Annotated in this window: 57 protein-coding genes (2 of these 57 cut by a window edge); 28 read left to right on the top strand and 29 right to left on the bottom strand. The window is 50.4% G+C overall.

Annotated features, from left to right (window positions below; translation table 11 throughout):
• The 12 genes from D6C13_RS02940 to rhtA all read right to left on the bottom strand — a co-directional run.
• On the bottom strand, nt 1-459 hold the 5' portion of the coding sequence (locus D6C13_RS02940; RefSeq protein ID WP_120131349.1) for a phage baseplate protein. The gene continues 525 nt to the left of window position 1, outside the view; the window shows 459 of its 984 coding nt (coding positions 1-459); the start codon lies at nt 457-459; the stop codon falls past the left edge of the window.
• A 21-nt stretch (nt 460-480) separates the two neighbouring features.
• Nucleotides 481-1,632 (bottom strand): hypothetical protein, encoded by a 1,152-nt coding sequence (locus tag D6C13_RS02945; RefSeq protein ID WP_120131350.1) that lies wholly within the window; start codon nt 1,630-1,632, stop codon nt 481-483.
• Nucleotides 1,633-1,644: 12 nt separating this feature from the next.
• On the bottom strand, nt 1,645-3,018 hold the full coding sequence (locus D6C13_RS02950) for a bifunctional cytidylyltransferase/SDR family oxidoreductase (protein WP_120131351.1): 1,374 nt from the start codon (nt 3,016-3,018) through the stop codon (nt 1,645-1,647).
• Between the two features lie 9 nt (nt 3,019-3,027).
• Nucleotides 3,028-4,365 (bottom strand): hypothetical protein, encoded by a 1,338-nt coding sequence (locus D6C13_RS02955; protein ID WP_120131461.1) that lies wholly within the window; start codon nt 4,363-4,365, stop codon nt 3,028-3,030.
• 11 nt (nt 4,366-4,376) lie between these two features.
• Nucleotides 4,377-5,690 (bottom strand): glycosyltransferase, encoded by a 1,314-nt coding sequence (locus D6C13_RS02960; protein WP_167457977.1) that lies wholly within the window; start codon nt 5,688-5,690, stop codon nt 4,377-4,379.
• 335 nt (nt 5,691-6,025) lie between these two features.
• Nucleotides 6,026-6,691, bottom strand: coding sequence for an ABC transporter ATP-binding protein (locus D6C13_RS02965; protein ID WP_120131353.1), 666 nt, complete (start codon nt 6,689-6,691; stop codon nt 6,026-6,028).
• Nucleotides 6,688-7,464: an ABC transporter permease gene (locus D6C13_RS02970; RefSeq protein ID WP_120131354.1), complete on the bottom strand. Its 777-nt coding sequence runs from the start codon at nt 7,462-7,464 to the stop codon at nt 6,688-6,690. Before D6C13_RS02970 ends, D6C13_RS02965 begins: the two co-directional genes overlap by 4 nt.
• A 649-nt stretch (nt 7,465-8,113) precedes the next feature.
• Nucleotides 8,114-8,617, bottom strand: coding sequence for a DNA starvation/stationary phase protection protein Dps (dps, locus tag D6C13_RS02975; protein WP_120131355.1), 504 nt, complete (start codon nt 8,615-8,617; stop codon nt 8,114-8,116).
• Nucleotides 8,618-9,052: 435 nt separating this feature from the next.
• Nucleotides 9,053-9,730: an anti-sigma factor gene (locus D6C13_RS02980; RefSeq protein WP_120131356.1), complete on the bottom strand. Its 678-nt coding sequence runs from the start codon at nt 9,728-9,730 to the stop codon at nt 9,053-9,055.
• Nucleotides 9,727-10,308: a sigma-70 family RNA polymerase sigma factor gene (locus D6C13_RS02985; RefSeq protein WP_120131357.1), complete on the bottom strand. Its 582-nt coding sequence runs from the start codon at nt 10,306-10,308 to the stop codon at nt 9,727-9,729. Before D6C13_RS02985 ends, D6C13_RS02980 begins: the two co-directional genes overlap by 4 nt.
• 64 nt (nt 10,309-10,372) lie before the next feature.
• Nucleotides 10,373-10,936 carry a fasciclin domain-containing protein gene (locus D6C13_RS02990; RefSeq protein WP_120131358.1) on the bottom strand — a complete coding sequence of 188 codons (564 nt, stop codon included), beginning with the start codon at nt 10,934-10,936 and terminating at the stop codon, nt 10,373-10,375.
• Between the two features lie 230 nt (nt 10,937-11,166).
• Nucleotides 11,167-12,153 (bottom strand): threonine/homoserine exporter RhtA, encoded by a 987-nt coding sequence (rhtA, locus tag D6C13_RS02995; RefSeq protein WP_120131359.1) that lies wholly within the window; start codon nt 12,151-12,153, stop codon nt 11,167-11,169.
• 411 nt (nt 12,154-12,564) lie between these two features.
• Here rhtA and ompX point away from each other — a divergent pair, with 411 nt between their 5' ends.
• Complete coding sequence (ompX, locus tag D6C13_RS03000) at nt 12,565-13,095, top strand: outer membrane protein OmpX (RefSeq protein WP_120131462.1); 531 nt, start codon at nt 12,565-12,567, stop codon at nt 13,093-13,095.
• Between the two features lie 97 nt (nt 13,096-13,192).
• On the opposite strand, the gene D6C13_RS03005 is transcribed toward ompX, so the two are convergent.
• From D6C13_RS03005 to D6C13_RS03015, 3 genes are read right to left on the bottom strand one after another with little or no spacing between them, the layout of a single operon-like run.
• Nucleotides 13,193-13,957, bottom strand: coding sequence for a molybdopterin-dependent oxidoreductase (locus D6C13_RS03005; RefSeq protein ID WP_120131360.1), 765 nt, complete (start codon nt 13,955-13,957; stop codon nt 13,193-13,195).
• The gene (locus D6C13_RS03010) at nt 13,950-14,591 is read right to left on the bottom strand and encodes a cytochrome b/b6 domain-containing protein (protein WP_120131361.1); all 642 of its coding nucleotides are present in this window, start codon (nt 14,589-14,591) and stop codon (nt 13,950-13,952) included. Before D6C13_RS03010 ends, D6C13_RS03005 begins: the two co-directional genes overlap by 8 nt.
• A 39-nt stretch (nt 14,592-14,630) precedes the next feature.
• Nucleotides 14,631-15,254 carry a hypothetical protein gene (locus D6C13_RS03015; protein ID WP_120131362.1) on the bottom strand — a complete coding sequence of 208 codons (624 nt, stop codon included), beginning with the start codon at nt 15,252-15,254 and terminating at the stop codon, nt 14,631-14,633.
• A gap of 213 nt (nt 15,255-15,467) precedes the next feature.
• Here D6C13_RS03015 and D6C13_RS03020 point away from each other — a divergent pair, with 213 nt between their 5' ends.
• From D6C13_RS03020 to D6C13_RS03040, 5 genes are all read left to right on the top strand, one after another.
• On the top strand, nt 15,468-16,142 hold the full coding sequence (locus D6C13_RS03020; RefSeq protein ID WP_120131363.1) for a heavy metal response regulator transcription factor: 675 nt from the start codon (nt 15,468-15,470) through the stop codon (nt 16,140-16,142).
• On the top strand, nt 16,135-17,571 hold the full coding sequence (locus D6C13_RS03025; protein ID WP_244212624.1) for a heavy metal sensor histidine kinase: 1,437 nt from the start codon (nt 16,135-16,137) through the stop codon (nt 17,569-17,571). Before D6C13_RS03020 ends, D6C13_RS03025 begins: the two co-directional genes overlap by 8 nt.
• Nucleotides 17,572-17,802: 231 nt before the next feature.
• Nucleotides 17,803-19,479: a kdo(2)-lipid A phosphoethanolamine 7''-transferase gene (eptB, locus tag D6C13_RS03030; protein ID WP_120131364.1), complete on the top strand. Its 1,677-nt coding sequence runs from the start codon at nt 17,803-17,805 to the stop codon at nt 19,477-19,479.
• A gap of 141 nt (nt 19,480-19,620) precedes the next feature.
• The gene (locus D6C13_RS03035; protein ID WP_120131365.1) at nt 19,621-20,730 is read left to right on the top strand and encodes an endonuclease/exonuclease/phosphatase family protein; all 1,110 of its coding nucleotides are present in this window, start codon (nt 19,621-19,623) and stop codon (nt 20,728-20,730) included.
• Nucleotides 20,731-20,735: 5 nt separating this feature from the next.
• Complete coding sequence (locus tag D6C13_RS03040) at nt 20,736-21,650, top strand: LysR substrate-binding domain-containing protein (protein WP_120131366.1); 915 nt, start codon at nt 20,736-20,738, stop codon at nt 21,648-21,650.
• Between the two features lie 34 nt (nt 21,651-21,684).
• Here D6C13_RS03040 and leuD read toward each other — a convergent pair whose 3' ends face one another.
• Both leuD and leuC read right to left on the bottom strand, forming a co-directional pair.
• Nucleotides 21,685-22,293: a 3-isopropylmalate dehydratase small subunit gene (gene leuD, locus D6C13_RS03045; protein ID WP_120131367.1), complete on the bottom strand. Its 609-nt coding sequence runs from the start codon at nt 22,291-22,293 to the stop codon at nt 21,685-21,687.
• Nucleotides 22,294-22,303: 10 nt separating this feature from the next.
• Nucleotides 22,304-23,710, bottom strand: a complete 1,407-nt coding sequence (leuC, locus tag D6C13_RS03050) for a 3-isopropylmalate dehydratase large subunit (protein ID WP_120131368.1) — start codon at nt 23,708-23,710, stop codon at nt 22,304-22,306.
• A 169-nt stretch (nt 23,711-23,879) separates the two neighbouring features.
• Here leuC and D6C13_RS03055 point away from each other — a divergent pair, with 169 nt between their 5' ends.
• Nucleotides 23,880-24,755: an alpha/beta fold hydrolase gene (locus tag D6C13_RS03055; protein WP_120131369.1), complete on the top strand. Its 876-nt coding sequence runs from the start codon at nt 23,880-23,882 to the stop codon at nt 24,753-24,755.
• A gap of 55 nt (nt 24,756-24,810) precedes the next feature.
• On the opposite strand, the gene D6C13_RS03060 is transcribed toward D6C13_RS03055, so the two are convergent.
• Nucleotides 24,811-26,865 (bottom strand): choline transporter, encoded by a 2,055-nt coding sequence (locus D6C13_RS03060; RefSeq protein ID WP_120131370.1) that lies wholly within the window; start codon nt 26,863-26,865, stop codon nt 24,811-24,813.
• A 236-nt stretch (nt 26,866-27,101) separates the two neighbouring features.
• On the opposite strand from D6C13_RS03060, the gene betI reads away from it, so the two are divergent.
• The 4 genes from betI to D6C13_RS03080 all read left to right on the top strand — a co-directional run bounded on the left by betI (nt 27,102) and on the right by D6C13_RS03080 (nt 31,454).
• Nucleotides 27,102-27,683, top strand: coding sequence for a transcriptional regulator BetI (gene betI, locus D6C13_RS03065; protein ID WP_120131371.1), 582 nt, complete (start codon nt 27,102-27,104; stop codon nt 27,681-27,683).
• Between the two features lie 44 nt (nt 27,684-27,727).
• Nucleotides 27,728-29,197 carry a betaine-aldehyde dehydrogenase gene (gene betB / locus D6C13_RS03070; RefSeq protein ID WP_120131372.1) on the top strand — a complete coding sequence of 490 codons (1,470 nt, stop codon included), beginning with the start codon at nt 27,728-27,730 and terminating at the stop codon, nt 29,195-29,197.
• 24 nt (nt 29,198-29,221) lie between these two features.
• Complete coding sequence (betA, locus tag D6C13_RS03075) at nt 29,222-30,907, top strand: choline dehydrogenase (protein WP_120131373.1); 1,686 nt, start codon at nt 29,222-29,224, stop codon at nt 30,905-30,907.
• A gap of 88 nt (nt 30,908-30,995) precedes the next feature.
• Nucleotides 30,996-31,454 carry a GNAT family N-acetyltransferase gene (locus D6C13_RS03080; RefSeq protein WP_120131374.1) on the top strand — a complete coding sequence of 153 codons (459 nt, stop codon included), beginning with the start codon at nt 30,996-30,998 and terminating at the stop codon, nt 31,452-31,454.
• A 90-nt stretch (nt 31,455-31,544) separates the two neighbouring features.
• Here D6C13_RS03080 and D6C13_RS03085 read toward each other — a convergent pair whose 3' ends face one another.
• Nucleotides 31,545-32,477, bottom strand: a complete 933-nt coding sequence (locus D6C13_RS03085; RefSeq protein ID WP_120131375.1) for a LysR family transcriptional regulator — start codon at nt 32,475-32,477, stop codon at nt 31,545-31,547.
• Between the two features lie 101 nt (nt 32,478-32,578).
• Between D6C13_RS03085 and D6C13_RS03090 the strand changes: the two genes are divergently transcribed.
• Nucleotides 32,579-33,013 (top strand): DMT family transporter, encoded by a 435-nt coding sequence (locus D6C13_RS03090; protein ID WP_120131376.1) that lies wholly within the window; start codon nt 32,579-32,581, stop codon nt 33,011-33,013.
• 3 nt (nt 33,014-33,016) lie between these two features.
• A complete protein-coding gene (locus D6C13_RS03095) occupies nt 33,017-33,469 on the top strand; it encodes a DMT family transporter (protein ID WP_120131377.1) in 453 nt (150 codons plus the stop codon).
• A gap of 35 nt (nt 33,470-33,504) precedes the next feature.
• Here D6C13_RS03095 and D6C13_RS03100 read toward each other — a convergent pair whose 3' ends face one another.
• Both D6C13_RS03100 and parS read right to left on the bottom strand, forming a co-directional pair.
• Nucleotides 33,505-33,963, bottom strand: coding sequence for an RES family NAD+ phosphorylase (locus tag D6C13_RS03100; RefSeq protein WP_120131378.1), 459 nt, complete (start codon nt 33,961-33,963; stop codon nt 33,505-33,507).
• Nucleotides 33,960-34,421: a type II RES/Xre toxin-antitoxin system antitoxin gene (parS, locus tag D6C13_RS03105; protein ID WP_120131379.1), complete on the bottom strand. Its 462-nt coding sequence runs from the start codon at nt 34,419-34,421 to the stop codon at nt 33,960-33,962. Before parS ends, D6C13_RS03100 begins: the two co-directional genes overlap by 4 nt.
• 349 nt (nt 34,422-34,770) lie before the next feature.
• Here parS and D6C13_RS03110 point away from each other — a divergent pair, with 349 nt between their 5' ends.
• The 8 genes from D6C13_RS03110 (at nt 34,771) to D6C13_RS03145 (ending at nt 40,945) form a co-directional block, all read left to right on the top strand.
• On the top strand, nt 34,771-35,658 hold the full coding sequence (locus D6C13_RS03110; protein ID WP_120131380.1) for a nucleoside-specific channel-forming protein Tsx: 888 nt from the start codon (nt 34,771-34,773) through the stop codon (nt 35,656-35,658).
• A 187-nt stretch (nt 35,659-35,845) separates the two neighbouring features.
• Entirely contained in the window at nt 35,846-37,441 is a 1,596-nt protein-coding gene (locus D6C13_RS03115; RefSeq protein WP_095922705.1) for an ABC-F family ATPase, read from the top strand.
• A gap of 250 nt (nt 37,442-37,691) precedes the next feature.
• Nucleotides 37,692-38,171, top strand: coding sequence for an Hcp family type VI secretion system effector (locus tag D6C13_RS03120; protein ID WP_120131381.1), 480 nt, complete (start codon nt 37,692-37,694; stop codon nt 38,169-38,171).
• 14 nt (nt 38,172-38,185) lie between these two features.
• Entirely contained in the window at nt 38,186-39,061 is an 876-nt protein-coding gene (locus D6C13_RS03125) for a hypothetical protein (RefSeq protein WP_120131382.1), read from the top strand.
• A 13-nt stretch (nt 39,062-39,074) separates the two neighbouring features.
• A complete protein-coding gene (locus tag D6C13_RS03130) occupies nt 39,075-39,530 on the top strand; it encodes a DUF1240 domain-containing protein (protein WP_167457978.1) in 456 nt (151 codons plus the stop codon).
• Nucleotides 39,527-40,030: a hypothetical protein gene (locus tag D6C13_RS03135; protein WP_120131384.1), complete on the top strand. Its 504-nt coding sequence runs from the start codon at nt 39,527-39,529 to the stop codon at nt 40,028-40,030. The genes D6C13_RS03130 and D6C13_RS03135 overlap by 4 nt, the downstream gene beginning before the upstream one ends.
• Before the next feature lies 1 nt (nt 40,031).
• Nucleotides 40,032-40,484: a DUF1240 domain-containing protein gene (locus D6C13_RS03140; protein ID WP_120131385.1), complete on the top strand. Its 453-nt coding sequence runs from the start codon at nt 40,032-40,034 to the stop codon at nt 40,482-40,484.
• Entirely contained in the window at nt 40,481-40,945 is a 465-nt protein-coding gene (locus tag D6C13_RS03145) for a hypothetical protein (RefSeq protein ID WP_167457979.1), read from the top strand. Before D6C13_RS03140 ends, D6C13_RS03145 begins: the two co-directional genes overlap by 4 nt.
• Before the next feature lie 68 nt (nt 40,946-41,013).
• Here the strand turns inward: D6C13_RS03145 and moeB are convergent, their stop codons facing one another.
• The gene (gene moeB, locus D6C13_RS03150; protein WP_120131387.1) at nt 41,014-41,775 is read right to left on the bottom strand and encodes a molybdopterin-synthase adenylyltransferase MoeB; all 762 of its coding nucleotides are present in this window, start codon (nt 41,773-41,775) and stop codon (nt 41,014-41,016) included.
• A gap of 2 nt (nt 41,776-41,777) precedes the next feature.
• Nucleotides 41,778-43,019 carry a molybdopterin molybdotransferase MoeA gene (gene moeA, locus D6C13_RS03155; protein ID WP_120131388.1) on the bottom strand — a complete coding sequence of 414 codons (1,242 nt, stop codon included), beginning with the start codon at nt 43,017-43,019 and terminating at the stop codon, nt 41,778-41,780.
• A 245-nt stretch (nt 43,020-43,264) separates the two neighbouring features.
• Here moeA and D6C13_RS03160 point away from each other — a divergent pair, with 245 nt between their 5' ends.
• Nucleotides 43,265-43,498 (top strand): DeoR family transcriptional regulator, encoded by a 234-nt coding sequence (locus tag D6C13_RS03160; RefSeq protein ID WP_013574728.1) that lies wholly within the window; start codon nt 43,265-43,267, stop codon nt 43,496-43,498.
• A 69-nt stretch (nt 43,499-43,567) separates the two neighbouring features.
• On the opposite strand, the gene tsgA (D6C13_RS03165) is transcribed toward D6C13_RS03160, so the two are convergent.
• Nucleotides 43,568-44,764, bottom strand: a complete 1,197-nt coding sequence (gene tsgA / locus D6C13_RS03165; protein ID WP_120131389.1) for an MFS transporter TsgA — start codon at nt 44,762-44,764, stop codon at nt 43,568-43,570.
• 9 nt (nt 44,765-44,773) lie between these two features.
• The gene (xapA, locus tag D6C13_RS03170) at nt 44,774-45,607 is read right to left on the bottom strand and encodes a xanthosine phosphorylase (RefSeq protein ID WP_120131390.1); all 834 of its coding nucleotides are present in this window, start codon (nt 45,605-45,607) and stop codon (nt 44,774-44,776) included.
• 157 nt (nt 45,608-45,764) lie between these two features.
• On the opposite strand from xapA, the gene D6C13_RS03175 reads away from it, so the two are divergent.
• Complete coding sequence (locus tag D6C13_RS03175) at nt 45,765-46,685, top strand: LysR family transcriptional regulator (protein ID WP_120131391.1); 921 nt, start codon at nt 45,765-45,767, stop codon at nt 46,683-46,685.
• A gap of 43 nt (nt 46,686-46,728) precedes the next feature.
• On the opposite strand, the gene tsgA (D6C13_RS03180) is transcribed toward D6C13_RS03175, so the two are convergent.
• Complete coding sequence (gene tsgA, locus D6C13_RS03180; protein ID WP_120131392.1) at nt 46,729-47,925, bottom strand: MFS transporter TsgA; 1,197 nt, start codon at nt 47,923-47,925, stop codon at nt 46,729-46,731.
• Nucleotides 47,926-48,203: 278 nt separating this feature from the next.
• On the opposite strand from tsgA (D6C13_RS03180), the gene D6C13_RS03185 reads away from it, so the two are divergent.
• The 5 genes from D6C13_RS03185 (at nt 48,204) to gsiD (ending at nt 54,639) form a co-directional block, all read left to right on the top strand.
• A complete protein-coding gene (locus tag D6C13_RS03185; RefSeq protein WP_120131393.1) occupies nt 48,204-49,211 on the top strand; it encodes an isoaspartyl peptidase/L-asparaginase family protein in 1,008 nt (335 codons plus the stop codon).
• Nucleotides 49,208-51,064 (top strand): dipeptide ABC transporter ATP-binding protein, encoded by a 1,857-nt coding sequence (locus D6C13_RS03190; protein WP_120131394.1) that lies wholly within the window; start codon nt 49,208-49,210, stop codon nt 51,062-51,064. Before D6C13_RS03185 ends, D6C13_RS03190 begins: the two co-directional genes overlap by 4 nt.
• Nucleotides 51,065-51,123: 59 nt before the next feature.
• Nucleotides 51,124-52,680: a glutathione ABC transporter substrate-binding protein GsiB gene (gene gsiB, locus D6C13_RS03195; protein ID WP_120131395.1), complete on the top strand. Its 1,557-nt coding sequence runs from the start codon at nt 51,124-51,126 to the stop codon at nt 52,678-52,680.
• A 109-nt stretch (nt 52,681-52,789) separates the two neighbouring features.
• Entirely contained in the window at nt 52,790-53,710 is a 921-nt protein-coding gene (gsiC, locus tag D6C13_RS03200) for a glutathione ABC transporter permease GsiC (protein WP_120131396.1), read from the top strand.
• Nucleotides 53,711-53,718: 8 nt separating this feature from the next.
• Nucleotides 53,719-54,639: a glutathione ABC transporter permease GsiD gene (gene gsiD / locus D6C13_RS03205; RefSeq protein WP_120131397.1), complete on the top strand. Its 921-nt coding sequence runs from the start codon at nt 53,719-53,721 to the stop codon at nt 54,637-54,639.
• A gap of 266 nt (nt 54,640-54,905) precedes the next feature.
• Here gsiD and D6C13_RS25855 read toward each other — a convergent pair whose 3' ends face one another.
• The 3 genes from D6C13_RS25855 to D6C13_RS03220 form a co-directional block, all read right to left on the bottom strand.
• Nucleotides 54,906-55,133, bottom strand: coding sequence for a type II toxin-antitoxin system PemK/MazF family toxin (locus D6C13_RS25855; protein ID WP_341868021.1), 228 nt, complete (start codon nt 55,131-55,133; stop codon nt 54,906-54,908).
• Nucleotides 55,134-55,488: 355 nt separating this feature from the next.
• Entirely contained in the window at nt 55,489-56,346 is an 858-nt protein-coding gene (fghA, locus tag D6C13_RS03215; RefSeq protein ID WP_120131398.1) for an S-formylglutathione hydrolase, read from the bottom strand.
• An 11-nt stretch (nt 56,347-56,357) separates the two neighbouring features.
• Nucleotides 56,358-57,389, bottom strand: partial view of an S-(hydroxymethyl)glutathione dehydrogenase/class III alcohol dehydrogenase gene (locus D6C13_RS03220; RefSeq protein ID WP_120131399.1) — the 3' portion only. 93 nt of this gene lie beyond the right edge of the window; the window shows 1,032 of its 1,125 coding nt (coding positions 94-1,125); its start codon lies off the right edge, out of view; the stop codon is at nt 56,358-56,360.

The following is a 57,389-nucleotide window of genomic DNA, read 5'->3' on the forward strand; positions in this document are numbered from 1 at the left end:
GGCATCGTAGGGAGTGTATTTAAAAAGGCTAATATACCAACCTTTATTTTTAATACCATTCCCAGTGGAACTTAATAGAAAATCCGAACCTGGTATAATAGTAATGCCTTGGTGGCCTATTAATGAACTTGGTTTTTGATAATCAATAGCAACAAGTTTACCTTTGCCATCAATATCAATAAAGCGATTTAAAACCCCCTGTTCCGGGTTACCAGTAACATGCAGAGAATACAAAATTCTTTTATCGGATTCGAGTGCAATACCTTGGGCAACATTATTCCTACCTGGGCCAAGTCTATATAATACCGTTGGGGTCATGTGATCGTTGAAGTGATTACACTGCAGTTTTGAACTAGGTTCAGTATACTCAATACATTCTGATTTAATTGGCGGTGTTATTTTTGCATGTGCAATGCCGATAAAAAAAACCAACAAATAAAATAGTTTTTTGTATGTCATTAATTTATACCGTAGGTTTGTTTAATACTTTATTTTAAGGTTGGCTCTATTTTCTTGAAGGTGGTTATTTGTATAACCACATAACCACTCAATTCTTTTTCTGAAACAAGTATGTGCAACTTCATTTGATGGGTAGCTGAAGAAATAGTTTATTAGTTTATTTCTTATTGGCTCATAAGTAGGGTGGAAATCAATGATATCATCATTCGATATGAATGCATGGGAATAAAATGCATCAAGTTTTTTTGGAATGAGTAAGTTAGATGTATAGTCAGTGTCTATTAAAACAACACAAGGTATTCTTTTGTTGATGAATTGCATTTCCATAGCTGAAATATCAGTTATTGCATATTTCACACCGATTTTTTTTAGATAACTATCTTTTTCATCCAGCGAAGTAAAGTATTTATGCCATGATGGGTTTGATTTGTTTTTATTTATTACTATCTTTAATCTACTCTGTTGTAGCATATCAATGCACTTTTTTAATTCTTCCTTGAAAAAACTATCCCTATGACCCAAATTAGGATGAGGTTTTATGTATATGGTATCTATTTTGTAGCGATTACAAAAATCAATTATCCGATTTGTGTTTTTAATGCTTAATGAACAATAATTTTCTTCTGGAACACCACCTTCCCAAGTCGGAGCGTAAACAATTGATCTGGAGTTTTCATTATAAACGAAATCATTACTACCAAGAAAAGTATCTCCTAAGGTGATAATTTTTCCCGTTTCAACATCGTAAGGCGTAAATATCCCCGCCTTTAAGTATCGTTCAATCCCCATAACACCCGATGTAACAATGTAGTCATATATTCTAATTATAGGCTTTATCGAGGCCAGTTTGTGACTTTCACCATGCGTAACAAATATATGAGTTAATTCACGGTTGGCTACCAATCGGCAATTTGACTGCGCATTGAATAAGTAAAAAACAACTTTTTTCTTCTCTAGTCTAAGATCGGATTGCTTTTTGATGAATATGAATGGGATTTTATTTTTTTTGAATATTTTTGAGAAAGAAGCATCGATCTCTTTGTAGTATTTACATACAACATTAATACAATCATTTTGATTAAAAATATGTGCCTGAAAATAGCCTACAAGTTGCTCAATAGCACCAATTATTTTTGTATCTAGATAAATATAGTACAGTTTACTTTCAGACACTTTTATTACCTCTTAACGACCATCTTTGCGAACATCTACAATCAAGCCTGTTTTGTTTGAACCGAGAATTTTCAGGCTCGTCATTGCAACATCTTTAGGATCGAGAAGTAACTCGTTAGGTTCTAATCCAAAGTTAGCCGTACGCATTGGTGTTGCAGTACGCTCAGGATTGATGCAATTGACATTAACATTGTCTACACTCCATTCATCCGCAATGGCTTGAGTGAAATTAACAATTGCAGCTTTTGAGGATGAATATAAAGCATATAAAGGGCGGCCACGCGTATATGAACTAGACGTAAAGTTCAACAACATCCCAGAGCTTTTTGTTAGGTAAGGCTTTGCTGCAATTGCAACGTTTACAGCTCCGGTATAATTAATGCCTATCAGGTTATGGATTTCTTCAAAAGAAATAGTGTCTATAGGTTTTTTTATTAAAAGCCCAGCAGTATTTATTACATAGTCTATACTGCCTCTTTTTATATTAGTCTCTTCAAGAAAACGGATAATTGTTTCAAAGTTTGTAATATCAACACCATTAAAATTACGACTGGCTATATCAACGTTAGCACCAAGTAATGATGCTGAATTTTTAATTTCCAAACCAATGCCGCTTGTTCCGCCAAATATCACAATGTTTTTATTTTTTAAGAAATTTAAATTATCATCGATATTGAAAGAAATCTGATTTGCTTCTTGAAGAAGCTTTTCAGCAATAAAAAGGTCTATTGGGTGAGTGACTTTCATATTAGCTTCACTGCCTTTTACTGTTGCGACTCTGATTCCTGGAATCATTGATCGGACAACACCGCAGTCACAAGTAAAAGTAAAACGTTTCTCTGTTATTGCTTTTTGATATGCTAATTTAATTGTACCAAGTTTAAATGCTTGTGGCGTTTGTCCACGACGCATTACCGAACGATTAGGGATGTTTGCTATGCATTCATCATCATAAACTTCGACAAGTGTATCAGCAGAAGGAATTACCACATCCACAGCATCAAATTTATTCAATGCATCTAAGCAGTCATTGATGATGATCTCATTTACCAACGGTCTGACGGCATCATGGAGCAAAATATTGCAGTCATTTTCGTAGCCCTCCAGCCCTTTTAACGCCGAGTTTGTAGAATCGAAACGCTCCGAACCACCTGTGAAAACTTTAGTTACTTTTTTCCAATTGTTCTTCTTAATTATTTCCCAAGTAAGGTTTATATGGTTTGGTTGTGACACAATCACAATTTCATCAATTCTACTGGCTTTTTCAAAAGCATCGATTGCATACTCAATCACCGCCTTGCCAGCAAGTTTTGTAAATTGTTTTGGCAGGCTTCCACCAAATCTAGAACCGGAACCACCAGAGAGAATAACAGCAACGTTTTTCATTATTAATCCTTATTGTATAATTAGTTCACGTACATTTTCTTGAAGGGAAGTATCAGTACTGACTCTTTTTAATTGATTAACAAATTCATTATTTATCGTTTCATTAATACTTAATAAATAATCCAATGCTTTATACCTTGCCTCAGCCAGGAAATCATTCCCTTCTACTATTACTGTTTCAATTAGAGACATTAATTGAGGTATGCTCGAAAATGCATATGCATAGTCAGAGTACTGCATATCACTTGATGAAGTAACAATATTTCTATCGGTTGGAATGTAAATAAAAATAGGGCACAAAGAAGATATGCATTCACTTACAACTGCAGAAATATCACAAATAAAAATATCACTATTAACAATTAATTTTTCTACAGGGACGGTTTTATCCGATATTTCTAAAGAGAAAGGTTGTCCAGCGAAACTTTTGGTTAATGCAGTCCCGATGTTCTCTAAAGTCTTATCCCGTGATGAGGTCAATGGGTGATACTTAGCGAACACATTGCACTCTAAGCGTGCTTGCAATTCAGGAAGCATAACAACCGATAGATGGGCCGAAGAATAATTATTTTCCTCATACACACCTTCCCATGTAGGGAAATATGTTAGATTTCTAATCGACTTAGGTTCATTTAAGTTGGCTACTGATTTTTTTATTATCTGTTTAAGAGTTGGACGTCCTACTTTTACAAAGCTTAAGTGACTAGCATCAAATCGTGCATTTTTAAACCGGTCGATGTGAGCTTGTCCTGCGACCCAAATTTCATCGTAAACTCTGAAGTATTTATGAGCACTTGCAGCCTTGTCACTGTCGCCATGACCAAGAAAAATGTGCTGATATATATTATATCTTAAAGTGTGAATGAGATTCCCTGTATTTGAAAAATAATAAATCCCTTTCAAATATGGGAGCTTGTTTAATATATTCTCGACATCAATAGCTGCTTTTGCATAGACAATATCTAAATAGGGGTATTGTTTTACTGCCCATTTATACATTTCAATGTTACGGGTGAGAATTGCAAATTTTTCATTTGAAGTAATAAATTCGTCAACCCACTGTTCAAGTTGATACGCACACCTAACCCCCTCACCTGTATGCAAAAGATGTGTGATATTTGTGAATAAGCGTATATTATCAATAAGTAATGATATGGGTTGCTTTGAAGATGTAACCAGTGTTTTATTATTAGATTGAGGAGTTTGTTCTTTTTTCACTGTCACGGAAGTTGTCTTTTTTTGAGCAAGAGTTTTTTCTACTAAAGTTGAACTTTGCTGATGTTTTTTTTTGTTCATATCCTTAAAAAATAAAATAGGATGTGTGAGTAACTTTGTTGTTTTTGACATGTCTAATCTCATTAATTAGTTTTATTGAAGGCTTCAATCCATGAATCATAAATTTTATTTGAGTCTGAAAATTCAATGGCGCTAGTTTTAGCATTGTTGCTTAGTCTTTTTCTTAAATTTCCATCGGTTATAATATCTAGAATTTTCTTTGCTAGTTCCTCCCTATCCCCTGTGTCAACTAGGTATCCATTTTCGCCGTTCTCTATCATTGCTGCAGGGCCATAATTGCAGTTATATGCTACTACTGGAATTCCATTCGCTAATGATTCAATAACTGTTAACCCCTGGGCTTCAGAATATGAAGGGAATATAACGCAAGCACATTTCCTCATATCATGAAAAACATCTGAGCTATAACCATTGAAGTTAACAAGATGCGCGATATTTTTCTCTTTAGCATAGTTACTGTATAATGCCATAACTTTTTCTTGGTCAGATGGTGCTATTCCATAAATTTCTAAATATGTGTCTGTGTTATATTTGTTTTTTATAATGGAGATTGCATCTATAGCGTCCTTGACACCTTTTCGGTCGATTAGTTGTCCAAAAAAACCTATGCGATTTGCAATAAAATCATCATCTAACTTAATATCTTTTATTTTTGTAAAATTTGGTATTGAATGAAATTTACCATTTGGATAATCAGCAATAAGATCTTTTAGGTGCTGCGGTGTCAAGGCTATGACTCCATCAATGGTATGCATTGATTTTAAATTTGTTTCGTCTCTTTTTGTAAGCTTTCCATTACTGTGTTTATGGTTATTATGTAATACATAGTATCTCTGTGCTAGCGTTGTAGATATATGCTTAAGTTTCGGTGCACTTCCTGGTCCATCGCAAATTACTATGCTTTTGTCGAGAGTCTTCTCTGGTTGATTTTCGGAAATTGTTGAGTTGATCCATGAAATACACCAGCTAAATGTATTTTCATATTCAACTACGAACCCAATTGAATAATCGAATAATAAAAAACATTTTTGTTTTTTTTCTTGTTCATCCCATTCTCTAATGGCTATGCATAATCCCGACGGTGAATAAAATTTTTCCTTAACAACAGCACCTTTATTTGAGAAGGACTCATAGATTAATACATTCTCATCGTAAGTTTTGTTAACTTCATAATTACCGGATTCTGCACAAGTAATGCACTCCCCTGTAGCATTATAATACAATGTTCTTGAGTTTTTCTCAGTCTCTGAAATTCTGCATAGTAAATAACTATCTTGCATATGTTTAGATATTTTTGATGACCAGTTTATTGCTTTGTGAGATGCATCGATGAATGGATTAAGAAAAATAAGTTCATCACTGATCTCTTTATCCATTCGAATGTTTTTTTCTATAGAATATAGATCATCCGTGAAGTCTAATGTTAAAGAAAAACATTTATGACCGTGCTTTATAAATTCGTTACAGCGCCTAAACATTGCAGATGTCAAACCAAATCTGCCATAACTCCCTTGCAGCATATATATATTCATCGTTTTCCTAGTCAGCTTGGGGTGTTACTGTTATGAGTTTACAATAAATAAATTTATGTCATATCAGCATGTTTTTAAAACTTCAATATTACTTAAGTTTTGGAGGGTTTTTATATATTTTCATGAGAATTTAATATTGAGATATAATTGTCTATTTTTAATTAGTTACATACGCTGCATTAAATTCCTTCATCTTCTTTATACACTTCGATTGCATCTGCTATGGAGTTAAAAAATTTAATGTTATTATCCCTTCCGATAAACAAAGCCACATCGCAAAATTCTTTTAATGATCCCAGACTATGCGACACCATCAAAAAGCTGGCTTCTTTATGCCGCGCTTTGAACAAGTCCGCGCATTTCTGCTTGAATCGGGCATCCCCGACCGCTGTGACTTCATCAACCAGATAGTAATCAAACTTAAACGCCATGCTCAGGCCAAAGCCCAGGCGGGATTTCATACCAGAAGAGTAGGTCTTAATCGGCATATCAAAGTATTTACCCAGTTCGGCAAACTCTTCGACAAAGGCCACTTTTTCGCGCAGCTGGTCTGGCTTGGAATAAAGGCGGGCGACGAATTTCACATTTTCCCGTCCGGTAAGGCTGCCCTGAAATCCTCCGGCCAGTCCGACCGGCCAGGAGATCGTTTTGTCGGTCTGAATGTTGCCAGAATCAGGGCGGTCAATGCCGCCGATAACGCGTAATAAGGTTGACTTACCCGCGCCATTTCGCCCAATCAGCGCCACACTTTTACCTGAAGGCAGTTCAACGTTCAGATCTTTAAAAACGTAATGGCGGCCTTTAGGTGTGCGGTAGGATTTTGTCAGGTTTTCAATTTTTATCATGATGTCAGCATCGCCTCTTCACGGTTTCGGTAAAGGGCTAATCCGATGAATAATACAACCAGAGTACAACCTGCCAGATAGTTCAGACTGACACCTTCACTGATATAACCTGGCACAACGGATTCGCGGCACAGTTCTACAACGTGAACGATAGGGTTCCATAACAAATACGGCCAGTATTCTTTCGGGATGTTATGTAACGAAAACATAATGCAGGAAATAAAATAGAGCGGTTTAATCAAAATTGGTAAGAACTTCTCTGTTTCCGGAAATGACTTTCCGACAACCATAAATATTAAACCGACACCACATGAAAATAGTACTAAAAGTACCCAGACCAGAATCAGGGTAATAAGCTTAGTGACTTCAAAATCTTCACCCAGCAGGCCGACGATTGCCATCAGTAACACATAGACGACGGCATAAATCACCGTTTCTAACATCGCACGGGCAATGATGGTATCCACTGGACGAACCGGGCGGTAATTAAATAAACCCTGATTGGCTTCAATAGCGCCTATAGAACGGTTGGTAATATTGCTAAATACGAAATAAGGAATAATGCCGTTAATCAAAAACACCGGAAACGAAATATCAGGCATCGTCCGGTGCATAACATAGCCAAAGATCCCTAACAAAATCAGCATATGCGCCATCGGTTCTAAGGCTGCCCACAGATACCCCAATCTGAACTTACCAAAACGGGTTTTAATTTCCCTCAAAAACAGCGCTTTTACCGCTGCTTTTTGTACTTCTAAGCCACTACGTGCCATTGGATTTTCCAGTATTTATACGTTTTTCCACGCTACCGCCCCTGGCTTATAGCAGCCAATGCGCTCGGGATCGGGTCGGAATGTGGGGAGGCGGTCATTGCATGACACATCTGTGATGCAGTCGCAGCAGGGGGAGTCACTTATCCGTAAGTTGTGTATAGAGGATTAATGCCGGGGAACATCCCTGGTAAATATCTATATTTTTTATCGGGTTGGAGTGAAAAGCCCTTTCACAAAAATGCAAAGGTTGCGAAAAAATATTTCAGCAAGTTTCAAGGGTCATCACACCTATGTAAAATTGCTTTGATCTATTAATTTGTATTAAATCATTCATGTAGCCTATTGGTTTAAGAGTTTTCCGAAAATGAAAATAAACTGTCGGTTTATCAGTAAGATAATGAAACCGGTTCCACTGGCTGATGTTGCGTTTTTAGTTGAAACTGTAACTGTTCATCAGGGGTATTATTAAATGCTGATATAACGTTACAGATTGACAGAGGTTTTAAGTCAAATTTTCGCAAGAAGGGAGCAGGGGCTTGTAACCGGACATAAAAAAAGCCAGCGACTTTCGTCACTGGCTTTTCGCATTAATCACTCAGATCTCCGCAGCCTGATCCTGCGGTATCGGGCAACATTTACCCGCTAATGATTACTCAATATTAGATTCGATGAACCACAGGAATTTATCCAGGTCGCGTGATGCGGCGGTGAAAATATCTGCGGTGTCTTCATCTTCCACTTCGCCGATAGCCTTGCGGGTATCGTTGGCGACAACGGCAAAACGATCTGCCAGCGCTTTCAGGTGTTCCTGAACGGTATGGATGTTGGTCGGGTAGCTTTTCAGCGGGGTTTTATCGTTAACAACCTGCACGGTACCCAGCGCCACCCCCCCTAACTGCACCACGCGTTCTGCGATGGTGTCCTGATGATCGATAACTGCTGTGCGGAATCCATCAAGCATTTCGTGCACGGCGATGAAGTTTGCGCCACGCATATTCCAGTGTGCTTGTTTGATAATCAATGACAGATCAATATATTCGGTCACCAGGCGGTTCAGCACCTTGATCGTATTGAGTTTGACGCTTTCATCTAAATCATTGCGTGTATAAATAAGCTCAGAAGATTTCGTTTTGACCAGTTTAGCGGTACTCATATTCATATCTCCTTGTTTCATTAAAATTAATTGCTACAAACGTGTTTCTCAACTGCATTCAGTATAGCAATAAATCGAAATTTTGCAGGACAGCTGTTCCTATCGCTTTGATAGTATCTGTCTAATAGACAATTTCGCAATTGAGAGGCCACCTTATCACGCTGATTTTTAAGGTGGATAGGAATTTTCCTGAACATGGGGGATATTAAGGCGGAGATAATAAAATAATGCTGATAATAATTTTCATTCCGCTGTTAGAATATTATTAAATGTAAGCTAAAATGTTGGTGTGTATATTTTCGCCGTGGTTTGTATAAGAGAGTGGTTTATTCATCGTAAGTAATTACTGTCATGAATTAGTATTTCAAAAAGATAACGGCAGGGGACACCTGCCGTTTTATATTGTTATGTCGCCGATCATATTCCCGCAGGGGATCAAAGCGCCAGAGCACCGCTGTACAGTACCGCACCGGTCGGTTGTCCGGTCGGCGAGCCTCCGCGTGGTTCCAGACTTATCGCCAGCGTATAACCCGGATCAGGCATTTTTTCTGCCAGCGCCAGCTGCGTCGGTTGTTGCGTATTCAGCAGGCCGAGCGAACGTGGTTTCCCGCCCGGCGGAATCGCCCACAGTTCAAGGCTGCGGTTGTCGGCAATACCCTGCGCTTTCAGCGGTGTCAGCATCAGGCTGCGCGTGCTCATATCAACACTGACCACCCATTGCCCGTTCTGCGCACCGTCGCTGCTGGCGAGAATAGCCACCGGCGTCGGAGCTTCGGGCTGAACCAGCAGGCGTGGGATAAGTAACAGCGCCGCAAGTCCGGCGGCCAGCGCCCAGCCGATATACGCGCGCACCGGCCTTTTGGCGGGCACCGGTAACCTGGCGGGTTGCAGTGCAAGATTATGCTGAATGCGTTTCCACACCGAAGCGGGCGGGAAAACCGGGACAATCTGATTATCCAGCTGTGTGAACGCTTCCTGCCAGCGGGCAACTTCTGCCGCCAGTTCCGGGTCATTTTGAATTTTTTGCTCGAACTGAATTCGGGCTGCGCCGCGCAAGGTGCCGAGCGCATATTCAGCCGCGAGGGCAGCATGATAATGGCTTCTGCTTTTCATAGTCCTACGCAGCTCTTTAAGTGATCCAGGGCGCGACGGATCCAGCTTTTAATCGTCCCCAGAGGTTGTTGTAGATGTGATGAGACCTCACCGTGCGACAGGCCCTGATAATAGGCAAGGGTCAGGCTTTGTCTTTGTTCGGCAGGAAGGTGCGAGAGGCAGTCGGCCAGTATTTTGGCGTCGCTGTCCTGTTGCAGCCGTTGCAAGGGTTCATCGCTGTCGCTGGCATCGTATTCGCCCTGATTGTCATCCAGTTCATCTAACTGGTTGTCGCTCCCGCGCATCCAGTCGATGGCGCGGTTGCGGACAATGTGGGTGAGCCAGGTCATCGGGGAACTCAGCGCCGGATTATACGAACCGGCGCGGTTCCACGCGGTGATATAGCTGTCATGCAATACTTCTTCTGCCCAGGCGTGCCGGCGCAGCATTCTCAGCGCGACGGCAAAAAGCCGGGGGGACGTCAGACGGTATAACTGCTCAAATGCCTGTCGATCGCCAACGGCCATGGCGCTCATCAGTTGACGCTGTACTTCCAGCGCTTTCTCTGGTGTTGGCTTTACTAAAAAATTGTCATGCATTCGCCCGTCCTGACTTGCTGAGGTGCAGTTTCATAAAGAAATCATGCACTCAGTATAGCCGGTATTATTTTGGCATCAGCACGGTATCAATGACGTCGATCACACCGTTCTTCTGCTGGACGTCATAAGTACTGATATTGGCGACATTCCCTTTGCCATCTTTCAGCTGAATATTGTGCGGTCCATTGTTCATGATCCACAGTGGCTGGCCGTTTACGGTTTTCAGTTCCGCCGTTCCGTTGCCTTTTTTCAGCAGTTTTTCGAGATCTTTCATTTCATACTTACCGGCCACTACGTGGTAGGTCAGGATGCTGGTCAGCGTGGCTTTGTTCTCAGGTTTCACCAGACTGTCGACGGTGCCTGCGGGTAATTTAGCGAAAGCGGCGTTGGTCGGCGCAAACACGGTGAACGGACCTTTACCCTGCAGGGTATCCACCAGACCGGCGGCTTTCACAGCGGCAACCAATGTGGTGTGGTCTTTCGAGTTCAGGGCGTTTTCTACGATATTTTTAGAAGGATACATTTCAGCGCCACCGACCATGGTGGTGCTTTGGGACATCATTGCAGCCATTGACGCAGTGCTCAGCAGCAGGGAAGCACAGATAGCGGTACGGATTAATGTTTTCATGATGTAGTCCTTTGTCGTTGAGTAGGTAAGGTCTTGCCTCACATCTATACATACGAATGACCCCCCGCTTTTGGATGCAGGAAAAACGATAAAAAATCGAAATTAATGAAAGTATTTCTCAACCTGTTGATAGAAAAGAATAAACAGGGAATAAAAAAGAGAAAAGAAAAAGCCACGTCGTCTGAACGTGGCTTTTTTAACTGGCAGGGGCGGAATTTTTACAGGAAAGATTACTTGCCGGAAGGATTATTGCCGGGAATATCGACCGTTTCTATTTTCGTTTTCCGCTGAAGCGTTAGCGTCGAACCCGCCGATGCCGCGATAATGGCCGCCAGTCCGAGCCACTGTGTGCCCGTCAGGAACTCGCCGAGGAAGATAATGCCGGAAAGCGCCGCCATCGCCGGTTCCATGCTCATCAGCGTACCGAAGGTTTTGGCCGGTAATTTGGTCAGCGCCATCATTTCCAGTGAATAAGGGATAGCCGAAGTGAGCAGGGCGATAAGCAGGCCCAGCGGCAGGATTTCCCAGCTGAATATAGACGTCTTCGCCTGGATGACACCGATAGGGAAGAATATCAGTGCGGCAATCAGCGAGCCCATCGCGGCGGTGCCGGGGCCATAGCTGCTGCCTGCACGTTGTCCGGCAAGAATGTAAATCGCCCAGCACGCGCCCGCAATCAGGGCAAAACAGGCGCCTTTGAGATCAACACCGCCCGCGCTTTGCCCGATTGGCAGCAGGAAAAGTAATCCGGTGACAGCCAGCACCACCCAGACAAAATCAACAGGTCTGCGCGAAGAGAACATGGCGACGGCCAGCGGGCCGGTAAATTCCAGTGCAACGGCAATGCCGAGCGGCACGGTACGCAGCGCCAGATAAAAGGAGTAGTTCATGCAGCCCAGTGCCAGACCATACATCAGCAAGGATCGCAGATTGCCGCCGCGCATTTTCAGGCGCCACGGACGGAAATAGAGTAATAACAAAATCGAGCCGATACCCAGTCGCAACGCGGTGACGCCTTGCGGCCCGACTACCGGGAACAACGTTTTGGCCAGTGACGCGCCGCCCTGCAAGGAAAGCATGGCTACCAGCAGCAACAGGATCGCCACCAGGGGAGATGATTTTTTAGGTAAAGCCGGAACCGGAGGGCTGTTGTTATTTGTCGCAGGCGGCAGAGCGGTCTGCGTTTCCTGCGGCGAATTCTGTCCTGAATGAGTCATCCTTTGAGCCTTTTGAGGTGATTCCATTAATACAGAATCTTTTAGATTTATAGTTTTGAAAAGAAAGGTAAAGCACGGTCAGTGTAGAGGGAAAACGGGAGAGAAAAAATCCTGAAAAAAAGTTTTTTTCAGAACGTGTTTTTTTAAAAGAAGCGAAAAAACGCCTGAAAAGTGTCCGTTTTTTGTCCATCTAATTAGGAATTATCTGCTAATTTCAAAAAGTTCAATAAGTTTAACTTATAGTTTATGTGACGAAAATCCCAATAAAATGAATGAAATAGGTAGTACTGGAAACTTCCTGTTACACCATATGATGCTTTGGACATCTTAATTGAGGCAGAGTTTCACACTGTTTTTTGTTATATTTTCGAACGTGAAGGTTACTTTGGTTTCTCATTTGAGGTGGTTACGATGAAAAAAATCGCATGTCTTTCCGCATTAGCTTGCGTAGTAGCACTGGGCGCATCAAGCGCATTCGCTGACACCAGCACCGTTACCGCTGGTTATGCTCAGGGTGATATGCAAGGCGTTGCTAACAAAGCAAACGGCTTCAACTTAAAATACCGCTGGGAACAAGATAACAACCCGCTGGGCGTTATCGGTTCTTTCACTTACATCGAAGATGACAGCACTCCGGCATCGGGTGACTACCGTAAAGGTTCTTACTACGGCATCACTGCAGGTCCTGCTTACCGTCTGAATGACTGGGCTTCCATCTACGGTGTTGTAGGTGTGGGTTACGGTAAATTCCAGTACACCGAAAACACGGCTTCAACCGCTGACCGTTCAAAGTCTGACAGCAGCGATTACGGCTTCTCTTACGGTGCTGGTATGCAGTTCAACCCAATCAAAAACGTTGCTCTTGACGTTTCCTACGAACAGTCCCGCATCCGCAGTGTTGATGTTGGTACCTGGATCGCAGGCGTGGGTTACAGCTTCTAATTCTTCGCCCTGCGTAACGCTTTGCCGTTACACAACCGCGAAAACAAAAACCGCTCAATTGAGCGGTTTTTTTATGGCTGTCATATCAGGATGTTCATCAAATCCCGCTATACCAGTTATAGCCCTGATCTTCCCAGTAGCCGCCGGGGTTCTCGTTGGTGACGAAAATCGCGCCGATGTGCTTGGCATTTTTGAAGCCGAGCTTGGTGGGCATCCGCAGACGGAGCGGATAACCGAAATCCGGAGGCAAAGGCTTACCGCCGAAATCCAGCGCCAGAATGGTTTGCGGATGCAGCGCCGTCGCCATATCGATGCTGGAATAGTAGCGGTCGTCGCATTTAAACCCGACATATTTAGCGGTCAGATCCGCGCCGACGTGCTGTAAAAACGTTTTCAGCGGCACGCCTTTCCACTGCCCGATGGCGCTCCAGCCTTCAATACAAATCAGACGGGTGATCTGACTTTCCTGCGGCAGTCGCTGCAACTGTTCCAGCGTCCACGGGGCTTTCTTTTGTACCAGACCGGAGACTTCCAGCCGGTAATTGGGGATGTCGATCTCCGGCACGTTATATTCCGGATAATAGGCATTGAACCTGAACGGCGTGGTGATTTGGTCGGCGCGGTAGGTTTGTGCCAGTTTCTGGCCGCTGAACAGCCAGCCCTGCACGCGATCATTCCAGCGTGACATCGCCCACAGCACTTTATCGACCTCGTCACCGTCTTGCAGATTACAGCCAGTCAGCATCGAAACCGCGCCTAACGTGAGACCTGAACGCAATAACATTCGGCGCTGAATATTGACCAGCTGTTTGCGCTGATCGGGCTCAAGAATAATTTTTGGCCGGCGTGATTTATCACTCATCGGCGCTTTCCTCCGTACTTATCTTTTTGCCGCCGGTCAGCATCGCCACGAAGGTTTTAGGCACCAGCAGAACCATCAGTACGTGAATAATGACGAACAGCATCACGCCGCTCATCGCAAAAAAATGCACATAACGCGCGATATCAAAACCGCCGAACAGCCACACCAGCCCGCTGAACTGCACGGGTTTCCAGATGGATAATCCGGAAAGCAAAAGCAATACGCCGAGCACCAGAACGCCGCTGTACATCAGTTTTTGTACGGCGTTGTACTGCCCGAGTTTGTGGGGAAGTTTGAATGTCAGCGCACGAACGGTATCGCGCCAGACGGAACCGGGTGAAAAGGGCAGGAAATCGCGTCTGAAATGGCCGCTGAAAAAGCTCCACAGAATATAGAAAAGGGCGTTAGCTGCCAGCAGCCACATCACCGCCAGATGCCAGGCGATGTTACCGCCCAGCCAGCCGCCGAGAGTTGTGTTTTGCGGGAAGGTGAACGCGAAAATCGGGTCGGCGTTATAAATCCCCCAGCCGCTCATGACCATGCCGATCATGGCCAGCAGATTGATCCAGTGACAAATGCGCACCGGCCAGGAATGCACCCTGCGTTTTCGAAGGGGAGAGGGCTGAGGTTTCACGGAAAAACTCCTGTTGTCCGGTAAGGCCGTCAGGCCGGATTACATTGGTGGCGTGACGCCGTCTTTACCCGCAGAAATGCCGCGTGCAACCAGGGAACCTTTGTCATCTTTCATCGCAAACAGTACGACTTTGGTGCCCGGTTTCAGCAGGCTGCGGTCGCCCGGCGCCAGCAGAACGACTGGGACATCGTCGGGAACGACAACCGTTTTCTCTGCATCATGGTATTTAACGGTCAGCGTGCGGCCATTGCTGTTAACCAGTTTGCCGACGGTGCCGTTGGTCATGGTGTTGATTTTGCCGTCCGGCGATTCAAACGGGTTGAAACCCTCGCCACTGCCGCGCAGGCTTGGCGCGAATACGTGAACTTCCAGCGCTTTCAGCGTGCCGTTCGCTTGTGGCACGGCGGCTGTGCCGATGAAGCTGTCAGCTTTGATATCACTGATCTGGCCTTTGGTGACGGAGTTGATGCGGGTTTTGTCGGTGAGCTTAACGTCGAGTTTTTCGCCCTGACGGGTGGTGATTTGTACGGATGAGTCATTAACGGAATCGATGGTTCCGCGCGTCGGTTTGATCACGTTATCGGCGGCGAAAGCCGTTGCCATTGTGCTGCTCATCAGCAGAGAACCCAGTAACAAACCCGCAAGACGTTTGGTGGTATTCATTTTTAAATCTCCAGTTTCCGGCGTTATTTCATTTGGTTAAAAGAATCACTGAACCTGACAGTGATGAATAACTTCATTAAGAGTGGACGATAAACCGGGATCGGCTGATGACAAATTGATGACAAAATTGTCATCAAAGGTGTCTGGCGAAACTGATAAACTTGCCTGTGAATCATTCTTTGGGAGAATGGTCTTGCGGCGCTGAGGGCCTGAATGCGGATACTGGTGATTGAAGATGATGTCAGTACGGGCGATTACCTGAAAAAAGGGCTGACCGAAGCCGGTTACAGCGTCGATCTGGCGCGTAACGGAGCCGACGGCCTGTTTCTGGCGCTGGAAGAAGGCTATGACACGGTGATCCTCGACGTCATGCTGCCCGGCCTCGACGGCTGGCAGGTGATGGAAGTCCTGCGCAAGAAAAGCGACGTGCCGGTGCTGTTTCTGACGGCCCGCGATGAAGTGCAGGATCGCATTCACGGGCTGGAACTGGGCGCTGACGATTATCTGATCAAACCGTTCTCCTTTACCGAGCTGGTATTGCGCATCCGCACGTTGCTGCGCCGTCCTGCCGCCCGCGAGCCGGATATTTACTCCGTTGCTGACCTTAACCTTGATGTCCTGCGCCGCCGCGTGACCCGTCAGGATCAGACCATCGCGCTGACCAATAAAGAATTCATGTTGTTACAGCTGCTGATGCGCCGTGAGGGCGAAGTGCTGTCACGCACCATGATCGCCTCGCAGGTATGGGATATGAATTTCGACAGCGACACCAACGTGGTGGATGTCGCCATCAAACGTCTGCGTGCCAAAGTTGACCGCGCCTTTGAGCTGAAACTGATCCACACCGTACGCGGCATTGGCTACGTCTGTGAGGTGCGCAATGTCTGATATTAGCGCTGTTAAAACACCTGTCCGGGCCATGTCACTGACCCTGCGCGCCACGTTACTTTTTGCGCTGATCGCTTCGCTGGTGGTCAGTGCCGTAGGCTTTTATCTCTATTACTCGATGGGGAAAGAGCTGGTGCGCCGTGCGGATTATCAGGTCAGCGGGCGCGTACAGTATTTTCACCATCTGCTGGCGGACGAATTTCCGCTGTCGCAGCTGACCCGTAATCCCGGCCTGTTCGAAAACATGCTCGGTAATGAACGCGACATTCTGACCTTCAGCCTCACCGGTCAGGCGCCGCTTATCAACGTCAATCCTTCCCGTCTGGTCATCCCGCCCGTTGCGCCGGTGCCGGACGGTCAGCCGCTAACGCTGCAAACGGTTCACGCGCTGAGCGCACCGGATGGTACGCCGGTGCGCTTTGCCCGTGCGGCGGTGAAAATTCAGGACGGGCGAACCGTCGAAATTACCGCCGCCCATTTTATGACTGAAGAATCGCGTCTCTTAGAAACCTTCCGCTGGGAAATTATTGGCGCAGTTTTGTTTGCGTATCTGCTGATAGCGGCGCTGGGTTATCTGGTTATCCGTCGCGGATTAAGACCACTGCGTAATATGGCGCGGGAGGCAACGCAGATCCATCCGGCCAGCTTATCGACACGGCTGAGCACCGACAAAGCGCCGCAGGAATTACAGCAGCTCATCCTTTCTTTCAACGACATGCTGGAAAGGCTGGCGGAAGGTTATCAGCGGCTGACGCAGTTTTCTGCTGACCTGGCCCATGAAATCCGCACACCGGTGGGGGCGCTGATGGGGCATTGTCAGGTGGCGCTGTATCAGCCACGCACGGTGGAAGAATATGAAACGCTGCTGGCAAATAACATGGAAGAACTGGAACGCATCTCGCGAATGGTTGAAAACATTCTGTTCCTGGCGCGTGCTTCGGATGCGCGATCGGTTCTCACCATCACCAGTATTGATGTTTCATCGGAAATTACGCGCATTCAGGAATACTTTGAAGGGCTGGCGGAAGAGCGTGAAATGACACTTCACGGTGCCGGGCGTGGAATATTGCAGGCCGATGCGATTTTATTTCAGCGGGCGCTGAGCAATCTGGTGGCTAATGCGGTGCGTTATGGGCGGGAAGGAAGCGAAATTGTGTTGCGCGCCGAACCTCACAACAAAGGCATGAACATCCACGTGATCAGTCAGGGTGACCCGATCCCTGCGGACAAGCTCGGAAAACTGTTCGACCGTTTTTATCGCGCTGACGCATCGCGCAGTGAAGGCGGCAGTTCCAGCGGGCTCGGTTTATCGATAGTTCAGGCCATTATGGCGCTGCATCAGGGCAGTGTGAGTGTAGAAAGTTCAGCGCAGGGAGAAACGCGTTTCACGCTGTCCTTTCCATCAGCCGATCACAAACTTTCTCAATAATCGCTCAACAAGTTCCAAAATGAGTCAGAAAAGTATGAAACCGACATTGCTATTACATTGAAACATAAGAAATTCGTTAATTTTGTAACATTATCACATTGGAAGTTATGAATCAGTTTGAACGATTATACGCGTCCCGGGGTCTGATTTATCCTAAGGAGCAGGTTCCATCCTCCGGTACGAGCGGTCTTTATGACGTAAACAGACTCACAAAAGAGCCATTTATTTCTAATGCAAAAATTACGATCACTTTCGCAACAGAGCATTTCTTTGTTCATTGCACTTTATCTTGGGATTTTACTGAACCTTCCGATTTTCTTCCGTCGTTTCGAGCAACTGCATTATGACAATGCCTTGTCCATTGCTGTTGAAGCGATCGCCTGTTTCGCGCTGGTCTACTTCCTTTGTATGTTGTTGTCCTATACCGGAAAAACCGTTTTCCGTGTGCTGATGACGGCCATTGTTATTTCCTCTGCTGCTGCCAGCTATTACATGATCCTGTTCAACGTCGATATCGGTTACGGTGTTTTGGCGGCGGCGCTGGCCTCGGACTCGATTGATTTATCGAAAGAATCTGTCGGTACGCACTTTATCGTCTGGACGGTGCTGGTCAGCCTGATCCCCGTTCTGCTGCTGTGGCTGAGCAGAATGCCGGGTGCATCGCTCAAACAAACCACCTTTAAAAAGCTGGCAGTGAGAACCATGCTGCTCGCGGTTTCCGGGCTGATTTGTTATATGCCGCTGCGCCTGATGGGCAAAGTGCAGGATCGCCACGATATCGTTAATAACCGCATGATGGCGAGTTATGGCGGCGTGGTCGCAGGGACGTATTCGCCGTCGAACTGGCTTTCGGCACTGGGTTTATACACCTACAGCAGTTACAGCCAGGCGGAAGACACCAAAAACCTGTTCGATCCGGCCAAACACTTCACCTACACCGCCCCTGCTGATGCCAAAGATATGTATGTGGTCTTTGTGATTGGCGAAAGTGCGCGTCGCGACCATATGGGCTTGTACGGCTACGACCGCGACAACACACCGAATCTCGACAAAGAGAAAAATCTGGTCGCGTTGCAGGGATATTCCTGCGATACCGCGACCAAACTTTCCCTGCGCTGTATGTTTGTGCGTGAAGGCGGCGCTTCCGAAGAACCGCAACGAACCCTGAAAGAAGCCAACGTGTTTTCTGTGCTGAAAAGCAACGGCTGGAGCTCTGAGCTGTATTCCATGCAAAGCGAAGCGTGGTTCTACAATAAAACCCGCGCTGATGATTACTCACTGCGTGAAAACATTGCCTCTGAAAAGCGTAACGCCGGTAAGCCGGTGGATGACATGCTGCTCATCAATGAAATGAAAGATTCGATGAACAATCATCCGCAGGGTAAACATCTGATTATTCTGCATACCAAAGGCTCGCATTATCTTTATTCCGACCGTTATCCGCGTTCTTTCGCCAAATATAAGCCGGAATGTATGGGCATTGATGATTCCTGTTCTACACAAGAGATGATCAACGCATACGACAACTCGCTGCTGTATACCGACTATTTCCTGTCGCAGGTCTTTGACCAGCTGCGCGATAAAAATGCGATTGTGTTTTATGCCTCCGATCACGGTGAGTCGATTTCCAAAAGTATGCACTTCCACGGCACACCGCGCGATCATGCGCCGATTGAACAGCGTACTGTGCCGATCATGGTCTGGGCGTCTGACAAATTCCTGTCTAACGATCAGAACAAAGCCAGCTTTGAACAGTTGCAAAAAATGGCTGCTGAGAAGAAACCGGCTTTCCATGAAAAACTGTACGACACCATTCTCGGCTGTATCGGCTACACCTCGCCAAATGGCGGGATAGTCGAGCAACATAACTGGTGCCATGTGCCTGATCAGGCTGCTGCCGCAAAATAATTCCCGCTAAAAATGCCGCCTTTTTCCGATCAACGGGAAGGGCGGCGACTTCCTTCTGGTCGATGCCCCTTTTTTGAGTCACAATTGCTTAACACGCCTTTAAGGTATTCTTTTTGCTTTTTTTATCAGGGCCGATAACCGATGCAAGCATTACGAATCACTCTCTGTGTCCTGACAATCATTATGACGTTGCTCACGCTGTTGCCTTTTTCGCGCAATCAGCGCTGGTGGGTACGTGTCTGGGATTTTCCGCGATTACAGATGGCGGCGTTATGCCTGCTGTTTTTGGTGACTGAGCTACTTATCCTGCCTTATGGTGACCTCACGGAAGGCATTATTATTGTTCTGACCGTGGGCTGTATGGCCTATCAGAGCTGGTGGATTTTGCCTTACACCCCTTTTTACCGGGTGCAGGTGAAGAAAACCGCCTCCGGCAGTCATTCGCGTATCAAAATCATGAACAGCAATGTGCTGACCACTAACCGCAAAGCCGGTCTGCTGATTGAGCAAATTCGCCAGCATCAGCCGGATATACTGGTATTGCTGGAAACCGATCAGTGGTGGGAAGATCAGATGGCGGTGCTGGATGCGGATTACCCGCACAGCCTGCGTTGTCCGCTGGATAATCTCTACGGCATGCACGTCTATTCCCGCCTGCCGATGCATTCGGCAAAAATTCAATTTCTGGTGGCAAACGATATTCCGTCGATGCATTTTCGTGCCGAATTGCCTTCCGGCGAGCAGGTGGTGATGCACTGCCTGCACCCGATGCCGCCAAGCCCGACGGAAGCTGACGAATCCACTGACCGCGATGGTGAACTGGTGGCCGTTGGTCATACGGCAGCCAAAGCGACCTATCCGACGATTGTGACCGGAGACCTGAATGACGTCGCATGGTCGCGCACCACGCGCCTGTTTATGAAAATCAGCGGCCTGCTGGATCCGCGCCGTGGCCGGGGGATGTTCAACACTTTCCACGCCAGCTATCCGTTCCTGCGCTGGCCGCTGGACCACGTTTTTCATAGCAAAGATTTCACTCTGGTCAGTCTTCAGCGTCTCGGATTTATGGGTTCAGACCATTTCCCGATCCTGGTGGAACTGGCGTTGACACCCTGCGAAGGGCAAGATCAGGAATCGCTGGAAATCGACGAGGAAGACCTCGAAGAAGCGGAAGAAAAGCTGACCAGTGCCGGAGTGAAAAGCACTGACGTACACCGGGCAGAAAAACTCAACATGCCTGTCTGCGGGTAATCAACATGACAAGTGAGCGCGACCGCCTGCCGCTGGCGGAAGATTTACGGGTGTTTCTGGCGGTGGTGAATAAACAAAGTTTTGCCGCTGCGGCAACAGAACTCGGTCAGTCCCCGGCGTATGTCAGTAAGCGGATTCAGATCCTCGAAGAGTCACTGAATGCCCGTTTGCTGCACCGTTCAACACGCGGTGTACGCCTGACGGACGAGGGCGAAAGGGCCCGTCGCTGGGCGCTGCAAATTCTGGATAACTTCGATCAGTTTATCGGTGATTTGTCGGACTCACGCACCGAACCGCGTGGCAATGTGCATATTTGCAGTTCGTTCGGCTTCGGACGTTGTCACGTTGCGCCAGCCGTGGCTGAACTGGCGGAGCGGTATCCGCTGCTCAATCTGCGGCTGGATTTGTTCGACCGCGTGGTGGATCTGGTCGCTGACGGAATCGATTTGGAAATTCTGGTGGGTGACGATATTCCCGAGCAGCACATCGGCAAAAAGCTGGCGCAGCATCAGCGTATTTTGTGTGCCTCTCCGGCGTATCTGGCCGCGCATGGCATTCCGCAAACACCGGATGATCTGGCGCAGCATCAGTGTCTGGTGCTCAAAGAGCGCGACAATCTGTTTGGCATCTGGCCGCTCACCGCTGGCGGCCACGAGCACCGCGTGCGGGTAAAAGGCGCGCTTTCATCGAACAGCGGCGAAGTGGTTTTGCAGTGGGCGCTGAAAAATCACGGCATTATTTTACGCTCACAATGGGACGTGCAGCCGTATCTCACCAGCGGCGAACTGATTCAGATATTGCCAGGCGTCAGCCAGCCCGCCAGCGTGTGGGCGGTGTATCCGACGCGTCTTGCGGATTCCGCCAAACTGCGGGTTTGCGTCGAATTCCTTCAGCAGCGGTTCAGCCAGTTACTAACATAGCGCCGTTTTTACACGGCGCTTATGACACGGCAGTTCAGGCCAGCCACGGATTGTTTGCCAGATGTGATCGCTGAAACTGACGGATATCGTCGCTGTAACGCAGCGTATTACCGACCGCATCCAGCCCGTTAAGTAATGACAGTTTGCTCAGCTCATCAATCGTAAAATCAATCACTTTGTCGTGATGCAAAATAATCTTTTGCTGCGGCAAATCGACGGTGATTTCGTTGTTGTCCGCGCGCGTCACTGCCTGCGCGACCTGTGCCCATTGTTCAGGACTCAGCTGTACCGTCAGCACGCCGTTACGCTGGCAGTTGTCGAAGAAAATCCCCGCAAATGTCGTGCCGATCAGCGCACGGATCCCCAGCTGTTTTAATCCCCATACCGCATGTTCGCGGCTGGAACCGCAGCCGAAGTTCGGCCCGACCAGCAGGAATTTGGCGTTCTGCCATTCAGGCTCATTGAGGATAAAAGCCGGATCCGGTGAACCATCCGCCAGAAAGCGCAAATCGAAAAACACTCCACCCTCTAACCCGCTGCGGTCGATGCCTTTTAAAAACTGCTTCGGCATGATCACATCGGTATCGACATTGGCGGCGGGCAACGGCGCAGCTACGCCGGTTAATACGTTAAAAGCCTGCATTTTATTCTCCTTACAGTTCCCGGATATCGGTCAGATGACCGGAAATCGCAGCGGCAGCGACCATCGCCGGGCTCATCAGATGGGTACGCGCGCCCGCACCCTGCCGGCCTTCGAAATTACGATTCGTGCTGGATGCGCAGCGGTCGCCCGGCGAAAGCACGTCATCGTTCATCGCCAGACACATCGAGCAGCCGGACTGACGCCATTCAAAACCGGCGCGGGTAAATATCTCCGCCAGACCTTCCTGCTCGGCCTGCGCTCTTACCTGGCTGGAACCGGGCACAATCATCGCGCGGACGGTCGGTGCGACGGTTTTTCCGCGAACCACTTCGGCGGCAGCGCGTAAGTCTTCGATACGTGCGTTAGTGCAGGATCCGATAAATGCATGACTTATGCGGATGCTGTTCAGCGCCTGACCGGCGTGAAGGCCCATGTATTGCAATGCGCGCTGTAAATCCTTGCGGCGCGAGGCATCGGATTCTGCCTGCGGATCCGGCACCTGACCGCTTATTGCCAGCGCCTGATCCGGGCTGGTTCCCCAGCTCACCATCGGCGCGATTTCTGCGGCGCTCAGCTCAACTTCGCGGTCAAAAACGGCGTCCGTATCGCTGTGTAATTCACGCCAGACATTCACGGCATCTGCCCATTGCTGACCTTTCGGCGCACGCGGCTTGTCTTTCAGGTAATCAAATACTTTGTCGTCCGGTGCCATAAACGCGCCACGGGCTCCGGCTTCCACTGCCATATTACAAATCGTCATACGGCCTTCCACGCTCAGCGTGTCGATACCTTCGCCGCAGAATTCAATGGCATAACCGGTGGCACCCGCTGCACCGATTTTTGCCACCAGCGCCATCACCACATCTTTGGCGGTCATGCCTCTGGCGAGCGTGCCGTTAACGGTCACCCGCATCGTTTTCAGGCGTTTATAGACCAGCGTCTGGGTCGCCAGCAGATGTTCAATTTCCGAGGTGCCGATACCAAACCCGAACGCGCCTAACGCGCCGTAAGTGGTGGTGTGGCTGTCGCCAGCAGCAATCACCATTCCCGGCAAAATAAAGCCCTGTTCCGGCGCGACAACGTGTTCAATCCCCTGACGGCTGTCGAGAATATCGAACAGCTCGATGCCAAATTCTTCGCAGTTTTCCGCCAGATAAGAAACCTGACGTGCCCCCCCGGCGTCCGGCATCTGACGGGTACGCAATGGCGCCGTCGGATTCACGTGATCGACCACCGCCAGCGAGGTTTCCGGTCGCCATACCCGGCGGCCTGCATCGCGTAATCCGCTGAAGGCCTGCGGGCTGGTATATTCGTTGATCACCTGCCGGTCGATATACAGCAGCACGTGGCCTTTATCGTCGAGCGTGCGCACCGTGTGGCTGTCGATATGTTTTTCGTAAAGCGTTCTTGGCTTCATTGCATTGCCCTGATAAACGAAGTGGATAACGTCAGCGTCGCAAACTCAGGCGTATCGGGCAACGGGTGGAGTGTGGAGCGTTAAAACACGATCCGTGAAGCAGCAATCTCCATTTGTAGCCTTGTTGCCGGTTTCTCAGCGACTAAGATGGTTAAAAAAGGAGAAACCCATGTTTGAACATTTTACCCAGGGCCGGATGGCCGTTAATGGCACCGAGATTGCCTATCGCATTGCCGGGCAGGGCGAACCGCTGTTATTGCTGCACGGACACCCGCAAACCCAGGCTATCTGGCATAAAGTGGCACCACACCTGCTTTCTCAGTTCACTGTGGTGCTGGCCGATTTACGCGGCTACGGCGACAGCGGCAAACCGGAGCCGGACGCCGGGCATCTGCGCTATAGCAAGCGCGAAATGGCGCAGGATCAGTTTGAGCTGATGGCGGCACTGGGTTTCAGCCAGTTCAGCGTGATCGCTCACGACCGCGGTGCCCGTGTGGCGCACCGGCTGGCGCTGGACCATCCGCAGGCCGTCAAAAAAATGGTGCTGATGGACATCGCCCCGACGCTTTCCATGTACCGCCAGACCACTGAAACCTTTGCCCGCGCTTACTGGCACTGGTTTTTCCTGATCCGCCCGGCACCGCTGCCGGAAGCGTTAATTATGGCCGATGCCGATCTCTATCTGCGCAGTGTGATGGGCAGCCGCAGCGCCGGTATGCAGCCCTTCACCGCAGAAGCTTACGCAGATTATTTGCGTTGTCTGCAACTGGATGGAACGGCACGCGGGATTTGCGAGGACTACCGCGCGTCGGCAGGGATTGACCTGCAACACGACGAAGTGGATCTGAATGCAGGTCGCAAAGTGAAGTGCCCGCTTTTAGTTCTATGGGGAGAGCAGGGCACGGTTGGCAAGTGTTTTGCGCCGCTGGCGGAGTGGGAAAAGGTGGCGGAAGACGTGCAGGGCGAGGCGTTGCCTTGCGGACATTACATCGCCGAAGAACAGCCGGAACTTTTGCTGGAAAAAGTGCTGCCGTTTTTACGCTAATCAACTGTTTTAAAGTATAAAAACCCGCATTACGCGGGTTTTTTGTCAGCGAAGGTCAGACCGTCTGTTCCGGAAAGGTCAGGGTATTCCCCGGGGCTTCGCGGTTAATGTGCAGGAAGTTCAGATGTCGCTCGTACTGATCGAGAATGTCATTGATCACCTGATGTTTCGTGAAGTCCATCAGGTCATTACCCTGTGTACCTTCCAGCAGAAAAGTTTCCAGACGGTAATAGTGCGATTTACCGGCACGCGCACGATAGGTAAAGGCAGGGACGGCATAACGCACCGGCCAGATCTGATACACAAAGTTCTGCTCTTCCCCCAGCGCCACCTGCAATTCCAGCGGCCCGATTTTCTCGTCTTCCTGTGGCTCATGCTCATTAAACGTCACTCTCGCCCCGCGCAGTTCCAGTTCCTGCGCCACTTCCTGCATCGCCGGACGGCAGACGGTATCCATCATTTTCTGGGTATGACGCGTGCCCGGGTAATTCATCACCCGAGAAAGACGTTGTTTCCAGTTCAGCGCTGCGTCGCTGGTCGTAGGCAGCGGAGCCAGGCTTTGCAGGGTGCTGGCGCGGCGGTAATCTTCCATCCGCAGTGATTTATACAATCCGGCCATGATGAAGAAAATCACAAAGCTGAACGGCAGACCCATAATCACCGTGGTGTTTTGCAGCGCGGAAATCCCGTCGGTCATCAGCATGCCCAGCGTCAGCACGCCGATAGTGACGGACCAGAAAATCCGCAGCCAGTTCGGCGCATCGTTATTAATATCCGCAAGTTTTGAGGTGAAGTTCCCCAGTACCAGCGAGCCGGAATCCGCCGAGGTAACATAAAACAACAGGCCGGTGATGGTGGCGACGGAAGCACTCAGCGTAAAGCCGGGATACTGCGCCAGCAGGCTGTAAACGCCGCGTTCAGGGTGCGCAATCACTTCGTTGGCGAAATCCAGATTGCCGTGCAGGATCTGATACAGCGCACTGTTACCGAAAATCGACAGCCACAGCAGGGTGAAGACAAACGGAATAATCAGCGTGCCAAGCACGAACTGACGGATGGTGCGCCCGCGCGAAATACGCGCCAGGAACAGGCCGACAAACGGCGACCATGCCACCCACCAGGCCCAGAAGAACAGGGTCCAGCTGTTCATCCATTCGGTCGGACGATCAAAGGCAAAGGTATTGAGCGTCATGCCCATAAAACGGTTGATGTAATCGCCGATGTTGAGCACCAGCGCATTGAGCAGGAATTCGGTGTTACCGAAGAACAGCAGGAACAGAATTAGCCCCAGCGCCAGCAGCACATTGAGTTCCGACAGAATACGGATGCCTTTGTTCACGCCCGAGGTGACGGACACCGTGGCCATCACTACAGAAAGCAGGATTAATGCCGCCTGAACGGTCAGGTTTTCCGGAATGTGGAACAACACTTTCAGTCCGTAATTAAGCTGAACCACGCCGATGCCGAGCGTTGTGGCGATACCAAATATGGTGCCGACCACGGCGGCAATATCCACGCTGTGGCCAATCGGGCCGTTAATGCGCTTGCCGAAAATCGGGTACAGCGCCGAGCGGATAGTCAGCGGCAGGTTATAGCGGTAGCTGAAATACCCCAGCGCGATCCCCATCAGCGCATACATCGCCCAGCCGGTCAGACCGTAGTGGAACAGCGTCCAGGTCATCGCCTGTCGCGCAGCTTCCAGCGTCTGGCCGTTGCCTTCCGGCGGCAGCATATATTGCGTCACCGGTTCGGCGACTGAGAAGAACATCAGATCGATGCCGATCCCGGCCGCAAATAACATCGCCGCCCAGCTCATCATGCTGAATTCGGGTTTGGATTGTTCAGGACCCAGTTTGATCGAACCGAAGCGCGAGCAGGCTATGAACACTACAAACACGATGTACAGCGTCGCCGCCAGCATGTAATACCAGCCGAATGTGGCGGACACCCAGTTGAGGGTCAGACTGATCCATTTTCCCGATAAATCGGTGAAGAAAATGGTCATTAAAGTGAAGGCTAAAATCAAACCTGCGGAGGTGAAGAACACGACCTTATTCAGCTGGTCGCGAGGTTTTTCGCTCTGTTTCTCTGTCGTATCGGCAATCGCCATCGTTTCCCCTGTCTTTCTAATTAATTACTATTTTTCAATAAATTGGCTTCTTACCAACTCCAAAATTCATACAAATTACTAACGTATTGGTAATAAAATATATGCATTTTTAATTGAACGTTCAATCAAAAAAAAGTTAAATAGGTGGCGTAAGAGCGTTAACAAGGTTGTACGAAAGCGTAAAAAAACGGTTTTTTAAGCGCGTTTCAACCCGCTCATTTTCAGGAGCCGGCACCATGCCCAAAGTAGGAATGCAGCCGATCAGACGGCAGCAATTAATTGAGGCAACCCTGGCGGCGGTCAACGAAGTCGGCATGCACGATGCATCGATTTCGCAGATTGCACGCCGTGCAGGCGTTTCCAACGGCATCATCAGTCACTACTTTCGTGACAAGAATGGCCTGCTGGAAGCGACCATGCGTTATCTGCTCAGTCATCTGGGGGAAGGGGTGCAGTTGCGGTTAGCGCAGCTGACGGATACCGCACCAACGGCGCGACTGCATGCGATTGCAGAAGCCAATTTTGACGACAGTCAGACCAACAGCGCGGCGATGAAAACCTGGCTGGCCTTCTGGGCGAGCAGCATGCATCACCCGCAGTTGTACCGTCTGCAACAGGTCAACAGCCGCCGGCTCTATTCAAATTTATGTTCTGAATTCAGGCGTTTTCTGCCCAAAAGTGAGGCGCGTCTGGCGGCGCAAAGCACCGCCGCACTGATTGACGGCCTGTGGCTGCGCGGCGCACTCAGCGGTAAAGAGTTTAACCGCACCGAGGCGATGCAAATCACCCGCCGCCACATTGAATCGCAGCTCACCTGAGCACAGCAGAAAATCTTCAGACCGCACAGACCGAGGAGAGATTTATGTCCCGCTACGGCACGCAAAAACTTTATATCAACGGACGTTTTCAGGACAGCACCGGTGATGAAACCTTCGATGCCGTCAATCCGGCCAACGGCGAAGTGATTGCCACAGTGCAATCCGCCACGCCCGCGGATGTGGATCTGGCGGTTAAGTCCGCGCAGAAAGGCCAGAAGGTCTGGGCAGCGATGACCGCCATGAGTCGCTCCCGCATCTTGCGCCGCGCCGTGGATATTCTGCGCGAGCGCAACGACGAACTGGCGGCTATCGAAACCGCAGACACCGGTAAACCGCTGTCAGAAACGCTGGCGGTAGATATCGTGACCGGCGCGGATGTGCTGGAATACTACGCCGGGCTGATCCCGGCCCTTGAAGGCCAGCAAATTCCGCTGCGCGATTCTTCATTCGTTTATACCCGCCGTGAGCCGCTGGGCGTGGTCGCTGGTATTGGCGCTTGGAACTACCCGATTCAGATTGCTCTGTGGAAATCCGCGCCTGCACTGGCTGCCGGTAATGCGATGGTGTTCAAACCGAGCGAAAATACCTCGCTGACCGCGCTGAAACTGGCGGAAATTTATACCGAAGCGGGCGTGCCGGATGGTGTGTTCAGCGTGGTAACGGGCGCGGCAAGCGTCGGGCAGGCGCTAACCGATCATCCGGATATTGCCAAAGTCTCTTTCACCGGCGGCATCAAAACCGGCAAGAAAGTGATGGCCAGCGCGTCGGCGTCCACGCTGAAAGAAGTGACGATGGAACTGGGCGGCAAATCACCGCTGATCATCTTTGAAGATGCAGATCTCGATAAAGCGGCTGACATCGCGATGATGGCGAATTTCTACAGTTCCGGCCAGGTATGTACTAACGGCACCCGCGTATTTATCCCTAAAACACTGCGTAAAGCGTTTGAAGCCAAAGTGCTGGAGCGCGTGCAGCGTATCCGTTTGGGGGACCCGACTGACGAAAATGTCAATTTCGGCCCGCTGGTCAGTTTTGCACATATGGAATCCGTGCTGCGCTGTATCGACAGCGGCAAACGTGAAGGCGCGACGTTACTGACCGGCGGCGAACGCGTCACCACGGGGGAATTCGCTAAAGGCGCATACGTGGCTCCGACGGTCTATACCGACTGCCGCGATGACATGCTGATCGTGCGTGAAGAAATTTTCGGACCGGTGATGAGTATTCTGACCTATGAAAGTGAAGAAGAAGTCATCCGCCGCGCCAACGATACCGAATACGGTCTGGCGGCCGGACTGGTCACGCAGGATCTCAACCGTGCACACCGCGTTATTCACAAACTCGAAGCCGGGATTTGCTGGATCAACACCTGGGGCGAATCGGCGGCAGAAATGCCGGTCGGCGGCTATAAGCATTCCGGCGTTGGCCGCGAAAATGGCGTCACCACGCTCGAGCATTACACCCAAATCAAATCCGTGCAGGTCGAACTGGGCGAATTCAGCTCAGTCTTTTAATCCGCCGCAACAGAGGAGATTTTAATGGATTACGATTACATCATTATCGGGGCCGGTTCTGCCGGCAACGTTCTCGCCACCCGTCTGACCGAAGACAGCAACGTCAGCGTGCTGCTGCTGGAAGCGGGCGGCCCGGATTATCGTCTGGATTTCCGCACACAAATGCCTGCGGCGCTGGCGTTCCCGTTACAGGGCCGTCGTTATAACTGGGCGTATGAAACGGATCCGGAACCGCACATGAATAACCGCCGTATGGAATGCGGGCGCGGTAAAGGTCTGGGCGGTTCGTCGCTAATTAACGGCATGTGTTACATCCGCGGTAACGCGATGGATTTCGATAACTGGGCGAAAGCACCGGGTCTGGAAAACTGGAGCTATCTGGACTGCCTGCCGTATTTTCGCAAAGCCGAAACCCGCGATATCGGGCCGGATGATTTTCACGGCGGCGACGGGCCGGTCAGCGTGGCGACGCCGAAAAAGGGCAACAATCCGCTGTTCCACGCCATGATTGAAGCCGGTGTGCAGGCGGGGTATCCGCGCACCGACGATCTGAACGGTTATCAGCAGGAAGGTTTTGGCCCGATGGACCGAACCGTGACGCCGAAAGGTCGTCGTGCCAGCACCGCGCGCGGGTATCTGGATCAGGCCAAATCACGTGCCAATCTGACCATCGTGACGCATGCGCTGACCGACCGGATCCTGTTTGAAGGCAAGCGCGCCGCAGGTGTTATTTATTTCCACGGCGATGAATACAATGCCAAAACCGCGAAAGCAAAACGTGAAGTGCTGTTATGCAGTGGCGCGATTGCTTCGCCGCAAATTCTGCAACGTTCCGGCGTTGGCGCGGCAGAACTGCTGAACCGTCTGGAGATCCCGCTGGTGCACGATTTGCCGGGCGTTGGCGAGAATTTGCAGGATCATCTGGAAATGTATCTGCAATACAGCTGCACTCAGCCGGTCTCTTTATACCCGGCCTTACAGATGCACAATCAGCCCGCCATTGGCGCGGAGTGGCTGTTTAAAGGCACCGGCGTAGGCGCGAGCAATCAGTTTGAAGCGGGCGGTTTTATCCGCAGCCGTGAAGAATTTGCCTGGCCGAATATTCAGTATCATTTCCTGCCGGTGGCGATTAATTACAACGGCAGCAATGCGGTGAAAGAGCATGGTTTTCAGGCGCACGTGGGTTCAATGCGTTCACCAAGCCGAGGCCGTGTGCAGGTGAAATCGAAAGATCCACGCCAGCATCCGAGCATTCTGTTTAATTATATGGCAACGGCTCAGGACTGGCAGGAGTTCCGCGATGCTATCCGCATCACGCGTGAAATCATGGATCAGCCTGCGCTGGACGCCTACCGTGGCCGGGAAATCAGTCCGGGTGCAAACGTGCAAACCGACGAAGAGCTGGATGCTTTTATCCGCGAGCACGCCGAAACTGCGTTCCACCCGTCTTGTACCTGCAAAATGGGCACCGATGAGATGGCTGTAGTCGATGGCGAAGGGCGCGTTCACGGGATGGAAAGTCTGCGTGTGGTCGATGCCTCCATCATGCCGCAGATCATTACCGGCAATCTGAATGCGACGACGATCATGATTGCCGAAAAGATTGCCGATAAAATCCGTGGCCGCCAGCCGTTACCGCGCAGCAGCGCAGAATATTACACTGCAGGCGATGCAGCGGTACGCACGCCACCGTTCAAAAAATCTGCCTGATTAACTGGCTGTAAAACTTGTGTTAAAAAGAGATATTCTCAGGGATATCTCTTTTTTTTGGCTTTCAGAAAAGGCAGGGCACTTATTCATGACTGATTCATCATCGCTTCACTGGCAGGATTATCATCACAGCGAACTGAACACGGCACAGCTTTACGCCATTCTGGCATTGCGCAGCGAAGTGTTTGTGGTCGAACAGACCTGCGTTTATCAGGATATCGACGGTCTGGATCTGGCCGGTGAAAACCGACATATCGTCGCCTGGCTTGACGGTCATGTTGCCGCTTACGCCCGTATCCTGCGCCTTGAAGATAAAGTGGCTATCGGGCGGGTGATCGTTGCCCCTTCTGCACGCGGGCTGAAACTAGGTTATCAGCTGATGGAACAGGCGCTGACTGCCTGCCAGAAACACTGGCCGGACGCACGCGTCGCGATTTCTGCACAGGCACATTTGCAGAGCTTTTACGGAAAGCTGGGGTTTGTGGCGTACACCGAAGTTTATGATGAAGATGGGATACCGCATGTGGGGATGGAGTTGAGGCGTTAAGGCTTCAGAACGAAGTGCTTTATATGAAATCAAAGATATGGCGTGTACTTCACCCGTGGGGTTTTAATAGCGCCCAGGCACCTGAGAAGGTTACCTTTCCCAGTATGCCGGGCTTCCGAATTTCTCTACCAGAAAATCAATCACCGCACGGACTTTGATCGACGGGCGTCGGCTGTTCGGATACAGCGCGGATATGGTCTGCGGCTCCGGCGACGTCGATACCTGATAATCTTCCAGTACGCTGACCAGACGACCATCGCGCAGGGCATCGCCTATCAGCCAGGTGGGGAATACCACCAGCCCCATGGCATCGATAGCCGCTTGCGCCAGGGTTTCGGCGTTATTGCTGGTTAACGCGCCACGCAAATTCCACGAGCGCCAGTCACGATCCTTCTCGCGAAAATACCAGCGCTGCGAACCGGCGAATCCTTTAAATACCAGACAGCTGTGGTTAAGCAAATCGTCTGGCGTGACGGGCGTACCGAAACGGGCCAGATAGTCCGGGCTGGCGGCGAGACGAAAGTTCTGCTGGCCCAGCGTGCGGGCTTGTAAGGTGGAATCCGTCATCACACCGATGCGGATCAGTAAATCTACGCTGTCCTGCAGCGGGTCGATGAAATCATCGGTTTGCATCAGTTCGATATTCAGTCGAGGATACCGCGCATTCAGTTCATGCAGCCACGGCGCAAGGTGGCGCTGACCAAAAACTACCGGGGCATTGATGCGGATCAGTCCGCCGGGTTCGCTGTCCTGTTCCTGTAAATCCAGCGCCGCGAGATCAAGCTGAGCCAGTACCTGACGCGCATGTTCTGCCAGCAGTTTGCCCGATTCTGTCGGGCTGACGGCGCGCGTATTGCGGTACAGCAACTGCGTTTGTAACGCCTGTTCCAGTTGCGAAATCACACGGGACACAGTGGAAGGCGACATCGCTTCCCGGCGCGCGACCTCAGAGAAATTCCCCTGATCCAGTACGGCGACATACAGACGCAAAGCCTGGATATTGATCTGATTAAAACCTTTCATCTGTGCGGTTCCTGCAAAGGTATTTTCCTGATTGTGCTGTTTTTCGCATAGTGCTGTCACGCTATAGTCGCCGCCTCTCAAAAAACAAAAGCAGGGTAATGATGAATCTGATGTTAATTCCGCTGGTCATTCTGGCGGGGATGGGGCTTTCACTGGAAGCAGGACTGATTGGTCCGCTGGGAACGGAAGTCGGGCATTTGTGGGCAACGCTGAGTATTTTCGGTGTCGGTGCCGTGCTGACTGGTTTGCTGGTGCTGTTTTTCAGCCCGCGTAATGCGGCTTCTTTTACTGAACAACCCGGCTGGAAACTGCTGGGTGGCGTGCTGGGTCCCGTTTATGTCGTGGTGCTGACACTCGCGACCCCGGTGATTGGTATCGGCATGACCATGATTGCAATTTTATCAGGGCAGGTGGCAAAGAGTGTGCTGATCGACCATTACGGCTGGTTTGGCACGCCGCACAAAAAAGTGGGGCGCGATCGTTTGCTGGCGCTGCTATTTATCGTTGCTGCACTCATTTTGATTGCCTGGGGTTAAAGCATGACTGAACTGATTATGATTATTCTCGCGATTGTCGCGGGTGCTGCGCTGAGTATGCAGGCGGCGGTGAACGGGCAATTGGGGGAAAAGGTCGGTGTGCTGAAAAGCGCCTTTCTGACCTTCAGCGTCGGCGCAGCGATTACTGCCGTGCTGGTGCTATTCCTGCAAACGCCGCAACCGGAAACCTTACTGACAGTGCAGAAATGGCAACTCGCTGGCGCGTTATTCGGCGTGCCTTATATCATCATTATGGTCACCGCCGTACCGCGTGTCGGTACGGCAGCGGCAACCGTCGCGGTGATCCTCGGACAGCTGAGCATGGGGATGTTGATCGATAATTTTGGCTGGCTCGACAATCCGCAAATCGCGCTGTCATGGCACCGGCTGGCGGCCATTCCGTGCCTGATCATTGCGCTGGCGCTGATATATCGCAGCAACCGCAAAGCGGAATAAATTCTGAAAAGAACGACCCGTTTCTGTAATAGCGGCTATTGCAGGCGCGGGTCGAATATCATCGGTTCGCGTTTTACTGTACTCAGTAAATCGACAAATGCCGGGTGTTGCGGATTCAGTAATACGTTGTATTCCGATGGCACAATGACCGACGGCACCTTCAGCCCGACATAATCCCCTTCCGCGAGCCAGGCATCACCCTGACGTTGTGTACTGTCCGGCGGTGATGCACTTCGCCAGTCAGAGGCCAGTTCTGACACTTCCAGTGTATCCAGCAATTCCTCCGGCACTTCAATACTCAGTAACGTATACGAACGCATCAGCATACTGTTTTGCAGATGCACCAGAATTTCCAGGATCGCCAGAGAAATACTGGTGGTGACATAGACTACCGGCCTGCCCGGCGGATTCCAGCGTCCGCCATAGAGTTGCGCACCGGCACCCGACCAGGCAGTTGCCAGATGGCGTGTTTGCACGATACGAAATAGCTTCAACTGAAAACACCGTGCTCAAGACGGCCAATCAGGCGGCTAACTTCCACCGCGCCCGCTTCAGATGACAGCAGTTCCAGCGGACGTGAACCCTCCAGTGCCGGAGCAGGGCGGGTGAACCATTCAAGCGCAGAGACACGATCTCCTTCAAACAAATCGGTGGCGGCATCAACGATGCGCACGAGTCGCGCTACACGCTCGCTCTCTTCACTTTTCAGCAATCCGTTCCCGGCTTTACGACGCGCATAGTTGCGTTCGTTAATCCCCATGATTTCCAGCAACACCATTTTCGGCCATCCCAGCTCAGAATTTAGACGGCTGATACTATCAACCGGAAATCCCTTTTGTATGGCATTAATCAAACTAATTCCGCTGCTCGCGGGGAGCCCCGCAGATTGCCAAAGCGGTGTTGCAGGTTCTTGCAAAAGGCCGGAAGACAGCCCGGAAATTTTAGAATTCATACTGTGTGCCTCCGCACCGTTATTTGTCATTACTATAGCATGACAAATAACGAATGTTCATTTTGTGAACGATGTTTTTTCTGGCATCTGATCACATGAATGAAATCTCCCTGAAACATATGTGTGATCAATCTCACATTCAGGATGTATCAGAATGAAACAGAAATTGACAAACCTTGACCAAATCTATTTATTAGCTAAGAAAAGTCGACTCTTGTAGGAAGTAACTGGAAATTGCAGGTTTTATGCACTAAGTGCGGCAACCGGTTGCGGATCACAGTTTTAGGGTTTGTTTTATGCAACGTCTGAAAGTGGCAAGGCGTTGTCCCACCCCGCTTCTGGTATAAATATGAAAAATAAAATTATTGCAGCAGGCGCTTTGATGGCTTTGTCCTACAGCGCGACCGTGCTCGCTGATGATAGCAAAGGCGAATTTGTTTCTGACTGGTGGCACCAGAGTGTTAACGTTGTAGGAAGCGCCGACACCCGTTTCGGACCGACGCTGCGTAACGATGTTTACCTTGAATATGAAGCGTTTGCGCACAAAGACTGGTTTGATTTCTACGGCTATATCGATATTCCTAAAACCTTCGGCGCCGGTAACGGCAACGACACCGGTATCTGGGATAAAAACGGTTCTCCGATGTTTATGGAAATCGAACCGCGTTTCTCTATCGATAAGCTGACCGGTACTGATCTGAGCTTTGGTCCGTTCAAAGAATGGTATTTCGCTAACAACTATATCTACGATATGGGTCCGGACAGCGATAACCGTCAGAACACCTGGTATATGGGTCTGGGCACCGATATCGACACCGGCCTGCCGATGAGCCTGTCTCTGAACGTGTATGCAAAATACCAGTGGGAAAACTACAGCGCAGCCAACGAAAACAGCTGGGACGGTTACCGTTTCAAAGTGAAATACTTTGTTCCGCTGACACAGTTGTGGGGCGGCAGCCTGAGCTACATCGGGTTCACCAACTTCGACTGGGGCTCCTCACTGGGTGATGACGATTTCCGTGACCTGAACGGCAAGAAAGCGCGTTCTAACAACTCCATCGCATCCAGCCATATCCTTGCGCTGAACTATACGCACTGGCATTACTCGTTCGTGGCGCGTTACTTCCACAACGGCGGCCAATGGGCTGACGGCGCAGAGCTGAACTTCGGCAACGGTAACTTCGACGTGAAGTCCACCGGCTGGGGTTACTACGGCGTGATCGGTTACAGCTTCTGATATCCGAAGCTGACCCGCAAAACCCGGCCTGTGCCGGGTTTTTTGTTTTTATTTCCCGGTGCTGAATGAGCCTGTCAGGGACTTTTTTATCTATTGCGCGAAAAATGTACACAACGGGAGGCGATCCCATCGCGCCGTTGTGGCATAATGCGCGCCAAATCACATTTCCCAATTAAGAGCGAGCGTTGTGCTAAGTACTTACAACATCACCATGCAATTCGGCAGCAAGCCGTTATTTGAAAACATTAACGTGAAATTTGGCGGCGGTAACCGTTATGGCCTGATTGGCGCGAACGGTTGTGGCAAGTCCACTTTCATGAAGATCCTCGGTGGCGATTTAGTGCCTTCTGGCGGTAACGTCGTGCTTGATCCGAACGAACGTCTGGGTAAATTGCGCCAGGATCAGTTCGCCTTCGAACAGTTCAGCGTGCTGGACACCGTGATCATGGGCCACACCGAATTGTGGGAAGTGAAGGAAGAGCGCGACCGCATTTACGCGATGGCGGAAATGAGCGAAGAAGACGGCTACAAAGTGGCTGATCTGGAAGTCGCTTACGGTGAAATGGACGGCTATAGCGCAGAATCCCGCGCCGGTGAACTGCTGCTGGGCGTAGGTATTCCTGTTGAGCAACATTATGGTCCGATGAGCGAAATCGCACCGGGCTTTAAACTGCGTGTGCTTCTGGCGCAGGCGCTGTTCTCCGATCCGGAAATCCTGCTGCTCGACGAACCGACGAACAACCTGGACATCGATACCATTCGCTGGCTGGAGCAGGTGCTGAACGAACGTAACAGCACCATGATCATCATCTCGCATGACCGTCACTTCCTGAACATGGTGTGTACGCACATGGCGGATCTGGACTACGGCGAACTGCGTGTTTATCCGGGCAACTATGACGAATACATGACCGCGGCCACGCAGGCTCGTGAACTTCTCAGCGCCAATAACGCCAAGAAGAAAGCGCAGATTGCAGAACTGCAATCTTTCGTCAGCCGCTTCAGTGCTAACGCCTCCAAATCTAAACAGGCGACTTCCCGTGCCCGTCAGATTGATAAGATTCAGCTCGATGAAATCAAAGCATCCAGCCGCCAGAACCCTTACATGCGTTTTGAGCAGGACAAAAAATTGTTCCGTAACGCACTGGAAGTGGAAAAGATCACCAAAGGTTTCGACAACGGTCCGCTGTTTAAAAACCTGGGTCTGATGCTTGAAGTCGGCGAGAAAGTCGCGATCCTGGGTGCCAACGGTATCGGTAAGTCGACTCTGCTGAAAACGCTGGTCGGCGAGCACGAGCCGGAAAGCGGTTCAGTGAAGTGGTCTGAAAACTCAAAAATCGGTTACTACGCGCAGGATCACGAATATGAATTCGACGATACCCTGAACGTGTTCGACTGGATGAGCCAGTGGAAATCCGAGAAAGACGACGAGCAGGCCGTGCGCGGTGTTCTGGGTCGTCTGCTGTTCGGTCAGGACGATATCAAGAAGAAAGTGAAAGTGCTTTCCGGTGGTGAGAAAGGTCGCATGTTATTCGGGAAACTGATGATGCAACGTCCAAACATCCTGATTATGGATGAACCAACTAACCACCTTGATATGGAATCCATCGAGTCGCTGAACATGGCGCTGGAAATGTATGAAGGTACGCTGATCTTCGTTTCCCACGACCGTGAGTTCGTCAGCTCCCTCGCAACCCGTATTCTGGAAATGACCCCAACGCGCGTCATTGATTTCTCCGGCAATTACGAAGATTACTTACGTAGTCAGGGTATCAATAGTTAATTATTGCTTTTAGTATAAAGGCCGTAACGGTTAACGTTGCGGCCTTTTTTTATGTATTAATAATGATTTTTATATGTGGATATATATTTTTCATTTTATATTGATGAGGTGAATGGCTTAAATAATATAGCCGGAGAATAAAATAATAGAGCTTGTATTCCAATAAGTGCAGGAACAAACTTATGCCGTAAAGTATTCCATCTGTATTTTTATATCAATTATCGGTTCGTATAATTTATAAGGGACTAATATGGCAAACTTAACCTATCTCACCTTAAATGGACAAACACAGGGGCTGATCTCTGGCGGATGTTCTTCAATGGATTCAATTGGTAATAAAGCGCAAATAGGGCATATCGACCAGATCATGGTCTACAGTATGAAACACACCTTATCCCGTGCACAGAACGTTAATCATCACGTCGTAACCCTCCTCAAGCCGATAGATAAATCCACACCCTTGCTGGGAAAAGCCATTTCCGAAAATGAAATCATGACCTGTGATTTAGAACTACACCGTATTAACAAAACCGGAATGGGCGAGTGTTATTTCAAGGTGAAGTTAACCGGTGCTCGTGTGACGAATATCGACTTTATTGTGCCGCACAGCATTCTCGAGAGCGGAGCAGAAGCGCAGGAAAGAGTGAGCTTCAGTTATGAAACGATCACCTGGGAACACTGTATAGCGGGCACCAGCGCTTACAGTTTATGGAATGAACGCGTTTACTGATCAGGGATGATAAAATGACAGAACTCAGAGGTGCGGATTACTGGCGGCGGATGAATGAAGGCCAACGTATTTTGCAGGGAGAAGAAACATTCAGTTCTTTCCCGAGCATGAACCCAGTGCAACGGGATATGGCTTTCGCGAATGGCACCTTCATAACCGAAAATCGTTACATCATGTTGCTTACGCTGGAGGAAGCACGGCAAGTTACCGATGAATTGCTCGGGGATGTAGATGAGTTTTTTTCCTATAATCTAGCTCCCGGTAACATCAAAGATATTCTGGAAGGCACCAGCAGTATCGGCAAAATGATGACTTTCGAGAATTCCGCGGGAGATATCGCGTTTCGTTTTAAGTCGCTGGGTATCAGAGCAATTGAATACACCTTTAAGGGTAAGACGTACATCAAAATAACCGGCTATCCAGGGATGCGCCGCATTCTTGAAGGCACCCGATACGCAGTTGACAACCCGCAAATGCTGGAAATGGGCATCGGGATCCGCGGACTGGGGGGTGCGCTGATTAAAGGCACAAAATTCTGTATTTTTGCTTCGCTCGCCTGGCGAGTCATAGAACTGATTTTTAAATCCGACTACGACCTGGTCGATTTTCTTGGCGTCATTACGATGGATGCAGCCAAGGCGGTGGTGGCGAGTGTGGTGATCGGGGTCATTGCTGGAGCGTTGACTTTAGGTAGTGCTCCAGTTGTTCTGATTGCAGGCATTGTCATCATCGCAGGCGTATACCTAAATATCAAATTAAACAAATTAGATGATAAGCAGGGGCTGTCAGAAAGCTTAAAGGAAAAGCTGCGGTTTGCATTAACAGAGTATAAAAGAATTAATGAGTGGAACTTTATACACTCAGATCCAATGTTTAACTATGCATTATAAATGGCATATTAAAATGAGAAAAAAATATATTCAGCAATGGCTTATTTTCAAAGGTGCGGCCATTATTATAATGGCCGCTTCGTTATGTTATATTTATGGAGTTAATGATTTAGTGGAGACGTTTAATACCAAGTCATTGATTGTTTTGGGTGATACTATTGAATATAGTGGTAAGGTCATAATATGTATTGGTGGAATTCCTATGTTCATATGGGTATTCTTTTTTTCATTAAAAATGTTGTTTAAGAAAGGTATCGAACCCTTTAAGAAATATACTACCATAGGTTATATTTGGATGGTGATTAGTGTAGAGTGTTTTATTTTGGGTTTTGTTGCATCTTTCATTATTCCCTTTATCTTAATGGTGTCGCCCTATACCTCATGCAATATGGGAAAGTACAGCAGTTACTACGTGATTAACCCGGATCTGTGCAAAACCATTGTTGCTGATCATTGGATGAAAAAATGAGAGAACTCAGAGGTGCGGACTACTGGCGCCGCATTCTTGAAGGCACCCGATACGCAGTTGACAACCCGCAAATGCTGGAAATGGGCATCGGGATCCGCGGACTGGGAAGTGCGCTGATTAAAGGCACAAAATTCTGTATTTTTGCTTCGCTCGCCTGGCGAGTCATAGAACTGATTTTTAAATCTGACTATGACCTGGTCGATTTTCTTGGCGACATTACGATGGATGCAGCCAAGGCGGTGGTGGCGAGTGTGGTTATCGGGGTTATTGCAGGAGCATTGACTTTAGGTGGTGCTCCAGTGGTTCTGATTGCAGGTTTTGTGATTATAGCAGGAATTGTTTTAAATATAGGTCTAAACATATTAGACGATCACCTCGGGTTTTCAGTGGGTCTAAAACAAAAACTATGCAATGCTTTGGCAGACTACCAAAGAATAACAGAATGGGACATAAGACATCCAAACCCGTTGTTTAATTATTCATTGGGTAACGAATATTAAAATGAAAAAAGAAATTCAGCAATGGTTGATTTTCAAAGCTGCCGCTATTTTTATAATGGCGATATCTGTAGGTTTTATTTATGCGGTTTACTTTTATATGGAAATGGTTAATGTGAAGTCATTAATCATTCAGGGTGATATTATAGAGTTTAGTGGTAAAGTCATCATTTGTATGGGTGGAATTCCCATGTTCATTTGGATGTTCTTTTTTGCTTTTAGAATACTGATTAAAAAAGGGCCAGGAACGATAAAAACAAAAACTTTTATTGGCTCTGTTTGGGGAGGGATTAGTATTGTGGCATTTTTTGCAGGTTTTATTGCCGCTTTCGTCATCCCCTTTATCTTAATGGTGTCACCCTATACCTCATGTAATATAGGGAAATATAGCAGTTATTACGTGATTAACCCGGAGCTGTGCAAAACCATCGTTCCTGACCAATGGGTGATGAAATGAAAGAATACACATTGTTAAAATGGGTTGTTTATAAATTACTCACGGTGTTTTTGGTGTTTGTTTTCTTAGGTTTACTCTATTTTGTCATTAACTTTGGAGAGCTCTATCAGGTGCTTTCTTTGTTAAGGCACAAAGATATAATTGTATTTGACCGTGGCAGTATTGCCGCTGTCGGTGGGATACCGATGCTCATTTACATCTTATTTTTTTCATTGCGTACGCTGTTCTCAAAAGGCTTGGTCGCACCCAAAAAACAGACTGTGCCTGGGAAGGTTTTAATGGTTTTCAGCATACTTATTTTTGCCTTATCCTATATTGCTATGTTGATAATCCCCTTTGTACTGATGACCTCACCTTACACGCGATGCCATGAAGAAAAACTCAGCGCTTACTATGTTCTCGACCCGCAACTTTGCACAACTATTACGCCTGAATACTGGCAATCGTATGATGATAAGTAATGTCAGTATTTAACGGGCGGAGATAAATCGCCCGTTTTTATCCGGGCTTTATAGCGCCTGACGGCCTATCAGCCTTCTCCACACACTTCACAATGCGGGTCTTTCATCAGTTTCATCTCCCTGAACTGCAGCGTCATGGCGTCGAACATCAGCAGTTTTCCGCGCGGAGTGTCTCCGAATTTTGTCAGCAGCTTGATGGTTTCCATCGCCTGCAAACTGCCGATGGTGCCGACTAAGGGCGCCATAACTCCGGCTTCAACGCAGGTCAGCGCATTTTCACCAAATAACCGGCTCAGGCAGCGGTAGCAGGGTTCCTGCGGCTGGTAGGTAAACACGCTGAGCTGGCCTTCCATACGGATGGCCGCGCCGGAAACCAGTGGTTTTTTTTGTGCGAAACATTCACTGTTCAGCTGATTACGCGTCGTGACATTGTCGGTGCAATCCACCACCACGTCGCAGTCGGCGATAAGCTCGCGCAACAAATCGTCATCCGCTTGTGCATTCACCTGATTCAGGCGGATATGCGGATTGATTGCCGCCAGCGCTAACGCGGCGGACTCGACTTTCGGTATCCCGATCCGCGCGTCAGTATGCAGCGTCTGGCGTTGCAGGTTGGAGAGCGATACCGTGTCGAAATCCAGCAGCGTTAACGTGCCGGTGCCTGCCGCCGCCAGATATTGCGCAGCGGCGCAGCCTAAACCCCCCAGCCCGACAATCAGCGCATGGCTGGCTTTCAGCTGTTCCTGCGCATCAAAATCAAACCCTTTCAGCACAATCTGGCGGTTATAGCGCAGGGTTTCAGCGTCCGTCAGTTCCGGCAGCGTCGCCATGTTCAGCTCCGCAGCAGGGCGTTAAAAGTTTCGACTTCGACGATTTCACCCGCCGATACGCTGTCGCGTTCACGCTCAAGCACGATAAAGCAGTTGGCCTGGCTGAATGAGCTGAAGACGTGCGAGCCCTGATGGCCGGTCGTGCGCACTTCCAGCTGACCTTCTGCATTGGTGCTGAAAATACCGCGCTGGAAATCGAGGCGACCGGGCGCTTTTTTCAATGGCGTCACGGCTTTCGCCTTCAGGCGTGGCGGGAACTGCCAGGCACTGTGACCGGAAAGCTGGGCGATGAATGGCTGAACCAGCTGATAAAACGTCAGCGCAGCGGAAACGGGATTCCCCGGCAAGCCGCAGAACCAGCTGTCTTTGAGTTTTCCGAAGGCAAACGGTTTGCCCGGTTTCATGGCCAGTTTCCAGAAACCAATTTCGCCCAGTTCATCCAGCATCTGCTTGGTGTAATCCGCCTCACCGACGGAAACACCACCGCTGGAAATCACCAGATCAGCAAATTCGTTGGCTTCTTCAAATGCTTTACGCAATGCCTGCGGATCGTCGCGGATAATCCCTAAATCCAGCACTGTACAGCCGAGTTGTTCGAGCATCAGGCGCACGGCAAAACGGTTGGTGTCATAGATCTGGCCTTCCTGAAGAGGTGTACCGACAGGCTGAAGCTCATCACCGGTAGAAAACACGGCGACTTTCAGCGATTTCCAGACCTCCACTTCAGTCACGCCGAGGGATGCCAGCAGCGGTAATTCTGCTGCACCCAGGCGCACGCCCGCAGGCAAAACGCTGTCACCTTGTTTGATGTCATCGCCGGTCAGGCGGATATTCTGGCCTTGTTCCGCTGTCGCTGTGAAACGGACTCCGGCTTCTGAAACTTCCGCCTGTTCCTGCATGATGACCACATCGGCACCTGCGGGTACCGGTGCGCCGGTCATGATGCGGATACAGGTTCCGGCAGGCCATTCACCGTGGAAAGGCGCCCCGGCAAAGGCTTTTCCCGCCACCGGGAAAACAGCACCGTCGCGCTGCTCGTTACTGCGCAGGGCATAACCGTCCATCGCGGAATTATCAAAAGGCGGGACGAAAATCGGGGAAAGCACCGGTGCGGCGGTAATGCGGCCAGCAGCGGCTGCCAGTGGCAGATATTCGGTATCCTGCGCTGTTTTTTTCGGAACGTAAGCGCGCATTTTATCCAGCGCTTCCTGAAGTGAGATCAAACCTGCAGTGTTGAATTCCATCAAAATTCCTTAGTGATTCAGTCCGGCTGCGCGGGCGGACTCACCGGCGACGGACGGGAAATTGGAGCATAGGCATAGTATGACAGAGAAACGGGACGAACCAAAAACCGCTGAAGGCGTAAAAACTTCGTGGGGATTTCTGAAAAATTGAGATCGATCCCAAAATTACGAATGTAACGCGGTTATGATAGTTGCCGTTATTTGTGATTTGTGTCACATATCTGTCATATATACAGGAATAACCGGTGCTTAAAAAAAATCGCCATCAGGCCATCCTTCAGTTGGTAGAACAACATGAAGTGTTACAGGTTAGCGAACTGGCACAATCGCTGGATGTGAGTCTCGAAACGATCCGTCGTGATCTGAGTGAAATGCAGGACAAGGGTCTGATCCTGCGCCGGCACGGACGTGCGCGTCGTCTGGCCGCTCAGCCTGAAACATCCTGGCTAAACAGTTTGCAGCGCTGCCCGCAGCTTTAAAGGCGCAGCCATATAAGAAAAGGGAAGGCTCCTCCGAGTCTTCCCTTTTTTATGGTTACAGGTCGGTTATCAATGTGCCGGTTGTTGCTCCAGCGCTTCGGCTTTGCTGTTAACGGAGGCAATAATCAGCGCCACCAGCAGGAACACATAGGCGATGGTGGCGGTATTCAGCGCCCAGAACAGCCCGTACTGACTATAAACCAGCGACGACAGCGTGGAGAAAATCAGCGTCCCTATTGTGCCGATGGTCAGCAGGGCAGAGGTCAGCGTTGGCGGAGAATTTCTGACCTGCAAACTGCCGTAACTCATGATCCCCGAGAACAGCCCGGAGTTGCAGAACCCGAACAGACCGGCGCAAATCAGGATAAGCGTAGGGTGCGCACTGTTGGCAGCAACCGCCAGACAAATCAGTCCGATGACCGAGGAAAGCAGCAGGTAGGTGCGCAGTTTCACGAAACGTACCGTGAACTGATTCACGAACAGGCCGATGGATTTCACCGTCCAGTAGGTCGTGATGTAAAACGCGGCCCGGTCTGCGGCCATACCAAAATGCTCCTTCAGCCAGCTTGGCAGCCACATCGTGAATATCGGCTCTGCCAGCAAAAATGCAAACAACGCGAAGCACAATATCCACACCGACATTCCCCAGTGCGGATGCTGAGCATCAGTTTCGGCTGTATTTTGCGTAGCCTGCGGTATGGAAGGGAATTTCTGCCCGACGCACAGCACAATCATCGCCAGGCTTAATACCGCCATCACGCCATACATCGCCAGCCAGCTTGCGCCGTGCTGGAACAGATAGCCGAGCAGCAGGGATAACACCACGCCCGCCAGTGCAAAGAAGAAATCGGTCAGGATCAGATTCGCCGAACGCTTTTTCGGATCCTCATTAATACGCACGACCAGATAACTGCCGATGGACATCATGATCCCCGATGCCGCGCCAATCAGGAACACGCCGATGCCAAACATAGTGATCGTCGGCACCAGAAACAGTGCGATGCAGGTCAGCACCGAAACCGCAGAGCCGGTGATCAGTTGCCTGCCGAGATTGAATTTACGCATCAGCACGCCGCTAATCATAATCGGCAGGAACAGACCGATATTCATCAGCGTAAACATCTGCCCGATAAAACCGGGGTCTTTGCCAAAGGCCTGCGAAACCGGGCCGATGACAATGCCCAGCGTCGAAACCAGCGCACCGGTGAAGAAGTAACTCAGCCAGGAAATCATATTGATCCGCCGGCGGTTGAATGTCTGTTCCATAGCCGTTCCTTATTTTGCGGACGAAGTCAGGCTGGCGAAAAAGGCGCGAATAAGGCGGGTGAAATCACCGACGGCCAGTTTGGCGCAGCTCAGGGTCTGCTCATGAGAAAGAGGGGTGTCGGAAAGTCCTTCAGCAAAGTTGGTCATGGCCGATACCGCCAGCACTTTGAGCCCGCAGTGACGCGCAGAAATCACTTCCGGCACGATGGACATGCCGACCACATCGCAGCCTAAAATTTGCATCATGCGGATTTCAGCTGGCGTCTCGAAGTTCGGGCCGGTATATGCGGCGAAAACCCCTTCGGCGACGTCGATGCCAAGCTTTGCGGCCACGGTGTGCAGCTGATCGCGCAGGTCTTTGTCATAGGCATTGGCCAGGCTGAAAAAACGCGGGCCGAAGCGGTCGTCATTCGGGCCCGCCAGCGGGGATTCGGGCATAAAGCTGACGTGATCGGTCAGCGCCACCAGTCTGCCGGGCGCGACTTCCTTACGCATCGAACCGGCGGCATTGGTCGCCAGCAAAAATTCACATCCCAGCAGTTTGAACGTGCGCACGGCGCTGGTCATCACTGACATGCCGTGGCCTTCATACATGTGGCCGCGGCCTTTCATGCACATCACCGGCACACCTTCGAGCGTGCCAAGCACCAGTTCACCGGCATGACCGACGACACTGCTTTGCGGGAATCCCGGCAGTTCGCTGTAGGGAATAGCCACGGCGTCAGTCATGTCATCGCAAAGGGTGCCAAGGCCGGAACCGAGGATCAGCGCGGCTTTGGGAATAAAGCCGGGGGCGCGCTGGCGGATAAGGGCGGCACAGTCAAAAGCATTGTTATTGAGCATGATCACTTCTCTCATTTTTCACAGTAGGGTGGGAGTGAAGGCAATGCTAGTGTGGGCGGCTGTCGCGGTCTAATACCGATATCCGCAGGGATTTATAGTCAAAACCTATAAATCTAACACTCAGAAATTAAAGGAAAAATATGTCACGGAAACCTGTATGACCCGGCCCTTTACCGATTCCGTTTTCGATCTTGGCCAGATTAATCTGCGACTGCTGCATTACTTTCGCGTGGTGGCGGAGGAGCTGAGTTTTAGCAAGGCGGCGGTGCGCCTGAATATGTCACAACCGCCGCTCAGCCTGCACATCAAGGAGCTGGAAAATCTGCTCGGTACGCCACTTTTTCTGCGTACCACGCGGTCAGTATCGCTGACACCTGCCGGTGCGGCGCTGATGCGCGAAGCCGGACTGATGCTCGACAGCATTAACCGTTCACTGCATCAGGTGCGCAAAATCGGGCGCGGGGAAGTCGGGCATATTCAGTTTGGCACCGTGGGTACCGCCGCCTGGGGGCCACTAATGCCCGCGCTGAACAGCTTTGCCCGTATCGCGCCGGAAATCAGCTGGACTGTGACGGAGCTGACGCCGGTGCAGCAAATTGATGCGTTGCAGTTGCAGCGTATCGATATCGGTATCTGGCGCGAGGCAAAACTGGCGCTGCCGCACGGGCTGGCGAGCCGCCTTATGGGACGTGAAAACGTAGCGCTGGCGATTTCTGAACATCATCCGCTGGCGATGAAAAACAGCGTTGTGCTTGGCGAACTGGCACATGAAAATTTTATTCTGATGCCGATGAACACCTCGAGTCTGGGCAGTTATCTGTATTCGATGTGCCGTCAGCACGGATTTTTGCCAAAAATCGTTCAGCAGGTGAATGAGCCGCAAACGGCGCTCGCGCTGGTGGCGAACGGTTATGGCATCACGCTGTTGCCGGAAAGCTACGCGCGTATTCACTGGCCGGGCGTGCGTTTTTGCGCCCTGAGCGAACGGCTGCCGGTCGATTTGTATGCGATTTATCAGGCGGATTCGGTGACACCGGCGGCGGCACGATTTCTGGATTCACTGGAAGGAGGAGCATGAAACAGCAGGGCCGGAGCCCCGCTGTTAAGGAAGTAACGGAGTGTTATGCCGCCATTTCGCGGTGGATTTTTTCCGCTTTACTGCGCACACCGGCAATGATCACCGCCAGTACCAGCAGAACGTAAGACACCGTCGCGATATTCAGCGCCCAGAACAGGCCATATTCGCGGTAAATGAATGACGAGAATGAGGCGAAAATCAGCGTACCGACGGAAGCGGTTGTCAGCAGCGCAGAGGTCAGCGTTGGCGGTGAGTTTTTCACCTGCAGACTGCCATAGCTCATCAGGCCGGAGAACATACCGGAGTTACAGAAGCCGAACAGGCCAACCGCAATCATCACCAGCGTGGTGTTTTCGTTGTGTGTCACCACAATCAGGCTGATTAATCCGACAATGGCTGATGCGAACAGGAAGGTACGCAGTTTCACAAAACGCACGGTGAACTGATTCAGGAACAGGCCAATCGCTTTCACCATCCAATAAGTGGTGATGTAAATCGCTGCGCGGTCAGTGTCCAGACCGAAATGCTCATGCAACCAGCTTGGCATCCACAGGGTGAAAACCAGTTCGCTGAAGACGAAGGCGAACAGGGCAAAACACAGCACGTAAGCCGCGAAGCCCCACGGCTCTTTTACTTCACGCTCGTTTTTAGCCACTTTTTCCGGCTGGGCAACGGTCGGGAATTTCTGACCCACACACAGCAGGATCATCAGCACGCTCAGCGTACCCATAATGCCGTACATCGCCAGCCAGCTCGCGCCGTGCTTGAACAGGAAACCGAGCACCAGAGACAGCGTCATGCCGGAAAGCGCAAAGAAGAAGTCAGTGAAGATTAAGTTTGCAGAACGCTTTTTCGGATCTTCGTTAATACGAACAACGAGATAGCTGCCGATCGACATCATCAGACCAGCGGTCGCCCCAATCAGGAAAACGCCGATGCCGAACAGGGTAATCGACGGCATGACGAACAGGGCGATACAGGTCAGGATGGTGATAACCGAACCGGTGATCAGCTGTTTGCCCAGATCGAATTTGCGCATCAGGATGCCACTGATCATAATCGGCAGGAATAAACCGATGTTCATCAGTGAGAACATCAGGCCAATAAAGGCCGGGTCTTTATTAAACGCTGTGGCAACAGGCCCGATAACAATACCCAGGGTGGAGACGAGTCCCCCTGTAAAAAAGTAACTTAGCCATGAAATCACATTAAGACGCGGGCGGTTATAAACAGTTTCCATAAACTGATTTCCTAAAAAGAGAAAATAAAAAAAAGTCGCAGTAAGCTTATCCAGAGGTGCTTTTTCCGCGATTAGGACGTTTATTATTGCTGTTCTCTGGTGATTTGTCCCGCATGTATATTCAATTGCAGCATTTGTTTTTCTTAAACAATCTAAGCAATTAGCGCCATTTTGATGGCGATGCATTTCTGCTTTACATACTGTAGCGGGCTAAATATAGTCAAAAAACAGGTCAACATCATCCATACATAAATACAACATCGAAAGGTGCAGTGCTAATGAGTTCTTCTACTGATAATTCAGCGGCTTCCGTTTCGAACAAGAAGCGTCCGGTCATTGCTATTCATGGTGGTGCCGGGGCAATAACCCGTGCGGCAATGAGCATCGAAAAAGAACAACTTTACTTAGCCGAACTGGAAAGGATTGTCAGTGCCGGGCAGGCGATTCTGGCCGCAGGCGGCAGCGCGCTGGATGTCGTGACCGAAGCCGTGCGCCTGCTCGAAGAGTGCACGCTATTTAATGCGGGCAAAGGTGCGGTATTCACCCATCAGGGCACGCATGAATTAGACGCCTGCATTATGGATGGCCGCACGCTGGATGCCGGTGCAATCTGCGGCGTCAATCACATACGCAATCCCATTCTGACCGCCCGCAAGGTGCTGGAAAACAGTCCTCACGTTATGTTTACCGGTGCAGGTGCGGAAGATTTTGCCCGTGCCAATGGTCAGGAAATGGTGGAACCGGAATATTTCTTCACGCAGGAACGCTATGACCAGTTACAGCGCGCCATCGCCGCGGATACCGGTGTAATGCTCGATCACGACGGAGCGTCGCTGAATGCTTGCGCTGACCCGATTGATCCGGAGCATAAATTTGGCACCGTGGGCGCGGTGGCGATGGATGCACTTGGCAATCTGGCCGCGGCCACATCGACCGGCGGAATGACCAACAAGCAGGCCGGGCGCGTGGGTGACTCGCCGATTATCGGCGCCGGTTGTTATGCCAGCAACAATACGGTGGCGATTTCCAGCACCGGCACCGGTGAAGTGTTTATGCGTACCGTTGCCGCTTACGACGTCGCGGCGCTGATGGAATACGCCGGATTAACGCTGGCAGAAGCGACACATAAAGTGGTGCAGGAAAAACTGCTGCCACTGGGCGGAAGCGGCGGAATGATTGCCGTGGATAAATTTGGCAACGTGGAGCTGCCTTTTAACAGCGAAGGCATGTACCGCGGATTTGCCCGGGTGGGCGACGCGCCCGTCGTCAGTATTTACCGCTCATGAACAGTTCCCTGACTCTGCCTCCCGACCACGTTGTCGCGGTCAGCCAGCTCAGCGTGCAGTTCGCGCATGAAGGGCAAATCATCCCGGCGGTAAATCAGCTCAGTTTTCAGGTAAAACGCGGCGAAACGCTGGCCATTGTGGGCGAATCCGGTTCTGGAAAATCCGTGACGTCGCTGGCGCTGATGCGTCTGGTGGAGCAGGGCGGCGGGCAGATCACGCAGGGTGAAATGCAATTTCGCCGCCGTAACGGCGAAGTGGTGGATCTGATGGCCGCGACGCAGCCCGCCATGCGCAGCCTGCGCGGTGCGGATATGGCGATGATATTTCAGGAGCCGATGACCTCGCTTAATCCGGTGTTTCCGGTCGGCGAGCAAATCGCTGAGTCTATCCGTTTGCATCAGAATAAAGACCATCGCGCCGCCCGTGCCGAAGCCTTGCGGATGCTGGATCTGGTGCGTATTCCTGAAGCCCGAAATATTCTCGACAGCTATCCGCATCAGCTTTCCGGCGGTATGCGCCAGCGGGTGATGATCGCGATGGCGCTGTCGTGCAAGCCCGCTTTACTGATTGCCGATGAACCGACTACAGCGCTGGATGTGACTATTCAGGCGCAGATTTTACAACTGATCCGTGTGCTGCAAAAAGAGATGCACATGGGCGTCATTTTCATCACGCACGACATGGGCGTGGTGGCGGAAATCGCCGATCGCGTCCTGGTCATGCATCAGGGCAACAGCGTGGAAACCGCTGGCGTGGACGCGATATTTCGCACGCCGCAACAGCTTTATACGCAGACGTTGCTGGCGGCGGTACCAAAACTCGGATCTATGGCCGGTAAACCCCTGCCTGCAAAGTTCCCGTTACCGGAACAAAATGAGGGTGACCCGGCGCTGGTGCAAAATACCCTGATACCCGGCGCGCCGGCGATATTGCAGGTGCGTGATCTGGTGACCCGTTTTGACCTGCGCAGCGGTATTTTCAACCGTGTTACGCGGCGTGTGCATGCGGTTGAAAAAGTCAGTTTTGATTTGCATCCCGGTGAAACGCTGGCGCTGGTGGGTGAATCCGGTTGTGGAAAATCCACCACTGGCCGTTCGTTGCTCAAACTGGTGAAAAGTCAGGGCGGAACCATCACCTTTGACGGCAAAACGCTGACGGATATCAGCGGCAGCGCGCTGCAACATCTGCGCCGTGATATCCAGTTTATTTTTCAGGATCCTTATGCGTCGCTCGACCCGCGTCTGACGGTCGGTTATTCGATCATGGAGCCGTTGCTGGTGCATAACCTGGCGAAAGGCGCAGAGGCAGAAGCACGCGTTGCGTGGTTGCTGGAAAAAGTCGGGCTGCTGCCGGAACACGCGCAGCGCTATCCTCACGAGTTTTCCGGCGGTCAGCGGCAGCGTGTTTGCATCGCGCGCGCACTGGCGCTCAATCCCAAAGTGGTGATTGCCGATGAATCAGTGTCGGCGCTGGATGTCTCTATCCGCGCGCAAATCGTCAATCTGCTGATGGATTTGCAGAAAGAGTTCGGGCTGGCCTTTTTGTTTATTTCGCACGATATGGCCGTGGTGGAGCGCATCAGTCACCGCGTTGCCGTGATGTATTTCGGCCAGATTGTGGAAATCGGCTCACGGCGGGCGGTGTTTGAAAATCCGCAGCATCCGTATACCCGCAAACTGATGGCGGCGGTGCCGGTGGCCGATCCGTCGCATAAGCGTAAAGATCAGGCGCTGCTGGTGGATGAAATTCCGAGCCCGATCCGCGCGCTTAACGACGAGCCGGTTGTAGCGCCGCTGGTTCAGGTGGCGGAAGGGCATTTTGTTGCCCGCCATGCCATTGCAGGCGTTTACTAATTTTTATGGTTGCTCATCTTGAGCCACTTTTTAACGGGTAAGACAGGAAAGGAACTGATATGAATCAGCATAAACATAAAGGTAAGAACGTTGTCCGTCAGGCCGTGCTCGCTGCCGCTGTTTTCGGTTCGCTGGCTTCGGCGTCTGCGTGGGCGGCGAAAGACGTGGTGGTCGCGGTAGGTTCTAACTTCACCTCGCTTGATCCTTACGACGCTAACGACACCCTGTCCCAGGCCGTGGCCAAGTCTTTCTATCAGGGGCTGTTTGGCTTTGATAAAGATATGAAGCTGGAAAACGTGCTGGCAGACAGCTACACGGTCAGCAAAGATGGCCTGGTGTACACCATCAAATTGCATCCTGGCATCAAGTTCCAGGACGGCACGGATTTCAACGCCGCAGCGGTAAAAGTTAACTTTGACCGCGCCAGCAATCCGGACAGCCATCTCAAACGCTATAACCTGTTCAAAAACATCGCCAGCACTGAAGCGGTGGATGACAACACGGTGAAAATCACGCTGAAAGAACCGTTCTCCGCGTTCATCAACATTCTGGCGCACCCGTCTGCGGTGATTATTTCCCCGGCGGCGCTGACCAAATACGGCAAAGATATCGGCTTCCATCCGGTCGGTACCGGCCCGTACACGCTGGAACAATGGAACCAGACTGACTTTGTGAAAGTGAAGAAATTCGACGGTTACTGGAAAAAAGGTGAGCCGAAACTCGACACCATTACCTGGCGTCCGGTGGTGGATAACAATACCCGCGCCGCGATGCTGCAAACCGGTGAAGCGGATCTGGCGTTCCCGGTGCCTTACGAGCAGGCCGCGTTACTGGAGAAAAACACCAAGCTGGATCTGGTGGCCGCGCCGTCGATTCTGCATCGTTACATCAGCTTTAACGTGACGCAAAAACCGTTCGATAACGTCAAAGTGCGTGAGGCAATCAACTATGCCATCAACAAACAGGCGCTGATCAAAGTGGCGTTTGCCGGTTACGCGGTGCCATCTGAAGGGCCGTTGCCTCAGGGCATCGAATACGCGGCGAAATACAAACCCTGGCCATATGACCCGGCTAAAGCGAAAGAATTGCTGAAAGAAGCCGGTTATCCGGACGGTTTCACCACCACGCTGTGGTCTTCGCACAACAACAGCACCGCGCAGAAAGTATTGCAGTTTACCCAGCAGCAGCTGGCGCAGGTCGGTATCAAAGTGACGGTCACCGCCATGGATGCCGCGCAGCGTGCCGCACAGGTTGAGAACGTCGGGCAGAAAGAGGCGGGGATCCGCATGTTCTATACCGGCTGGTCGGCGTCTACCGGTGAAGCAGACTGGGCGCTGTCGCCGCTGTTCTCCACGCAGGCCGCGCCGCCGAAGCAGTTCAATACCGCGTTTTACAGCAATGCGCAGGTGGATAAAGATTTGTCTGACGCGCTGAAAACGACCGATAAAGCCGAGAAAGCCAAACTGTATGCCGATGCCCAGAAACAAATCTGGACTGACGCACCGTGGGCATTCCTGGTGACTGAACGTCTGGTGTCGGCGAAAAATAAACGCCTGACCGGATTCTATGTCATGCCGGATACTGCCTTCAGCTTTGATGATGCAGATGTGAAATAATATGCGGTGAAGTTTTCAGGGCGCGGGAACCAATGAGCCCGTGCCCTGAACTCGTGTGTTCCGCCGACGGAACATGGATGTCGTACCGTGAAATCACAGACAGCGAATCATGCTTAATTATTTTTTAAAACGATTACTCGGACTGATCCCGACACTGCTGATTGTGGCCGTGCTGGTCTTTTTGTTTGTGCATCTTTTGCCGGGCGATCCGGCGCGGCTGATGGCCGGACAGGACGCCGACGCCAGCGTTGTGGCGCTGGTGCGTCAGGATCTCGGGCTGGATAAGCCGCTTTATCAGCAATTCCTCACCTTTTTCGGCAATGCGCTGACCGGTGATTTCGGTCACTCGATGGTGTCAAAACGCCCGGTCATGGATGAAATCAGTTCCCGCTTTATGCCGACATTCTGGCTGACGCTGACCAGCATGTTGTGGTCGGTGATTTTCGGGCTGGTGATTGGCGTGGTTTCCGCCGTATGGCGTAACCGCTGGCCGGACCGTCTCGGTATGGCGCTGGCTGTCTCCGGTATTTCCTTCCCGGCCTTTGCGCTGGGCATGCTGCTGATGCAGGTTTTCTCTGTGGAACTGGGCTGGCTGCCGACCGTCGGCGCTGACAGCTGGAAGCATTACATTCTGCCTTCCCTCACCCTTGGTGCAGCTGTAGCGGCGATCATGGCGCGCTTTACCCGTGCTTCATTCGTCGAAGTGATGCAGGAAGATTATATGCGCACCGCGCGCGCTAAAGGCGTGCATGAAGCCGTGGTGGTGATCAAACATGGGCTGCGCAACGCGATGATCCCGGTGGTTACCATGATGGGGCTGCAATTCGGCTTCCTGCTGGGTGGCTCGATTGTGGTGGAAAAAGTCTTCAACTGGCCGGGGTTAGGGCGGTTGCTGATCGATTCCGTTGAGATGCGCGATTATCCGGTGATACAGGCTGAAGTGCTGCTGTTCTCGCTGGAATTCATCCTCATCAATCTGCTGGTGGATATGCTGTACGCCGTCATCAACCCTTCCATCCGATACAAGTGAGTTAACGCATGAAAAACTGGCGGCGAAATGCCGTACTCGCGGGTCTGCCGATGGTGACTCCTGGCACCGTACAATCACAGGCGGTCCGGACACCGTGGAAAGCGTTCTGGCGCCGTTTCCGGCGGCAGCATGTCGCGATGGTTGCGGGTGTTTTTATCCTGCTGCTGATTGCCGCTGCGATTTTTGCACCGTGGCTGGTACCGTTTGACCCGGAAAACTATTTCGATTACGACCGTCTGAACGAAGGTCCGTCGCTGATCCACTGGCTCGGCGTCGATTCTCTCGGGCGGGATATTTTCAGCCGCATACTGATGGGCACACGGATATCCCTGAGCGCTGGCGTACTTTCTGTGGTGCTCGGCGCGGTGATCGGCACGGTGTTCGGATTGCTGGCCGGATACTACGAAGGCTGGTGGGACCGCATTACCATGCGCGTTTGCGACGTGCTGTTTGCCTTCCCCGGAATTCTGCTGGCGATTGCCGTCGTCGCCGTGATGGGCAATGGTATGTCGAATGTGATTATCGCGGTCGCTATCTTTAGTATTCCGGCGTTCGCGCGTCTGGTACGCGGCAATACGCTGGTGCTTAAGCAACAAACCTATATTGAATCGGCGCGCAGTATCGGGGCGTCCGACGCCACGATTTTGTTCCGCCACATTCTGCCGGGCACGTTGTCATCGATAGTGGTGTATTTCACCATGCGCATCGGCACATCGATTATTACCGCAGCCAGCCTGTCGTTCCTCGGTATGGGCGCACAACCGCCAACACCGGAGTGGGGCGCGATGCTCAACGAAGCCCGCGCTGACATGGTCATGGCACCGCACGTGGCAATCTTCCCAAGTCTGGCGATCTTCCTGACCGTACTGGCGTTTAATTTGCTGGGTGATGGATTAAGGGATGCGCTGGATCCGAAATTGAAGAATTGAGATTTCTGAAGATATAAAATGCAGAAGCCCGATCATAACTAATCGGGCTTCGCGAACCCTCATGGGGACGGTGGATATCAACTGAAAGGCCTCTGTGGGCAACGAGGCAATAATATCAAAGAGTAAAGTTAAGTCAAATTTAAATCGTTATTAAAGCGAGTTTTCCGATATTTTTATAGAATTAAAAATAGCTTGCTGGATTAATGTAATGATATTTTCAGGAACATACTGAGATAACCACCCACGTTCAGCAAGCATAGGTTTATTCAGTCGTTTATTACTGACGGTTTGGACCAGTCGCACTTTACCCAACAGGTCTTAGGTGCGAAGTATCTGAGACTCCGAATCATTCCTGCCTCAAGCTGAACGTGTAACCTCCGCTTAAGTTTAGTCTCATCTTTCGTTGTGGATAACGGCACCACAATTGACGAATTACCGTTAAGCTTTCCATTTAACACAATCACCAAACGTCGTTTCACCATTTCCGGCGACATATGTGCATCGAAAATATCATCCACAATGAAACCATTTTCATCTCTGAGATATACACCCTAATTACAGTCAAGAATTTGCCCAACCTTGGGCGTGAAATTAATAGACATGACAAATCCTTTATTTAATTTATAAACTCAGAACTTATCGTGAACATAAATCTTTGCCAATGACTGAATCCCTTAATTACGAGATGTCTTCCAGGAAATAATTGGCGATGGCATTTCCGTTGCAAACTGACGAGTTAATTCATTATCGCGCCGAATAACTCCCTGCCCTCCTCCCCCTTCGCAGGGGGAGGAGCAAGGCAAAACCCTGCGTTATTAGCAGGGAGAGGAGCATATTGCGTCTATATTTTTATGCCTTTGAGTGCAAAAACTCCGCATGGAATCGCAGGTGATCTTCCACAAACGAGGCAATCGTGAAGTAGCTGTGATCGTACCCCGGCTGAGCGCGCAGCTGTAACGGCCAGCCGCGCTGACGGGCGATTTCTGCCAGTTTCGACGGCTGCAACTGATCGGCCAGGAACTGATCGCCATCGCCCTGATCGACTAAAATCGGGAACGTTTTTTGATCTGCAGGCAAGGCACTCAGCAGGTGACAGCTGTCATATTGCAACCACTGGCTTTCGTCGTCACCCAGATACGCGCTGAAGGCTTTGCGCCCCCACGGCACCTGTGCCGGATTCACAATCGGGGCAAACGCGGACACTGAACAGAAACGCTGCGGATTACGCAACGCCAGCATCAGCGCACCGTGGCCGCCCATTGAATGACCGAAGATGGACTGACGATCGCTGACTTTGAAATGCCCGCTGATAAGCGCAGGCAATTCATCGAGCAGATAATCGTACATCCGGTAATGCGCTGCCCACGGCGACTGCGTGGCATTCAGGTAAAAACCTGCGCCCTGACCGAGGTCGTAGCCTTCGTCATTGGCGACACCTTCACCGCGCGGGCTGGTATCCGGCATCACCAGAATCAACCCAAGCTCAGCCGCGACGCGCTGCGCCCCGGCTTTGACGGTGAAGTTTTCATCGTTACAGGTCAGACCCGACAGCCAGTACAGCACCGGCGGCGGCGCATCGTCTTTGGCCGGTGGCAGATAGATGCTGAACGTCATGCTGCAATTCAAACTTGCGGAGGTGTGGCGGTAGCGCTGTTGCCAGCCGCCAAACATCCGGTGTTCTTCGAGTAGTTCAATCGAGCTGCTCATCGAAACATTCCTTACTTATTAAAATGAATAACCGTGCGGATAGATTTCCCTTCGTGCATCAGGTCAAAGGCTTCGTTGATTTCTTCCAGCGGCAGGGTGTGGGTGATGAAATCGTTCAGCGCGAATTCGCCGTCCATGTAACGTTGCACAATGCCCGGCAACTGGCTGCGACCTTTCACGCCACCAAATGCAGAACCACGCCATACGCGGCCGGTCACCAGCTGGAACGGACGGGTAGAGATTTCTTCACCGGCACCGGCCACGCCGATGATGACAGATTCGCCCCAGCCTTTGTGGCAGCATTCCAGCGCGGAACGCATCACGTTCACGTTACCGATACATTCGAAGGAGAAGTCCACGCCGCCGTCGGTCATTTCGACGATCACATCCTGAATTGGCTTGTCGTAATCTTTCGGGTTGATCAGATCTGTTGCGCCGAGTTTACGTGCCAGATCGAATTTGCTGGTATTGAGATCAACACCGATGATGCGGCCTGCACCCGCCATTACCGCGCCGATAATCGCAGAAAGACCGATGCCGCCGAGACCGAAGATTGCCACGGTATCGCCTTTCTTCACTTTGGCGGTGTTGATGACTGCGCCCATACCGGTGGTCACGCCGCAACCGAGCAGACATACTTCTTCCAGTGGCGCTTCTTTGTTGATTTTGGCCAGCGAAATCTCAGGAACGACGGTGTATTCGGAGAAGGTCGACGTACCCATGTAATGGAAAATTGGCTTGCCGTCTTTGAAGAAACGGGTGGTACCGTCCGGCATCAGGCCTTTGCCTTGCGTAGTACGGATAGCCTGACACAGGTTAGTTTTACCGGATTTACAGAACTTACACTCGCCACACTCCGGAGTGTAAAGCGGGATCACGTGGTCGCCAACCGCGACGCTGGTAACGCCTTCGCCAACGGCTTCCACGATACCGCCGCCTTCATGGCCGAGGATCGCCGGGAAAACGCCTTCCGGATCTTTGCCGGACAGCGTGTAGGCATCAGTATGACAAACACCGGTGGCGACGATACGCACCAGCACTTC

This window comes from Rahnella woolbedingensis, from assembly GCF_003602095.1.
GTDB lineage: Bacteria > Pseudomonadota > Gammaproteobacteria > Enterobacterales > Enterobacteriaceae > Rahnella > Rahnella woolbedingensis.

Excerpts from the sequence above, each read along its gene's own strand:
- D6C13_RS02950 (WP_120131351.1), bottom strand. The coding sequence starts at position 3,018 with ATGAAAAACGTTGCTGTTATTCTCTCTGGTGGTTCCGGTTCTAGATTT.
- D6C13_RS02955 (WP_120131461.1), bottom strand. The coding sequence starts at position 4,365 with ATGTCAAAAACAACAAAGTTACTCACACATCCTATTTTATTTTTTAAG.
- D6C13_RS02960 (WP_167457977.1), bottom strand. The coding sequence starts at position 5,690 with ATGGATAAAGAGATCAGTGATGAACTTATTTTTCTTAATCCATTCATC.
- D6C13_RS02965 (WP_120131353.1), bottom strand. The coding sequence starts at position 6,691 with ATGATAAAAATTGAAAACCTGACAAAATCCTACCGCACACCTAAAGGC.
- D6C13_RS02970 (WP_120131354.1), bottom strand. The coding sequence starts at position 7,464 with ATGGCACGTAGTGGCTTAGAAGTACAAAAAGCAGCGGTAAAAGCGCTG.
- dps (WP_120131355.1), bottom strand. The coding sequence starts at position 8,617 with ATGAGTACCGCTAAACTGGTCAAAACGAAATCTTCTGAGCTTATTTAT.
- D6C13_RS02980 (WP_120131356.1), bottom strand. The coding sequence starts at position 9,730 with ATGAAAAGCAGAAGCCATTATCATGCTGCCCTCGCGGCTGAATATGCG.
- D6C13_RS02985 (WP_120131357.1), bottom strand. The coding sequence starts at position 10,308 with ATGCATGACAATTTTTTAGTAAAGCCAACACCAGAGAAAGCGCTGGAA.
- D6C13_RS02990 (WP_120131358.1), bottom strand. The coding sequence starts at position 10,936 with ATGAAAACATTAATCCGTACCGCTATCTGTGCTTCCCTGCTGCTGAGC.
- rhtA (WP_120131359.1), bottom strand. The coding sequence starts at position 12,153 with ATGACTCATTCAGGACAGAATTCGCCGCAGGAAACGCAGACCGCTCTG.
- ompX (WP_120131462.1), top strand. The coding sequence starts at position 12,565 with ATGAAAAAAATCGCATGTCTTTCCGCATTAGCTTGCGTAGTAGCACTG.
- D6C13_RS03005 (WP_120131360.1), bottom strand. The coding sequence starts at position 13,957 with ATGAGTGATAAATCACGCCGGCCAAAAATTATTCTTGAGCCCGATCAG.
- D6C13_RS03015 (WP_120131362.1), bottom strand. The coding sequence starts at position 15,254 with ATGAATACCACCAAACGTCTTGCGGGTTTGTTACTGGGTTCTCTGCTG.
- D6C13_RS03020 (WP_120131363.1), top strand. The coding sequence starts at position 15,468 with ATGCGGATACTGGTGATTGAAGATGATGTCAGTACGGGCGATTACCTG.
- D6C13_RS03025 (WP_244212624.1), top strand. The coding sequence starts at position 16,135 with ATGTCTGATATTAGCGCTGTTAAAACACCTGTCCGGGCCATGTCACTG.
- eptB (WP_120131364.1), top strand. The coding sequence starts at position 17,803 with ATGCAAAAATTACGATCACTTTCGCAACAGAGCATTTCTTTGTTCATT.
- D6C13_RS03035 (WP_120131365.1), top strand. The coding sequence starts at position 19,621 with ATGCAAGCATTACGAATCACTCTCTGTGTCCTGACAATCATTATGACG.
- D6C13_RS03040 (WP_120131366.1), top strand. The coding sequence starts at position 20,736 with ATGACAAGTGAGCGCGACCGCCTGCCGCTGGCGGAAGATTTACGGGTG.
- leuD (WP_120131367.1), bottom strand. The coding sequence starts at position 22,293 with ATGCAGGCTTTTAACGTATTAACCGGCGTAGCTGCGCCGTTGCCCGCC.
- leuC (WP_120131368.1), bottom strand. The coding sequence starts at position 23,710 with ATGAAGCCAAGAACGCTTTACGAAAAACATATCGACAGCCACACGGTG.
- D6C13_RS03055 (WP_120131369.1), top strand. The coding sequence starts at position 23,880 with ATGTTTGAACATTTTACCCAGGGCCGGATGGCCGTTAATGGCACCGAG.
- D6C13_RS03060 (WP_120131370.1), bottom strand. The coding sequence starts at position 26,865 with ATGGCGATTGCCGATACGACAGAGAAACAGAGCGAAAAACCTCGCGAC.
- betI (WP_120131371.1), top strand. The coding sequence starts at position 27,102 with ATGCCCAAAGTAGGAATGCAGCCGATCAGACGGCAGCAATTAATTGAG.
- betB (WP_120131372.1), top strand. The coding sequence starts at position 27,728 with ATGTCCCGCTACGGCACGCAAAAACTTTATATCAACGGACGTTTTCAG.
- betA (WP_120131373.1), top strand. The coding sequence starts at position 29,222 with ATGGATTACGATTACATCATTATCGGGGCCGGTTCTGCCGGCAACGTT.
- D6C13_RS03080 (WP_120131374.1), top strand. The coding sequence starts at position 30,996 with ATGACTGATTCATCATCGCTTCACTGGCAGGATTATCATCACAGCGAA.
- D6C13_RS03085 (WP_120131375.1), bottom strand. The coding sequence starts at position 32,477 with ATGAAAGGTTTTAATCAGATCAATATCCAGGCTTTGCGTCTGTATGTC.
- D6C13_RS03090 (WP_120131376.1), top strand. The coding sequence starts at position 32,579 with ATGAATCTGATGTTAATTCCGCTGGTCATTCTGGCGGGGATGGGGCTT.
- D6C13_RS03095 (WP_120131377.1), top strand. The coding sequence starts at position 33,017 with ATGACTGAACTGATTATGATTATTCTCGCGATTGTCGCGGGTGCTGCG.
- parS (WP_120131379.1), bottom strand. The coding sequence starts at position 34,421 with ATGAATTCTAAAATTTCCGGGCTGTCTTCCGGCCTTTTGCAAGAACCT.
- D6C13_RS03110 (WP_120131380.1), top strand. The coding sequence starts at position 34,771 with ATGAAAAATAAAATTATTGCAGCAGGCGCTTTGATGGCTTTGTCCTAC.
- D6C13_RS03120 (WP_120131381.1), top strand. The coding sequence starts at position 37,692 with ATGGCAAACTTAACCTATCTCACCTTAAATGGACAAACACAGGGGCTG.
- D6C13_RS03125 (WP_120131382.1), top strand. The coding sequence starts at position 38,186 with ATGACAGAACTCAGAGGTGCGGATTACTGGCGGCGGATGAATGAAGGC.
- D6C13_RS03130 (WP_167457978.1), top strand. The coding sequence starts at position 39,075 with ATGAGAAAAAAATATATTCAGCAATGGCTTATTTTCAAAGGTGCGGCC.
- D6C13_RS03135 (WP_120131384.1), top strand. The coding sequence starts at position 39,527 with ATGAGAGAACTCAGAGGTGCGGACTACTGGCGCCGCATTCTTGAAGGC.
- D6C13_RS03140 (WP_120131385.1), top strand. The coding sequence starts at position 40,032 with ATGAAAAAAGAAATTCAGCAATGGTTGATTTTCAAAGCTGCCGCTATT.
- D6C13_RS03145 (WP_167457979.1), top strand. The coding sequence starts at position 40,481 with ATGAAAGAATACACATTGTTAAAATGGGTTGTTTATAAATTACTCACG.
- moeB (WP_120131387.1), bottom strand. The coding sequence starts at position 41,775 with ATGGCGACGCTGCCGGAACTGACGGACGCTGAAACCCTGCGCTATAAC.
- moeA (WP_120131388.1), bottom strand. The coding sequence starts at position 43,019 with ATGGAATTCAACACTGCAGGTTTGATCTCACTTCAGGAAGCGCTGGAT.
- tsgA (WP_120131389.1), bottom strand. The coding sequence starts at position 44,764 with ATGGAACAGACATTCAACCGCCGGCGGATCAATATGATTTCCTGGCTG.
- xapA (WP_120131390.1), bottom strand. The coding sequence starts at position 45,607 with ATGCTCAATAACAATGCTTTTGACTGTGCCGCCCTTATCCGCCAGCGC.
- D6C13_RS03175 (WP_120131391.1), top strand. The coding sequence starts at position 45,765 with ATGACCCGGCCCTTTACCGATTCCGTTTTCGATCTTGGCCAGATTAAT.
- tsgA (WP_120131392.1), bottom strand. The coding sequence starts at position 47,925 with ATGGAAACTGTTTATAACCGCCCGCGTCTTAATGTGATTTCATGGCTA.
- D6C13_RS03185 (WP_120131393.1), top strand. The coding sequence starts at position 48,204 with ATGAGTTCTTCTACTGATAATTCAGCGGCTTCCGTTTCGAACAAGAAG.
- D6C13_RS03190 (WP_120131394.1), top strand. The coding sequence starts at position 49,208 with ATGAACAGTTCCCTGACTCTGCCTCCCGACCACGTTGTCGCGGTCAGC.
- gsiB (WP_120131395.1), top strand. The coding sequence starts at position 51,124 with ATGAATCAGCATAAACATAAAGGTAAGAACGTTGTCCGTCAGGCCGTG.
- gsiC (WP_120131396.1), top strand. The coding sequence starts at position 52,790 with ATGCTTAATTATTTTTTAAAACGATTACTCGGACTGATCCCGACACTG.
- gsiD (WP_120131397.1), top strand. The coding sequence starts at position 53,719 with ATGAAAAACTGGCGGCGAAATGCCGTACTCGCGGGTCTGCCGATGGTG.
- D6C13_RS25855 (WP_341868021.1), bottom strand. The coding sequence starts at position 55,133 with ATGTCGCCGGAAATGGTGAAACGACGTTTGGTGATTGTGTTAAATGGA.
- fghA (WP_120131398.1), bottom strand. The coding sequence starts at position 56,346 with ATGAGCAGCTCGATTGAACTACTCGAAGAACACCGGATGTTTGGCGGC.